Annotated in this window: 66 protein-coding genes, 2 tRNA genes and 1 other RNA gene (2 of these 69 cut by a window edge); 16 read left to right on the forward strand and 53 right to left on the reverse strand. The window is 47.4% G+C overall.

Annotation, left to right across the window (positions count from 1 at the left end):
- The 9 genes from yabA to C7R91_RS09075 form a co-directional block, all read right to left on the reverse strand.
- On the reverse strand, positions 1–249 hold the 5' portion of the coding sequence (gene yabA / locus C7R91_RS09035; RefSeq protein WP_012683858.1) for a DNA replication initiation control protein YabA. Its footprint begins 123 nt before the window's first position; only the first 249 of its 372 coding nucleotides appear in the window; its start codon is at positions 247–249; its stop codon lies off the left edge, out of view.
- 28 nt (positions 250–277) lie between these two features.
- Positions 278–1,093, reverse strand: coding sequence for a PSP1 domain-containing protein (locus C7R91_RS09040; RefSeq protein WP_007719901.1), 816 nt, complete (start codon positions 1,091–1,093; stop codon positions 278–280).
- A 3-nt stretch (positions 1,094–1,096) separates the two neighbouring features.
- The gene (gene holB, locus C7R91_RS09045) at positions 1,097–2,077 is read right to left on the reverse strand and encodes a DNA polymerase III subunit delta' (protein WP_047074446.1); all 981 of its coding nucleotides are present in this window, start codon (positions 2,075–2,077) and stop codon (positions 1,097–1,099) included.
- Between the two features lie 16 nt (positions 2,078–2,093).
- Positions 2,094–2,540, reverse strand: coding sequence for a YaaR family protein (locus tag C7R91_RS09050; protein WP_012683855.1), 447 nt, complete (start codon positions 2,538–2,540; stop codon positions 2,094–2,096).
- 92 nt (positions 2,541–2,632) lie between these two features.
- Positions 2,633–2,962, reverse strand: coding sequence for a cyclic di-AMP receptor DarA (darA, locus tag C7R91_RS09055; protein WP_007719896.1), 330 nt, complete (start codon positions 2,960–2,962; stop codon positions 2,633–2,635).
- A gap of 142 nt (positions 2,963–3,104) precedes the next feature.
- Positions 3,105–3,746 carry a dTMP kinase gene (gene tmk, locus C7R91_RS09060; protein WP_047074444.1) on the reverse strand — a complete coding sequence of 214 codons (642 nt, stop codon included), beginning with the start codon at positions 3,744–3,746 and terminating at the stop codon, positions 3,105–3,107.
- A 39-nt stretch (positions 3,747–3,785) separates the two neighbouring features.
- On the reverse strand, positions 3,786–5,258 hold the full coding sequence (locus tag C7R91_RS09065; protein WP_047074442.1) for an aminotransferase class I/II-fold pyridoxal phosphate-dependent enzyme: 1,473 nt from the start codon (positions 5,256–5,258) through the stop codon (positions 3,786–3,788).
- Between the two features lie 104 nt (positions 5,259–5,362).
- The gene (locus C7R91_RS09070) at positions 5,363–5,545 is read right to left on the reverse strand and encodes a sigma factor G inhibitor Gin (RefSeq protein WP_007719893.1); all 183 of its coding nucleotides are present in this window, start codon (positions 5,543–5,545) and stop codon (positions 5,363–5,365) included.
- Between the two features lie 60 nt (positions 5,546–5,605).
- Positions 5,606–6,595 (reverse strand): hypothetical protein, encoded by a 990-nt coding sequence (locus C7R91_RS09075; RefSeq protein ID WP_047074440.1) that lies wholly within the window; start codon positions 6,593–6,595, stop codon positions 5,606–5,608.
- A 190-nt stretch (positions 6,596–6,785) separates the two neighbouring features.
- Between C7R91_RS09075 and C7R91_RS09080 the strand changes: the two genes are divergently transcribed.
- Positions 6,786–7,313, forward strand: coding sequence for a hypothetical protein (locus tag C7R91_RS09080; RefSeq protein ID WP_047074438.1), 528 nt, complete (start codon positions 6,786–6,788; stop codon positions 7,311–7,313).
- Between the two features lie 16 nt (positions 7,314–7,329).
- On the opposite strand, the gene C7R91_RS09085 is transcribed toward C7R91_RS09080, so the two are convergent.
- From C7R91_RS09085 to C7R91_RS09130, 10 genes are all read right to left on the reverse strand, one after another.
- Positions 7,330–7,596, reverse strand: a complete 267-nt coding sequence (locus C7R91_RS09085) for a pro-sigmaK processing inhibitor BofA family protein (protein ID WP_047074436.1) — start codon at positions 7,594–7,596, stop codon at positions 7,330–7,332.
- 12 nt (positions 7,597–7,608) lie between these two features.
- A complete protein-coding gene (locus tag C7R91_RS09090; RefSeq protein ID WP_047074435.1) occupies positions 7,609–7,839 on the reverse strand; it encodes a DUF2508 family protein in 231 nt (76 codons plus the stop codon).
- A 14-nt stretch (positions 7,840–7,853) separates the two neighbouring features.
- Positions 7,854–8,831, reverse strand: coding sequence for a CPBP family intramembrane glutamic endopeptidase (locus tag C7R91_RS09095; protein WP_047074433.1), 978 nt, complete (start codon positions 8,829–8,831; stop codon positions 7,854–7,856).
- Between the two features lie 59 nt (positions 8,832–8,890).
- Positions 8,891–9,364, reverse strand: coding sequence for an SRPBCC family protein (locus C7R91_RS09100; RefSeq protein WP_047074431.1), 474 nt, complete (start codon positions 9,362–9,364; stop codon positions 8,891–8,893).
- Positions 9,365–9,625: 261 nt separating this feature from the next.
- Entirely contained in the window at positions 9,626–10,222 is a 597-nt protein-coding gene (gene recR, locus C7R91_RS09105; RefSeq protein WP_017246916.1) for a recombination mediator RecR, read from the reverse strand.
- 28 nt (positions 10,223–10,250) lie between these two features.
- Positions 10,251–10,562 (reverse strand): YbaB/EbfC family nucleoid-associated protein, encoded by a 312-nt coding sequence (locus C7R91_RS09110; protein ID WP_026134079.1) that lies wholly within the window; start codon positions 10,560–10,562, stop codon positions 10,251–10,253.
- A 45-nt stretch (positions 10,563–10,607) separates the two neighbouring features.
- Entirely contained in the window at positions 10,608–12,305 is a 1,698-nt protein-coding gene (gene dnaX, locus C7R91_RS09115) for a DNA polymerase III subunit gamma/tau (RefSeq protein WP_047074429.1), read from the reverse strand.
- A gap of 139 nt (positions 12,306–12,444) precedes the next feature.
- On the reverse strand, positions 12,445–13,878 hold the full coding sequence (locus tag C7R91_RS09120; protein WP_047074428.1) for a PAS domain-containing sensor histidine kinase: 1,434 nt from the start codon (positions 13,876–13,878) through the stop codon (positions 12,445–12,447).
- Positions 13,879–14,112: 234 nt separating this feature from the next.
- An RNA gene (ffs, locus tag C7R91_RS09125) (signal recognition particle sRNA large type) lies at positions 14,113–14,377 on the reverse strand.
- 55 nt (positions 14,378–14,432) lie between these two features.
- Positions 14,433–16,196, reverse strand: a complete 1,764-nt coding sequence (locus C7R91_RS09130; protein ID WP_047074425.1) for an HD domain-containing phosphohydrolase — start codon at positions 16,194–16,196, stop codon at positions 14,433–14,435.
- Positions 16,197–16,407: 211 nt separating this feature from the next.
- On the opposite strand from C7R91_RS09130, the gene C7R91_RS09135 reads away from it, so the two are divergent.
- Positions 16,408–17,298, forward strand: coding sequence for an EamA family transporter (locus C7R91_RS09135; RefSeq protein WP_047074423.1), 891 nt, complete (start codon positions 16,408–16,410; stop codon positions 17,296–17,298).
- Between the two features lie 123 nt (positions 17,299–17,421).
- Here C7R91_RS09135 and C7R91_RS09140 read toward each other — a convergent pair whose 3' ends face one another.
- Positions 17,422–18,078 (reverse strand): DedA family protein, encoded by a 657-nt coding sequence (locus tag C7R91_RS09140; protein ID WP_047074421.1) that lies wholly within the window; start codon positions 18,076–18,078, stop codon positions 17,422–17,424.
- Complete coding sequence (locus C7R91_RS09145; protein WP_047074419.1) at positions 18,079–18,690, reverse strand: class I SAM-dependent methyltransferase; 612 nt, start codon at positions 18,688–18,690, stop codon at positions 18,079–18,081. It lies immediately after the preceding gene.
- Between the two features lie 240 nt (positions 18,691–18,930).
- Here C7R91_RS09145 and C7R91_RS09150 point away from each other — a divergent pair, with 240 nt between their 5' ends.
- Positions 18,931–19,239, forward strand: coding sequence for a DUF4870 domain-containing protein (locus C7R91_RS09150; protein ID WP_047074417.1), 309 nt, complete (start codon positions 18,931–18,933; stop codon positions 19,237–19,239).
- Positions 19,240–19,321: 82 nt separating this feature from the next.
- Here C7R91_RS09150 and C7R91_RS09155 read toward each other — a convergent pair whose 3' ends face one another.
- The 8 genes from C7R91_RS09155 to C7R91_RS09195 form a co-directional block, all read right to left on the reverse strand.
- Positions 19,322–19,954 carry an NAD(P)-dependent oxidoreductase gene (locus C7R91_RS09155; protein ID WP_047074416.1) on the reverse strand — a complete coding sequence of 211 codons (633 nt, stop codon included), beginning with the start codon at positions 19,952–19,954 and terminating at the stop codon, positions 19,322–19,324.
- A 190-nt stretch (positions 19,955–20,144) separates the two neighbouring features.
- Positions 20,145–20,534, reverse strand: coding sequence for a rhodanese-like domain-containing protein (locus C7R91_RS09160; RefSeq protein ID WP_047074414.1), 390 nt, complete (start codon positions 20,532–20,534; stop codon positions 20,145–20,147).
- 24 nt (positions 20,535–20,558) lie between these two features.
- Positions 20,559–20,825 carry a metal-sensitive transcriptional regulator gene (locus C7R91_RS09165; protein ID WP_047074412.1) on the reverse strand — a complete coding sequence of 89 codons (267 nt, stop codon included), beginning with the start codon at positions 20,823–20,825 and terminating at the stop codon, positions 20,559–20,561.
- A gap of 115 nt (positions 20,826–20,940) precedes the next feature.
- Positions 20,941–21,423, reverse strand: a complete 483-nt coding sequence (locus tag C7R91_RS09170; protein ID WP_007719857.1) for a DsrE/DsrF/DrsH-like family protein — start codon at positions 21,421–21,423, stop codon at positions 20,941–20,943.
- Positions 21,424–21,508: 85 nt separating this feature from the next.
- Positions 21,509–22,297, reverse strand: coding sequence for a sulfite exporter TauE/SafE family protein (locus C7R91_RS09175; RefSeq protein ID WP_047074410.1), 789 nt, complete (start codon positions 22,295–22,297; stop codon positions 21,509–21,511).
- A 340-nt stretch (positions 22,298–22,637) separates the two neighbouring features.
- Positions 22,638–22,862: a sulfurtransferase TusA family protein gene (locus C7R91_RS09180; protein ID WP_047074408.1), complete on the reverse strand. Its 225-nt coding sequence runs from the start codon at positions 22,860–22,862 to the stop codon at positions 22,638–22,640.
- A 215-nt stretch (positions 22,863–23,077) separates the two neighbouring features.
- Complete coding sequence (locus tag C7R91_RS09190; protein ID WP_047074406.1) at positions 23,078–24,229, reverse strand: MBL fold metallo-hydrolase; 1,152 nt, start codon at positions 24,227–24,229, stop codon at positions 23,078–23,080.
- Positions 24,230–24,242: 13 nt separating this feature from the next.
- Positions 24,243–24,824 carry a sulfurtransferase TusA family protein gene (locus C7R91_RS09195; protein WP_047074404.1) on the reverse strand — a complete coding sequence of 194 codons (582 nt, stop codon included), beginning with the start codon at positions 24,822–24,824 and terminating at the stop codon, positions 24,243–24,245.
- Between the two features lie 176 nt (positions 24,825–25,000).
- On the opposite strand from C7R91_RS09195, the gene C7R91_RS09200 reads away from it, so the two are divergent.
- Positions 25,001–25,429, forward strand: coding sequence for a DUF4275 family protein (locus C7R91_RS09200; RefSeq protein ID WP_047074402.1), 429 nt, complete (start codon positions 25,001–25,003; stop codon positions 25,427–25,429).
- Between the two features lie 80 nt (positions 25,430–25,509).
- On the opposite strand, the gene C7R91_RS09205 is transcribed toward C7R91_RS09200, so the two are convergent.
- Both C7R91_RS09205 and C7R91_RS09210 read right to left on the reverse strand, forming a co-directional pair.
- Positions 25,510–26,817 carry a peptidoglycan D,D-transpeptidase FtsI family protein gene (locus tag C7R91_RS09205; RefSeq protein ID WP_047074401.1) on the reverse strand — a complete coding sequence of 436 codons (1,308 nt, stop codon included), beginning with the start codon at positions 26,815–26,817 and terminating at the stop codon, positions 25,510–25,512.
- Positions 26,801–27,331, reverse strand: coding sequence for an RNA polymerase sigma factor (locus C7R91_RS09210; protein WP_047074399.1), 531 nt, complete (start codon positions 27,329–27,331; stop codon positions 26,801–26,803). The genes C7R91_RS09205 and C7R91_RS09210 overlap by 17 nt, the downstream gene beginning before the upstream one ends.
- Positions 27,332–27,479: 148 nt before the next feature.
- Here C7R91_RS09210 and C7R91_RS09215 point away from each other — a divergent pair, with 148 nt between their 5' ends.
- Entirely contained in the window at positions 27,480–27,914 is a 435-nt protein-coding gene (locus C7R91_RS09215) for a GNAT family N-acetyltransferase (RefSeq protein ID WP_047074397.1), read from the forward strand.
- A 63-nt stretch (positions 27,915–27,977) separates the two neighbouring features.
- On the opposite strand, the gene C7R91_RS09220 is transcribed toward C7R91_RS09215, so the two are convergent.
- Both C7R91_RS09220 and C7R91_RS09225 read right to left on the reverse strand, forming a co-directional pair.
- Positions 27,978–29,726, reverse strand: a complete 1,749-nt coding sequence (locus tag C7R91_RS09220; RefSeq protein ID WP_047074395.1) for a methyl-accepting chemotaxis protein — start codon at positions 29,724–29,726, stop codon at positions 27,978–27,980.
- A 433-nt stretch (positions 29,727–30,159) separates the two neighbouring features.
- Positions 30,160–30,248: transfer RNA gene (locus tag C7R91_RS09225), tRNA-Ser, on the reverse strand.
- A 159-nt stretch (positions 30,249–30,407) separates the two neighbouring features.
- Here C7R91_RS09225 and C7R91_RS09230 point away from each other — a divergent pair.
- Positions 30,408–31,127 (forward strand): pseudouridine synthase, encoded by a 720-nt coding sequence (locus tag C7R91_RS09230; RefSeq protein ID WP_047074394.1) that lies wholly within the window; start codon positions 30,408–30,410, stop codon positions 31,125–31,127.
- Between the two features lie 39 nt (positions 31,128–31,166).
- On the opposite strand, the gene tadA is transcribed toward C7R91_RS09230, so the two are convergent.
- Positions 31,167–31,649, reverse strand: a complete 483-nt coding sequence (tadA, locus tag C7R91_RS09235) for a tRNA adenosine(34) deaminase TadA (RefSeq protein WP_047074393.1) — start codon at positions 31,647–31,649, stop codon at positions 31,167–31,169.
- A 184-nt stretch (positions 31,650–31,833) separates the two neighbouring features.
- Here tadA and C7R91_RS09240 point away from each other — a divergent pair, with 184 nt between their 5' ends.
- From C7R91_RS09240 to nagE, 6 genes are all read left to right on the forward strand, one after another.
- Complete coding sequence (locus C7R91_RS09240) at positions 31,834–32,331, forward strand: ribonuclease H-like YkuK family protein (RefSeq protein WP_012683824.1); 498 nt, start codon at positions 31,834–31,836, stop codon at positions 32,329–32,331.
- A gap of 367 nt (positions 32,332–32,698) precedes the next feature.
- Complete coding sequence (glcT, locus tag C7R91_RS09245) at positions 32,699–33,556, forward strand: glucose PTS transporter transcription antiterminator GlcT (protein WP_047074392.1); 858 nt, start codon at positions 32,699–32,701, stop codon at positions 33,554–33,556.
- A 130-nt stretch (positions 33,557–33,686) separates the two neighbouring features.
- Positions 33,687–34,184 carry a PTS sugar transporter subunit IIA gene (locus C7R91_RS09250; RefSeq protein WP_047074390.1) on the forward strand — a complete coding sequence of 166 codons (498 nt, stop codon included), beginning with the start codon at positions 33,687–33,689 and terminating at the stop codon, positions 34,182–34,184.
- Positions 34,185–34,212: 28 nt separating this feature from the next.
- Complete coding sequence (locus tag C7R91_RS09255) at positions 34,213–34,470, forward strand: HPr family phosphocarrier protein (RefSeq protein ID WP_007719815.1); 258 nt, start codon at positions 34,213–34,215, stop codon at positions 34,468–34,470.
- A 40-nt stretch (positions 34,471–34,510) separates the two neighbouring features.
- Positions 34,511–36,223, forward strand: a complete 1,713-nt coding sequence (gene ptsP / locus C7R91_RS09260; protein ID WP_047074388.1) for a phosphoenolpyruvate--protein phosphotransferase — start codon at positions 34,511–34,513, stop codon at positions 36,221–36,223.
- A gap of 152 nt (positions 36,224–36,375) precedes the next feature.
- Positions 36,376–37,815, forward strand: a complete 1,440-nt coding sequence (gene nagE, locus C7R91_RS09265; RefSeq protein WP_047074386.1) for an N-acetylglucosamine-specific PTS transporter subunit IIBC — start codon at positions 36,376–36,378, stop codon at positions 37,813–37,815.
- An 18-nt stretch (positions 37,816–37,833) separates the two neighbouring features.
- Here nagE and C7R91_RS09270 read toward each other — a convergent pair whose 3' ends face one another.
- Both C7R91_RS09270 and C7R91_RS09275 read right to left on the reverse strand, forming a co-directional pair.
- Entirely contained in the window at positions 37,834–38,085 is a 252-nt protein-coding gene (locus tag C7R91_RS09270) for a hypothetical protein (protein ID WP_047074384.1), read from the reverse strand.
- A gap of 23 nt (positions 38,086–38,108) precedes the next feature.
- Entirely contained in the window at positions 38,109–38,321 is a 213-nt protein-coding gene (locus tag C7R91_RS09275; protein WP_047074382.1) for a helix-turn-helix domain-containing protein, read from the reverse strand.
- A gap of 163 nt (positions 38,322–38,484) precedes the next feature.
- Between C7R91_RS09275 and C7R91_RS09280 the strand changes: the two genes are divergently transcribed.
- Entirely contained in the window at positions 38,485–38,844 is a 360-nt protein-coding gene (locus tag C7R91_RS09280; protein ID WP_236697986.1) for a helix-turn-helix domain-containing protein, read from the forward strand.
- Between the two features lie 99 nt (positions 38,845–38,943).
- Here C7R91_RS09280 and C7R91_RS09285 read toward each other — a convergent pair whose 3' ends face one another.
- Positions 38,944–39,291, reverse strand: coding sequence for a winged helix-turn-helix transcriptional regulator (locus tag C7R91_RS09285; protein ID WP_047074380.1), 348 nt, complete (start codon positions 39,289–39,291; stop codon positions 38,944–38,946).
- A 197-nt stretch (positions 39,292–39,488) separates the two neighbouring features.
- Here C7R91_RS09285 and C7R91_RS09290 point away from each other — a divergent pair, with 197 nt between their 5' ends.
- Positions 39,489–39,899 (forward strand): DoxX family protein, encoded by a 411-nt coding sequence (locus tag C7R91_RS09290; RefSeq protein ID WP_047074379.1) that lies wholly within the window; start codon positions 39,489–39,491, stop codon positions 39,897–39,899.
- 64 nt (positions 39,900–39,963) lie between these two features.
- Here C7R91_RS09290 and C7R91_RS09295 read toward each other — a convergent pair whose 3' ends face one another.
- Positions 39,964–40,572: a hypothetical protein gene (locus tag C7R91_RS09295; RefSeq protein ID WP_047074377.1), complete on the reverse strand. Its 609-nt coding sequence runs from the start codon at positions 40,570–40,572 to the stop codon at positions 39,964–39,966.
- Positions 40,573–40,662: 90 nt separating this feature from the next.
- Between C7R91_RS09295 and C7R91_RS29135 the strand changes: the two genes are divergently transcribed.
- Positions 40,663–40,842 (forward strand): hypothetical protein, encoded by a 180-nt coding sequence (locus C7R91_RS29135; protein WP_047074375.1) that lies wholly within the window; start codon positions 40,663–40,665, stop codon positions 40,840–40,842.
- Between the two features lie 69 nt (positions 40,843–40,911).
- On the opposite strand, the gene C7R91_RS09300 is transcribed toward C7R91_RS29135, so the two are convergent.
- From C7R91_RS09300 to C7R91_RS09315, 3 genes are all read right to left on the reverse strand, one after another.
- Entirely contained in the window at positions 40,912–42,093 is a 1,182-nt protein-coding gene (locus tag C7R91_RS09300) for a NupC/NupG family nucleoside CNT transporter (RefSeq protein WP_047074534.1), read from the reverse strand.
- A gap of 103 nt (positions 42,094–42,196) precedes the next feature.
- Positions 42,197–42,604: a RidA family protein gene (locus C7R91_RS09305; protein WP_047074373.1), complete on the reverse strand. Its 408-nt coding sequence runs from the start codon at positions 42,602–42,604 to the stop codon at positions 42,197–42,199.
- 149 nt (positions 42,605–42,753) lie between these two features.
- Entirely contained in the window at positions 42,754–44,379 is a 1,626-nt protein-coding gene (locus C7R91_RS09315) for a hypothetical protein (protein ID WP_236697985.1), read from the reverse strand.
- A 187-nt stretch (positions 44,380–44,566) separates the two neighbouring features.
- Here C7R91_RS09315 and C7R91_RS09325 point away from each other — a divergent pair, with 187 nt between their 5' ends.
- Complete coding sequence (locus tag C7R91_RS09325; protein WP_047074371.1) at positions 44,567–44,992, forward strand: DUF7832 domain-containing protein; 426 nt, start codon at positions 44,567–44,569, stop codon at positions 44,990–44,992.
- A gap of 38 nt (positions 44,993–45,030) precedes the next feature.
- Here the strand turns inward: C7R91_RS09325 and C7R91_RS09330 are convergent, their stop codons facing one another.
- The 12 genes from C7R91_RS09330 to C7R91_RS09385 all read right to left on the reverse strand — a co-directional run.
- Positions 45,031–45,561, reverse strand: coding sequence for a hypothetical protein (locus C7R91_RS09330; RefSeq protein WP_047074369.1), 531 nt, complete (start codon positions 45,559–45,561; stop codon positions 45,031–45,033).
- Positions 45,562–45,709: 148 nt separating this feature from the next.
- A tRNA-Arg gene (locus C7R91_RS09335) sits at positions 45,710–45,786 on the reverse strand.
- Positions 45,787–45,884: 98 nt separating this feature from the next.
- Complete coding sequence (locus C7R91_RS09340; protein WP_047074367.1) at positions 45,885–47,537, reverse strand: YcdB/YcdC domain-containing protein; 1,653 nt, start codon at positions 47,535–47,537, stop codon at positions 45,885–45,887.
- On the reverse strand, positions 47,524–48,060 hold the full coding sequence (locus tag C7R91_RS09345; protein ID WP_047074366.1) for an RNA polymerase sigma factor: 537 nt from the start codon (positions 48,058–48,060) through the stop codon (positions 47,524–47,526). Before C7R91_RS09345 ends, C7R91_RS09340 begins: the two co-directional genes overlap by 14 nt.
- 42 nt (positions 48,061–48,102) lie before the next feature.
- Positions 48,103–49,632 (reverse strand): YcdB/YcdC domain-containing protein, encoded by a 1,530-nt coding sequence (locus C7R91_RS09350; protein WP_047074364.1) that lies wholly within the window; start codon positions 49,630–49,632, stop codon positions 48,103–48,105.
- Positions 49,633–49,809: 177 nt separating this feature from the next.
- A complete protein-coding gene (locus C7R91_RS09355) occupies positions 49,810–50,814 on the reverse strand; it encodes a histidinol phosphate phosphatase domain-containing protein (RefSeq protein WP_047074361.1) in 1,005 nt (334 codons plus the stop codon).
- Complete coding sequence (locus tag C7R91_RS09360) at positions 50,808–51,608, reverse strand: DeoR/GlpR family DNA-binding transcription regulator (protein ID WP_047074359.1); 801 nt, start codon at positions 51,606–51,608, stop codon at positions 50,808–50,810. The genes C7R91_RS09355 and C7R91_RS09360 overlap by 7 nt, the downstream gene beginning before the upstream one ends.
- Entirely contained in the window at positions 51,592–52,611 is a 1,020-nt protein-coding gene (locus C7R91_RS09365) for an ABC transporter ATP-binding protein (RefSeq protein ID WP_047074358.1), read from the reverse strand. Before C7R91_RS09365 ends, C7R91_RS09360 begins: the two co-directional genes overlap by 17 nt.
- The gene (locus C7R91_RS09370; RefSeq protein ID WP_047074356.1) at positions 52,611–53,399 is read right to left on the reverse strand and encodes an ABC transporter permease; all 789 of its coding nucleotides are present in this window, start codon (positions 53,397–53,399) and stop codon (positions 52,611–52,613) included. The genes C7R91_RS09365 and C7R91_RS09370 overlap by 1 nt, the downstream gene beginning before the upstream one ends.
- Positions 53,396–54,241, reverse strand: a complete 846-nt coding sequence (locus tag C7R91_RS09375; RefSeq protein ID WP_047074354.1) for an ABC transporter permease — start codon at positions 54,239–54,241, stop codon at positions 53,396–53,398. Before C7R91_RS09375 ends, C7R91_RS09370 begins: the two co-directional genes overlap by 4 nt.
- Positions 54,242–54,277: 36 nt before the next feature.
- A complete protein-coding gene (locus tag C7R91_RS09380; RefSeq protein ID WP_047074353.1) occupies positions 54,278–55,111 on the reverse strand; it encodes an alkaline phosphatase family protein in 834 nt (277 codons plus the stop codon).
- On the reverse strand, positions 55,101–55,286 hold the end of the coding sequence (locus C7R91_RS09385) for an ABC transporter substrate-binding protein (protein ID WP_047074351.1). The gene runs 912 nt beyond the window's last position; the window shows 186 of its 1,098 coding nt (coding positions 913–1,098); its start codon lies off the right edge, out of view; it ends in the stop codon at positions 55,101–55,103. Before C7R91_RS09385 ends, C7R91_RS09380 begins: the two co-directional genes overlap by 11 nt.

Raw genomic sequence — 55,286 nt, forward strand, 5'->3', positions numbered from 1 at the left:
ATACCCTTCTCCGACCACTGCCTTTTTGGCTTTTTCCTTCGCGACAGGGCTTGTTCCCTTTTGTTTTGCTTGGGAGCCGGTCTTTTTCCTGTCTAGTCGGTTGCGAAGGTGCTGGTTTTCAACGAGTAATTGGGCGTTTTCCTCCATCAAAACAACGATGACGTCTTTCAGTTCACCAATTTCTTTATAAAGGTCGCCAATACGTTCTTCAATGCTCGCCATCTTGACGAAGATTTCCCGTTTGTCCACTAGCTCACCTCTCCCCTACCCCCACACTTTATTCAAAGGTGGGGAGACCTATCGCAATCTCATCCAATCCGAACTCGGTGACGCGTTTGTCGATTGAAAGCTCTACTTGGATAGATTGGTCAAGTACGTTTACGGAAACGACTCGTCCATTCCCCATCGGGGTGGTGACCATTTTGCCGACGTCCGGCATCTCATCCTTCGAGCTTTCATAATTGTCGTTCTCGTATTTTAAACAGCACATCAGCCGGCCGCACAGACCAGAGATTTTGGCTGGATTCAACGAAAGATTTTGGTCCTTGGCCATTTTGATCGAGACAGGCTCGAAATCGCCGAGGAACGTCGAACAGCAAAGCAACCTGCCACAAGGCCCGATCCCGCCGAGCATTTTGGCTTCGTCACGCACACCGATCTGGCGAAGCTCAATCCGGGTACGGAATACGGAGGCGAGGTCTTTTACCAGCTCACGGAAATCAACCCTGCCGTCAGCGGTAAAATAAAAGATAATCTTGTTGCGGTCGAACGTGTATTCCACATCAACCAGCTTCATATCGAGCTTGTGCTCCTTGATCTTTGTCTGACATACAGCAAAAGCATTCTTGGCGGCTTGCTTGTTTTCATCCACCTGTTTTGCATCTCGCTCGTCTGCCATCCGAATGACCTTTTTCAGCGGCAATACGACATCAGACTCAGCCACTTCTTTTTTGCCAATGACGACCTTGCCAAATTCGACCCCTCGCGCCGTTTCAACGATGACGGTGCAGTCTTGCTCAATCGGCAGTCGGTCAGGGTCGAAGTAATATATTTTGCCCGCTTTCTTAAAGCGGACCCCAACAACCTCGTACAAGGGTTATCCCTCCTGGAATTGAAGAACCAACCGCTCAAGAGCCAACTGTGCGTTGGCATTTCGCTCTATCCGATTTTTCGTCTCCATGACCAAATCTATCCCACGCAAGAGCTCAGCTTTTGTCCATACCAGTGCTTGTCCTTGCAGCACATCCTGTTGGTCGCTGTTAATGAGATGGGCATGCCTGCCTACTTGCAAATACAGGATATCGCGCAGCCAAAGGATGAGCAAATCTAAAAAGAGGGGTAGTTCCTCTTTACTTTTGTCGCTCTTTTGCAACATATCATGGATCGTTAAGAGTGCAGATGAATTGCGCTGTTTACACTCCTGCACCAATTGTATCACTAGATTTCTTAGCTGTGCAAACGATTCTGATTGGCTGAGTGTCATGGCTTCTTCCACATTTGTCGTAATGTGGGAAGCAACCTGCGCCATTCCCGCCAAAACGCCCTCTGCACGCAGCTTTTCCGCAATCGATTCTGCAGAAAGTGGTGAAAATTGAACGATTTGGCAGCGGGATAAAATCGTAGGAAGTATCGCATGGCTGTGCTCTGTCAAAAGCAGTGCGAGTACACCAGCCGGCGGTTCCTCCAGAAACTTGAGCAGACTATTGGCAGCCTGTGTCGTCATTTTATCGACGTGCTCGATGATATATACTTTGCGTGACGACTCGACGGCGCGCATCGCCATTTCCTTTTGCAGCGAACGGATCTGGTCGATCTTAATCGAAGCCCCATCAGGCGTAATAAACAACACATCTGGGTGATTGCCACCCTCTATGCGCCTGCATGTAACACAGGCCCCGCAGGCGTCTGCCTCCCTTTCCGAACAAAAAAGGGACTTCGCCAGATGCAGGGCCATCTGCTTTTTACCTGAACCTTTAGGACCCGCCAGCAAGTAGGCGTGTGCCAGTCGTTCGTTGCGCAAACTATGATACAGCAGTTCCTGTGCTCGTGGCTGCTGAGAAAAACGGGTCCATGTCATGATGGTTTCACACCCACTAAAAATACAAATTGATCAACATGCCGCGGATTTCGCCAATCCTGGCTAACAAATCAATCGTTGGTGCCTGCTCACTCAAGAGCTCATCTGTCAGTTTGAGCAGCTCTGCATCCACCTCTTTGACGATTTTGTACAGCCTGCTGCGGCCACGCCGATTCATTCCTCGTCTGTCGTCTAAGGCAATACCGAACTTCACAGCCTCTTCCATGAACTGCTTGACGAGATTTTTATAAGCATAGAAGTCACGAACGGCGCGGGAACGAGCAAGAATCTGTCCCTGCTTGTCTATGTCTGTCAGCAGCCGGGTAAGCTTCTCCTGAGACATACGTTCGTCTTCTCCTTGAATCATCGTGCCAAAATTCAGCTTTTCCAGTTGAGGATTCTTGCGTGAATCCGTCGTTTTAATCAAGTCCAGTTTAGGCCGTAACCCATCACTGATTTTCATATCGCCACCTCCGTCGCCCGATCCAATACAGGGTGTGTCCCCATGAGATCAAGTATATACGAAAGTTGCGAAAAAAGAGAGAAGGAACCACGTTAAAATGAGTGGAACTCTCCGACATCCAATACGAATACTGCCGCACCACCCACCTGTACTTCCAGCGGATATGGCATGAACGAGTCAACAGCATTGCTGAGTGGAGAGACGGGAGTGACCATTTGTTTGCGGGATTTGCAATTATGTGCAATGATGTCGATTACTTCCGGCACGCTTTCGTCAGACGTACCGATCAAAAAAGTTGTGTTACCGGCGCGTAAAAAGCTACCCGTACTAGCCAGCTTCGTAGCACGGAACCCTTTTTTCACCAGTTGTTGAGACAGACGACCACTATCTTTATCTTGGACGACCGCAACTACCATTTTCATCGGCTATCACCCTTTCTCCCATGATCAATTCCCAATTTGACTTCTTCATTGTATGAAAAACACGTAGGCTTGGTACGTTATTTCGCTTAAACATATTATACAGCATGTACATCATCCTGCGGTACAGGGAACCTTACAGCCTTTACAATCTGTCTAGCAGTGCCTGTAGGGCAGATTGATATACTTGTTCCATCGGCTGCTCGGCATCAATGACGACAAAGCGCTCTGGGTCGCGTTCCATGACTAGCTGATACCCTTCCCGAACAAGTTCATGGAAACGCATCCCTTCCAGATCGAGCCGATTTACTTCTCGCCCACGGGAGGCATTAATCCGCGCCAATCCTGTTTCGGGCTGTACATCAAAGAACAAGGTCAATTCGGGCATGCAGTCACCGACAGCAAATCGGTTAATCTGGTAGACAGCCTCAATGCCCAATCCCCGCGCATGTCCTTGATAAGCAAGGCTGCTGTCGATAAAACGGTCGCACAGTACCAGCTTGCCCTCTTCCAAAGCAGGTAACACTTTTTCCGCCAAATGCTGACCACGTGCTGCCGCATACAAGAGAGCCTCTGTTCTTTCATCCATCTGCGTGTGGGCCGGATTCAAAATAATTTCCCGAATTTTTTCGGCGATATCAATTCCACCGGGCTCACGGGTCAAAAGCACATCGACTCCCCGCGCCCTCAGCTCTTCGTACAGCTTGGCGATGACGGTGGATTTCCCAGCTCCTTCTCCGCCTTCTATCGTAATAAATCGGCCTTTTTTTCCTGTTGCCACTTCTATACTCCTTCCACCCCTGTTGTAGCAGGCCAGTTGCTTAGATTATCGTAAAACCTGTATCATTTGTAGCTGGTCGTCCTGTACGCCATGGAATCGCGTTTGTCCTCTCGCCAATTCCTTTAGCATCGCCAGACTTTCTTCGTCGATCCGCTCGCCTGGCACAAGCACCGGAATCCCTGGCGGATATGGAATCACCATCTCTGCCACAATCCGTCCCATAGCCTGCTCCAACAGAATCGACTCCCTCGGGCAATCAACGGCTTCATGCATCGGCAATGCTTGCTCGCGCAAATAATGGGAAGACACGACTCCCGTCAAAAGAATGCGCTCCTCCCCCGGTTCTACTTGTGGCGCCATCGATTCAAGCAATCTCCACAAAGCATCCAGGTCCCGGGAGGATGTTCCTGTCGAGGCTGCAAGAAGTACATGAGAGTCATCCGCCAGCTCCGAGAAAATCCCGTGCTTTTCCATCCATTTCTGTAACTCAAATCCACTGAATTGGGCTGTTCTCAAATGGAAAAACAGCTTCAACGGGTCAAGCGTAGCGTATACGCTGTTCGTGGACAATCGCGGCCAATCCAGCCAATCCAATTGATCGAGTCGCTCCCGAAGCTTGTCCAAAAGCGGCAACAACCTGTTCCACTCCTCGGTCGCCTCCAGCACCAGATGACGTCTGGCTAAATCGAGTGAAGCCATCAGCACATACGACGGGCTGGAAGACTGAAGCATGGCGAGATGGCGGAACAACCGTTCACGATCAATCCGTTCACCCTGAATATGCAGCATCGAGGACATCGTCATTGCCGTTCCCATTTTGTGTGTCGATTGAACCGAAGCATCCGCACCTTCCTGCATGGCAGAACGAGGAAAGGCAGGATGGAACCCGTAGTGAGCACCGTGAGCTTCGTCTATTAAAAGCGGTACGCCAAACCGGTGGACCGTAGCCGCCATTTTCGCCAAATCGATACCCATTCCATAGTAGGTAGGATTCGTCAAGAAAACTGCCTTGGCATCGGGGTGTGCAAGCAGCGCACGCTCTACATCTTCGCGCCTTACACCGGCAGCGACTCCTGTTGCCAGATCGACGGCAGGTACTAAAAAAATCGGAGTTGCTCTCGCCATCATAATGCCGTTGAATACAGACTTATGGCAATTGCGTTGTACGAGTATCTTGTCACCCGGTCTGCATACCGTCATGATGAGGGCGATATTTCCTACTGTACTTCCTCCGATCAAAAACTTGGTCTGTTCCGCATGGAAGGCTTGCGCCGCCAAATCCTGCGCTTCTGCAATGACACCCTGTGGCTGATGCAGGTCATCTGTCCCGCTAATTTCCGTTACGTCCAGCTCCAAGATGTCTTGAAAGCGATTTTTCGCATGGTTGTCAAAGCTGTGGCCCATTTTATGTCCTGGCACGTGAAACGGATGCGGCCGATGCTTGGCGTGCCGTTCAAGCTGTTCATAAAGGGGCGCACGCTTTTGTCGCTCCCGAAATTCAACATCTCTCTCCAACACGCACGACTCACGTCCTTTATTTTTATTCCCCTATTTTAGCATGATTTGGACACGCATGAATCCAGCAAAAAAAAGACACCGGAATGCACCGATGCCTTCTTTCTTCACGCATCTTTTCGCAACCAAATGCGCCTCATCTGATGAATAAAAAACGGGTACTTTTCATCCTGCACATCGGTATTGACCATTTCCTGTTCGCACCGCTGACAGATAAACTGCTCACAAATGGCGATTCCGTCATTCTGCTCCTGTTCACAGACGATACATCGCTGAGCAACTTTTTCCATAGTGAAAACGCCTGCCCTTTTCCTCAATATACCAACCATTATACCCCATTATAATCAGCATCATTCCCAAACGTTCGTGTTTTCGCCGATAGCTCGGTAGGCTTGGAAGTAGGACTGGGCTTCCTGCATAGGGAAGCAAGCTGCCGCATCAATGACATAGGACTGCCTCATTCCGTTAACCAGAGCTGATAATGCCAGCTCTGCAATGGTCGTTCCCGCAGCATTCCCGATCACGAGCAAATCCGCATCCTTTACAGCATCCTGCCACGAATCGTATAGCGTCCAACCCGTCATCCTTTTGTTCGGATTTGGCTTGTCCTCCCCCGTGTACACCGCAACATCTTTTTCAGCCAACCAGTCAGAAGGCATATGCTGCCATAGCGAATCCTCTCCCCAAAGTACAATCCGCTGTATATCGGCTTTTTGCAGAGCGAGCCTGCATTCTTTTTCAAGCCATTGAACGATGAGAGAAGAGTCCTGGCGGGAAGGGTAGAGCCAGCCGTGACCGATTCGTTTGTCCATACCGAGCGCGCGACTGACTTGGAGCAGAGAAATTCCCTTCTCATCGCATCTGGCACCAAGTTCGATGTAAAACTGCTCCTTCCACGCCAAATAGCGAGGTAATTGCCGAAGCGCTTCATCCACTTCGCGCATCCCGCATACCATCGTCACCAGTGAGTAGCGAGCAAGCTGCTTACAGAGGAACCGCATCCATCTCCCATCGGGTTCCCCTCCAAGCAAAGCACGCTCGTGGGTAAATAACGCCATGCGTATGATCTCGTGCTCCCCGGTGTGCTCGTATTGGGTATGTAAAGTATTCGCCCAATCGTATGGTACGTCGCTTCCATAGACAAGTACGAGCCATGGCCCCGTTCCCAGTTGTTGCACCCGTTCCTGCAAAAGCTTGCCATCACACTCTTTTGTCAGCAGAAATCCATTGGCGCCTTCTTGTATGTCATCTGCGCCGCCAACAACCAGCTCTATTCCACATGCTCCTAGCTCATTTCCGAATCTGGCTACGACCTCCTCTGAAATGACCCATAGCTTCACGCTTTTCTTCCCTCCTCCTCACGAACTAATTCCTTTTATCCTACCCATAACAAAAAACCGTCAGTCTAATCAGGCTAGACAAACGGCTTGTTTCATTCGTTGTATGAGCTTTCTCAAGATTTGCGACTGTGCGATAATGGAAACGCAGACTTTCATTCATCCAGACCGCTGTAAAAGGAAGTGACTTCTCATGAAGGAAACCGCCGCCCATACGATCTATAGCTACAAGCTGCTCTATCGTTTTCGATGGCGATTCGTCGGCTACCTTTTTCAACTGTTGTTAATAGGCATGTCCCTTATTTGGCACTCATTCATGCTGCAAGTCCCCGCTTATACGCTGATTGTGACGTTAGCGATTCTACCCGTGATACCAATCTGTCATTTGGTCTTATTTCGACTGTATGCCCTTCTGCGCGGCCATAAGCCAAAGACAACTGCCGATATGCTCGTCTCTCCGTGGTGGGGGGCTGGCTATCCACTTCCCATCCCGCTCTCTGTCTATCGGGGAAGTGAGCTGACGGTAATCGTGGGAAGTACAGCGATAGCAGCCGGGGCTTATGTGTGGCTTTCGGTAGGATACGGGCTCACCTTGATCACTGGAACGTTGATCGTGGCACTGCCACGCCTCCTCGCCCTCCTTGCTTCCTTTCGTCAGCCAAGTCGTAGCCGTGTGAAGTACGAGGATCGCGGCGTTGCTTTTTTACTTACCGATGGATAACCGAATCGATACACCTTTACATAACCCATAGCTTGATGACAATCAACGCCGCCAATCCAGGCAAGCGGAGAAGTCCGACGAGTAGAGCCGTCACCGGGTTGATCGGGATGTGGAAGTTAGCCAGCTCTCCAACCAGATTGGTGAAAAACAGCAATAGTGCGCCAATCACGACTTGCATGATCCCAAATCCAATCCACCTGATCGGGCCCGTGACAGATTTGCTGGCGGCAACCACCAGCAAAATTCCAACTACAATCAGTGCTATAACCCACCCTGTAGTCATCGGCTTTTCCTCCTATGCCTGTTGGCGATTCCTCTCGCGCTTTGCTTGCGCGAGCAAATACATATACCGCTTTTCGGTCACATGCAAATAATAAATGACATCATCCAAACCGCCATCCGGTTCACTGATCTCCGCAAGATGGCGGGCATGCTGCCAATCCATTCGCGCCTGATTGACTGCCATATCCAAGCTAGCTTCATTCCACTCCACCACGAACCGCGCTTTTTTTCTCCATCTACTCACCTGCAAGCTCCCCCTCAGTGAAAGTAGTAAAGTACTCCTGTCATGTTGTTCAACGCATGCAACAAAACCGCTCCCCAAATCGATTGGTACCGATGTCGAACGAATCCGAGTAAAAGTCCAATGACAAAAAGCGGAGCGAACAGAGCAATATCCATATGCAGGAGCCCAAACCAAAGACTGCTCACGAAGATACCCAAAACGGGCCCGATTCTCTTAACCAGATAAGTCTGAATCACACCGCGAAACAAAATCTCCTCCGCAATCGGAACCAATATGCCAATGACCAGAAGTGAGGTGAGCGCCGCCAAAATATCCGTTTCTTTCGCCTGCACAATCTCTTTTTCGATCTGCTGCTCTCGCTCTGATGACAGAGACAGTCCAAACCAGTCCGCAATCGGGTTAGTCACCACCGCATCCAGCACCAGTGCAATCAAAAGAAACAGAGCAGCGAGCATCAGCAGCATCTGTCCTAGTCGTACAGGTCGGCGAACGCCGATTTCCCCCAGTCTTCCACGAAACCACAGCGGAATCAAAATCAACAGGAATAATTGAAAAATAGCTGATTCCAATATCCCTCCGATCGTACCGGTGGAAAAGAAGGTACCTTCCAGCAAAAACCCATACAACAGCAGTACGCCCGTTTGAAACACATGCAGCCAAGCTACAATATGCAGCACATCATTCCCTGTAAGCTCGTCATATTGCCATAGCCATGACGTCGGCTGCCGTCTTTCTCTTAACAGGCTCACAATGAAACCAACGGTCGCAATGAAGCTAAATACCGTCACCGCAAATGCAAGTAGTCCTAGCCATACCTCCGGTTGCCCGGCGGTGGTAGCGACCCACTTTCCGTCTTCCCCCTTGTGAAAACGAATCATGGATAACTCGGCAGCAAACATGAGCCAATACCCAATAAACAGCATGATCGCCCATGGAGTGGACTTTTGTCGCCGTACCCCACTCGCAAGCGACAGTCCTGGTCCTGTCAGCATCTCCTCACGCTCCTATTTCACTGTATGTCTCGTCCATTCAAAAAAGTCCGGCATTTCTATCAAGATTGCAAAGCTTTGGTCTGTGCTTCTGCTACTTGCTTTAGATATTCATTACGCGTCCGCAAAAACCGCGTCATATACGCCTCCAGGAACAACCAATCCGCGAGCTTTCCCAGAACCCCCAGCGGAGATGTGTAGTCAAAAATATCGATCATTCTCGTCTGATTGTCCGTTATCGGAATGAACTCATGCGTGTGATGAAACCGTTTGAATGCGCCAGAAACCATCTCATCCACGAAATAGCGCGGTTCCTCCATCTCTGTGATTTTCACCGTCAAATTCTGCTTGATACCGAAGTGAATGGCTTCCCAGGTAACCGTTTCCCCCAGGTTTATCAGTCCGCTCGTTACTCCTCCAATCGCTCTCTCCTTCGTGCTGGCAGTGGATTCCATATGCAAATCAATGCTTCTGGCAGCATCGAAGCAGACCTGTCGCGGAGCATCTATCAAAAACTCCATACGAATAACCGGCATCCTGCATCCTCCTCTCGAAACGAAAAAAAGACAGGCAGACCCCGTCTTCTTTTCTATCTTTATCGTACGTATCGAATTTCCTAGGATGATATTTAAAAAGTCGTCCTTTCAGCACCGAGAAAGTGGCGAGAACCTGAAGAAGGAGGAGCGGAGTGTAGGGGACCTACATGAGCACCGGACTTCGAAGGTGAACGCCAATTTCGATGTCGAATGATCATCTAGAACTACATCGTGATCAAAGGACGACTTTTTAAATTTCCTTTACAGGTCGCGTCTGCCTTCCAATGCTTTGGTCAGCGTGACTTCATCGGCGTACTCCAAATCTCCACCGACTGGCAAGCCGTGCGCGATACGCGTCACGCGAATGCCAAAAGGTTTAATCAGCCGGGAAATGTACATCGCTGTCGCTTCCCCTTCGATATTCGGATTGGTCGCCAAAATGACTTCCTTCACCTGCTCGTCACCGAGGCGCTTCAACAGGTCAGGAATGCGAATATCCTCCGGACCGATCCCATCCATAGGAGAAATCGCCCCGTGCAAAACGTGATAATACCCTTCAAACTCTCTCGTCTTCTCCATCGCTACCACGTCCCGAGGCTCTTGCACCACACAGATGACTGAGCCGTCACGACGTTTGTCCCGACAAATATGACATGGATCAAGATCGGTAATATTGTTGCAGACCGAGCAGTAATGAAGCTGACGCTTGGCATTGACCAATGCTTTTGCCAGATCAAGCACGTCGTCCTCTTTCATATTGAGCACAAAAAAGGCAAGCCGCCCAGCCGTTTTTGGACCAATGCCTGGCAATTTCATAAAACCATCAATGAGCTTTGAGACCGGTTCTGGATAAAACATCGCCTATTCCTCTTTTCCTGCCCAATTTTTAGAACAGGCCTGGGATGTTCATGCCTCCGGTAAACTTGCCCATTTCCTTGCCTACCATTTCATCTGCTTTGCGCAATGCATCGTTCACAGCAGTGAGCACCAGGTCTTGCAGCATTTCTACATCTTCAGGGTCTACCACTTCCGGCTTGATCACGATGTCTTTGATTTGCTTGTGTCCATCGATTTTCACAGTGATAGCGCCGCCACCAGCAGAACCTTCCACGATTCTCTCTTTCAAGCCTTCTTGCGCTTTTTGCATTTCTTCCTGCATTTTTTTCACTTGCTTCATCATTTGTTGCATTTGCTGCATGTTTTTCATTGAGGTATCCTCCCTAAATGGTTATGGGTGTATGATTTAGTCTTTCACTTCAACAAGACCTTCTCCGACGAGCTTGATGGCTTCCGCCAAAAACGGGTCCTCTTCTGGCTCCTCAGAAGCGTCTTTTTGACCAACCTGCTGATCTACACTTTGCCACTCTTCCTCCATGACAGACAAGAGCTGCAAGGGCCTGCCCAGCACCGTAGACATAACGCGCTCGATCACACTGCGCAGCTCTGCCTCCATCGTCTTATCACAATGGATGGCACTGTTGAAGGTTACGACAACAGCTTCATTGCCGGCAGCTACCGGTTGACCATTGACTAGCCAAGCCTGGTACTGGATCTTAATCTTTTTCAGTTCGGTCAAAATTTGACTCCACTGCCCGCGCACCTGTCTCGTCAAATTCTCATCCATGGCCTTCGCGACTTCCCTGACTCTATTCATCGGGGTTCGCGAACCACCAGAAGCCGCAGCTATGCGCCTTGGCTCGTTCTTGCGCGTTTCTTCGGCCTTTTGCTGGCCGGGAATGCTCACCTGACCTTGCATCACTTGAACCAAACGCTCTTCCAAAACGCGAATGCGAGTAGACATGGCGTTCAGTTCTTCGCTGTTAACGGGTGAGGCTCCCATAGATTCTGTCGCATTCGCATTAGGCTGGCACATTTTGACAAGCGTCAGTTCAACCAGCACCCTTGCATACGTCGACCATTTTAATTGCGACAAAGCCTGATTGCAGGTCTCAATCGCTGCGTAAAGCACCGGAAACGAGTACAGCTTTGCAACCTCTGCAAACTGATCATCAATCATGGTCCGCTCGACAATCTCTTCCAACTGCGGCGCTGTCTTCAATAACAGCATATCGCGGTAATAGTAGAGGAAATCGTGCAGGAACTGCTCCGGGTCCTTCCCTTGCACCATGACTTTATCAAATTGCTCCATGACCTGTGCAACATCATTTTCGGCAATATGTCGCGCAAGCACAGAAAAGTAAGATTGGGCAACTGTGCCCGTAATCTGCATAATATCACTAGCACGAACCTCGTCCTTGCTATAGCTAATCGCTTGGTCCAACAAGCTAAGAGCATCACGGGCTCCACCTTCAGCCATCTTCGCTACGAGCTGCAGGGCCTGCTCCTCCACCTGCACCCCTTGTGATTGGCAAATCCTTTGTAAAAGATCGACCATCACTCTCAGAGGAATTCGGTGAAAATCAAAACGCTGGCAACGAGAGATAATCGTAGCTGGCAGCTTGTGCGGCTCTGTCGTCGCCAAAATAAAAATGACGTGGGACGGCGGCTCTTCGAGGGTTTTTAACAAAGCGTTAAATGCCTCTGTCGTCAGCATATGCACCTCATCGATGATGTACACTTTATACCTGACGTCGCTCGGGGCAAATTTCACTTTGTCGCGAATGTCGCGGATCTCTTCAACACCACGGTTGGATGCCGCGTCGATTTCCAGCACATCCGTAACAGAACCGTTGGAGATGGCTCTACACGTATCGCATTGATTGCATGGCTCGCCATCTATGGGCTGCTCGCAGTTCACTGCTTTCGCCATAATTTTGGCTGCACTTGTTTTTCCCGTACCTCGGGGACCGTTGAATAAATAGGCATGGGACAGCCTATTTTCGCGTAAAGCATTACGCAAGGTTGTCGTAACATGCTCTTGTCCGACTACGTCTTGAAAAGTCTGCGGTCGGTATACGCGGTATAGCGCGGTATAAGCCATGTTCGTGTGACACTCCCCATCTGCACAGTCCTCTTCTATATCCTATTCAGTATACACGATTGCCACCGTTCGTACAAAGTGAACGGACATGTCTCACTTAAAAAACGCCCCGTTCACAATTGTGCGGGGCGCATTCTTCCTAATACGGCAGCATAATATGGAAGGTCGTCCCAAACCCTTTGGAGGAGACACGGATTTGACCGCCAATATCGTGAATGATTTTTTGGCAGACAGACAATCCGAGCCCTGTCCCTTCCTCTTTTGTCGTAAAAAACGGATCAAAAATCTTATCAATAATGTAAAGCGGGATGCCCGGACCTGAATCGTGAATATCGATACTCACTTTGTCGCCATCCTGGTCGAAATGATGGGAAATCCGAAGCGACCCTTGCTCTCCCATTGCTTCTATTCCATTTTTGCAGATATTAATGAACACTTGCTTCAAAAGCTCGTTATCCCCGACGACCATCGGAAGCTTACCGCAAGAGGAAAACTGGACATCAATTCCGTACAGAATCGCCTGTGACTCGACGATCGGCAAAATTTCATCAAAAACGGTATTTAAGTCGACCATGGAATATTGAATATTACGCGGCTTGCTCAATAGTAGGAATTCACTGACTAAAGAATTGATGCGATTGATTTCAGTTAGCATAATTTCGGTGTACGTTTTCTCCCTGTCCATGCCACTGTCACCAAATAACTTGAGGAACATTTGCAGAAAACCTTTGATCGAGGTAAGTGGATTGCGAATCTCGTGCGCTGTACCAGCAGCAATTTGCCCGATCATCGCCAAGCGTTCATTCCGCTCTAGCTTTTGGGCGAAGGATCGCAGGTTTGTTATGTCTTTGAATAGAATAAACGCCCCTACTGTTTTCCCTGACTCGTCTTGAAGTGTATTGGCGTCGACAATCAGCTCATAGCGTTGGTTGTCATTCGTCCAGGAAGTCGCGACATTTTGCAGCTTTACGCCTTCCAACAGTTCTTTTTTAATGAACCGATGCGGTTCGGGGATGCCGCTGAATACTTGATCGACGTGTTTATTGATGACGTTCAGTCTCTCCATACCCAGCAGCTTGCACGCCGTCTGACTGGCTTCGATAATGATCGATTTCTCGTCGAGGATAAACAAGCCCATGCTTGTATCATAGGTCAGTTTGGTCAGCAATCGCTGAGACAAAAGCTGATCGCTTTCTTTTAGGAGTTGGGGAAAATGAATCATGTACAGAAGTTCTTCTGCTTGCTGTGCCATGATCATGACAGATGTGTTCCTGTATCTTCCCTGTTTATCACACCATTCCAATTCGACCTCGCCTTTGGTTCCCACTTCTTCTTCCTTTCGCAAATATTCCTCATACAGGTGCTCTATGGAGCCTCGATGGGGAAGAAGAGAGCTGATCGGCTGATTGACAAGTTGATCGCGTGAATATCCGGTTACACGAAGCAGTTGTTCGTTGACCTCCACGATACTACCCGCTTGATTCACCAATAAAACGGCAGTAGGCAGTTGATGCATGAACCGCTGCAATCGACCGGACGAGCCAACGAGATGTAACGAAGAAAGTGCACTCATTGCTTGTCCCTCCTGGCCTATGACGTATTTTGAAAGGAAAGAAACCGAAATCCTTTCCGCCTATTATGAAAATTCGTGAAAATACTCCTAAAACCTTCATTCTATCTACCTGAAAAGCATGGAAATGTTTCGCTAGTTATCGTCAAATTCCAACAAAAAATAATTGGATCGTAAAATAACAAAAATAGCATGCTTCCCTTCGGAAACATGCTATCTGTACATGCGTGATAAGTACCGTGCACCTATCTTCGATAATTCTTATCCAAGCGTTACTTATGGTAGCAGCTCAGAGCAGGCTACCCTGCGGCACACGCGATGATCCACTTATGGCTGCTTCCTTCCGGACCTGACCAGGTTCATGGGTTCGCGTTGCACAGGACCCGCTCCTCAACACCGCCGCCATAAGGCAGCCTCACATAAGAAAACCTAGGATAGGAATTCAACCCTGCTATTGCGGATTGCAGGTTACAGGGCACCGCAACCTCCCCGTCTAGCACGGTAGAACTAGAATACCAAAGTTAGTAGCCGATAGCAAGGAGTAAACCTATCCAGTGCTAGGAAATCTCTCTATCCTTACTAACTCTTCCCTTGCAATCCGCCGACTGTGTAATCTGAATAGCTCCATCCTCAAAAGCCTTCTTAAAAATCGAAACAACGGAGGGATCGAACTGTGTTTCCTGGCATCGCAGAATTTCTTCGTATGCTTCTTTTGCTGACATGGCTTTGCGATAGGAACGTGTAGAAGTCATCGCATCAAACGTATCTGCAACGGCAAGAATACGCCCGATCAGCGGGATTTCTTCCCCTTTGAGCTGATCAGGGTAACCTTTTCCATCCCATCGCTCATGATGATGCCGTACCCCTGGACTGATATGAGACAGGTTTTCTATTTGCTCCACAATTTTTCCACTGATGATGGAATGAGTTTTCATGCATTCATACTCGTCAGGCGATAGCTTTCCGGTTTTTAAGAGGACGTGATCAGGAATGGCTACTTTTCCGATATCATGCATTAATCCAGCGTAACGTAAATCATCTCGTGAAACTGCAAGCTGCTCCTGTTGCTGTAAATAATCGTAAATGATAAGGGCATAGTGTGTAACCCGTTCTGAATGTCCTGCTGTATAAGGGTCCTTCATCTCTACGGCTAAATAAAAGCTGCGAACGATTTGATCCAGGCTCTGTTGCGAATACTCCCGCTCTCGGGTAATTAACGCATGCATCTGTTCTGCCATGGTGTTGAACTTATTCTCCAGCAGCATTATTTCTTTCATCCCCTGTATCGGGACGCGTATGGAAAAATCGCCTTCTAACAAGGAGTCAGTGGCGGATACCAAGCTATAGATCGGCTCACCAATCCATTTTGACAACCGATGAGCCACAAAACAGGCAAATAAAACAACGATAAAAAGGGTAAAACAAAAAATCAGGTTCAATCGTTGTAACCGTTCATTAATCCCATCTCTCGGCAACCACTCAAAAAAAGCACCCCCGCTCTTTTCAGATACTTGGCGATAGACGTAAATGTCTTTGCCTTGGATGAGCATGGAAAAAAGTCCTTTTTCATTGGATTGTTCCCACTGACTGCGTACCATTTCATATTGAGGAAGCGCGGAAACGTGATTTCCAATCATAGCTTTATCGGTGTGTATCATAATTGTTTGGGAGGGGGAAAGGACCATCATGCCATACTCTTTTGGCACGACATAGGTACGGACCCAGTCTGTCAGTTTATCCAGATTGATTTCCACTAATAAAAGTCCCGTAGCTTTTGGATTCGAACTCTCCAGTCGCCTCTCAAGAAAAAAAGATTTTGGGCGCCCCTCTTGCTCCCTTTTGGTAAGGAAATTTACCCTGTTTTCTCCGGTTCCCCATTGCTCGCGTTCCAGAAATTGATTATCCGCATTCCAGCTCTTATCTTCGTTTAATGAGAAGACTCTTCCATCCTCACTGAGAAAAACAATATTTCCTACCACATTATGATTGCGGGAGAAACGCTCGAATAAATTTTGGACGACTTGTTCCTGCGATGTCCATTCGTGCCTGAGGCCATTCTTTTTTACTTTGACAAAAAGTGGTTCCTCTATCATACGTCTGGACAGTCTATTCGCCAATTCATCGGTATCCTTTTGGATAGACTGAAAAAGGGACAAAAGTCTTTCATCGACGAGCCCTATATTCACATCCATGTTCGTCTCGTATAGTTCAAATACTGCCTCTTCAGCTTCATCATAAAAAAGGAAGCAAATAAAAATCGTAGGCCCTAGAATCAGTAATAAAAATGTGGAAAATAATCGATCCCTCCACTTCAGGTACACAAGCCTCCCCCTTTTTTCTAAGCTGTTCACCAAAATAGCTACACCATTTGTAGTGGGTACGATTACATAGTGTCATTTCACTATTTCCCGCTGGGATCAAACGTAAACCTTCGTTCGAACCAAAAATGGGATCTTTTTCATCCATAGACAAACAGACGCTGTCGTAATATTCTAGCTAAGAATTATTATCGTATGTGAGGAGATGCATCAGATGAGATACATCCTCCTGGTTTTTCTCGGAGCATGTAGTTACGGCATACTATCAACCATCGTAAAGCTTGCCTACAAGCAAGGATATTCGCCCGCAGAAGTAATTGGTGGGCAAATGTTTTTGGGCTTTGTGCTGACCTGGATACCCGCTCTTTTCTTCCTGCGGACCAAGCCTCCTCTTCGCCAGTTGCTACTATTAGCCACCGTAGGTCTGACTGTCGGTTCAACGGGAATTATGTACTACAATGCTCTGCAATATATCCCAGCCTCGATCGCCATTGTCCTTTTGTTTCAATTCACGTGGATGGGCGTACTGGTCGAAGCCGTGATGACTCGCCAGATGCCTGGAAAGGAGACGATTTTTTCCCTCCTCTTACTGCTGACAGGGACCCTTCTTGCAGGAGGAATTTTTGAGAGCGGTGGATTGGCCCAATTTCATATTCTGGGTGTCATATTCGGTCTTCTCTCAGCCGTTTCTTTTACGTTGTTTATTTTGTTCAGTGGGAAAACCGCCATTGCTGTTAATCCGTGGATTCGTAGCTCCAGCATGGCGACTGGCTCTTTTCTGTTGGCCAGCCTGATTTACCCACCTGCTTTTCTATTCAACGGAGCATTGTTGGACGGGTTGTTTCCATACGTATTTTTACTCGCCTTCTTCGGGATTTTGATCCCGACGGTTTTTTTCAATTATGGTATGCCCCACATAGGACCAGGGATGGGAGCTATATTAGGAGCAGCTGAGCTACCTATGGCTGTGCTCTCCTCCTATGTCATTCTGAATGAATCTGTCTCTATACTCCAAGTGAGCGGTGTCGTGATCATTTTACTCGGAATTATCTTGCCGGAATGGCTGCGCCAGCGAAACATTCGAAGAAACAAGGCTACCTCATAATTGTTGTCCAAAGCCCATCCACTGTGCCTCTGCCGCACATATGGACGGGTTTTTTTATGATAAAAAGCAAAAAACCTCTGCTCCACGCAGAGGGTTGTTGACTTCGTCATTATTACATTCGGGTTACTCCTGATCACGATCGATCATCAGCGGCTGTGGCGCAGCTGCCATGCTTTTTTGTTTTCTCCAAACAGTGAATCCATAATAAGCAGCAGCAATGAGAACCAGTGCGCCTAAGGCAGAGAAAATGACGGTTCGATTATTTAACAAGGCCACATAAGAAGTAAGCATCTCCACTTTATTTCCCATGAAATGACCGAGCAAAAACAAGATCAGTGTCCATACAAAGCCGGTTGTGTACGAAAACAGGGCGTACCGTGGAAACGTCATTTTCCCGATCCCGACCAAGTAAGGTACCACATGCCTGACGACAGGAAAGAAATAGCTGATACATAGGGCGTAGCTTCCGTAACGATCGAGCAGCGACTGCGCTTGATTTACGTACTTGTTCATTCCTTTTTTGCGACTAATCCAGTTCAGTGCAGGTGCTCCTAGCCATCTCCCGAGCACATATCCCAATGACAGCCCAGATACAACACCCAAATAGGTCGCAATAAATGCAGGAAAAACATGCAGAAGTCCCATCGAGGTCAGCACTCCCGCAGACAGCACAATCACCTCGTCAGGAATCGGCATACCAACAATCCCTAGCCATAACATAAAGAAAAGGGCAAAATAGCCAAACTGACCCACAGACTCGGACAGCATATCGACAATCATCTAGAAATCCTCCTGGCCAACACCCTTGCCATCATCCTTCCGGCAAATGTAGACAAAGGCAGGTGGCAAATTCAATGGAACCATTTTCACCGATACTTGCTCAAATACAGAGGAAAGCTGCTTTTTCATTTGCAGCGAATATTGAAAGGCGACAAATACTCCGCCTGGTTTTAGCGCATGATATACCTGATCCATAATTTGATCACGCAGCTCTTGTGGGAAGTTGGCAAATGGCAATCCTGACAAAATACAGTCGGCTTTGCCCAATCCCGCTTCTGTAAGAACCCGATCCAAATCTACCGCGTCTTCATGGAATCGTACATCGGGAAATAGTGGTTCCAGCCTTTTGCGCATCTTGGTCTCCTTTTCAAAGGATACCAGTACGGCTTCGTTTTTTTTCTTTTGCTCGATCCACTTTGTAAAAATCCCCGTTCCTGCTCCTAATTCCACAATTGTATGTGCTTGCTCCCAGTCAATGGGCGCCACCATTTGTTTACAAAGCGCACGGGAGCTAGGAGTAATACTGCCTACTTGGCCTGGTGACCGCAAAAAATTATAGAAGAACATCAGCCGATCCTTCATGCTGGATGGATGATGACAATCGATCATCATGTCTATATGCTCCCTTCTCAGTCCTTGCTTATCCATATATCTTATCCAAAAAACATTACGAATTATCTACTAAAAACGAAAGATTTTCTTACTACTATAACAGTAAACGAATGGAAACAAAAATTCCTCCGTCTATAGTCGGAACAAATAATCACACTCATGATGGTTTTTTGAGTGATTTCCATACGTTACAATGACAGTAGATCAAGTTTTACATCTAATCGAGGAGGATTTATTTTTATGGATTATAAAGGTGTAAAAGTCATAACGCACGCTAGCACATTTTTTGCACCGATCCTTGTGCCCATTCTTGTCTGGTTGCTCGTACAAAATCGTGACGCCAAAAGCATGGCGCTGCAAGCTTTGTTCTTCCACATCATTATGACGGTGCTCATCGCTATTTCCTGGTTCTTCGTCTTCTTGTTGATTGGGATTCCGTTCCTGATTGTGTTTGGACTGATGGCGATCTACTACCCGATTAAAGGTATCATTTACTCCTTAAATGGACGCCCGTTTTCCTACCCATTCGTCGGTGGGATTGGCAGATAAATCTCGATACACAACAAAGACCAGCTATCCTTTGGTAGGAAGCTGGTCTTTTTGTTCAGGTAGAGCCTAATTCCAATCGAGATTAGGAGCCTACTGTGAAGCGCTCATTTTGATGCTTCGGATTTTCGATTTCATCGAGCAACGCCACTGCGTAGTCAGCATAGCTCACATAGCTCTGTCCGCTAGCGTTCACCAACAGATGGTCTTTTCCGAGTCGGTACGAACCTGTTCTCTCCCCTGCTGGGTCAAAAAAGGCAGATGGACTGATATACGTCCATTGAATGCCGTTTGACTCTTCCAATACACGCAAGTACTCTCCATGCTTTTGTGCAGTTGCCAAGTAAGCCTTAGGGAAATCAGGAGTTTCTACGAGACGCAGTGTTTTGGCTTCGTCTACAAACAAACTGCCTGCACCACCTACAACCAGCAAGCGTGCAGAAGGAGCGCCCTTCAATGCTTCAATCAGAGCCTTCCCTGATTCTACGTGCAGATGTTCTTGACCTGCTGGTGCGCCAAAAGCGTTCACGACTACGTCAAATCCATTCAAATCTGCGGCTGTCAGGTCAAACACATCTTTCTGAATCACAGCTACATCCTTTTGCTCAATTTTGGATGCATCACGCACAATCGCTGTCACTTGATGACCACGATCCAACGCCTCTTTCATAATCACTTTACCTGCTTTACCGCTTGCTGCAACAATTGCAATCTTCATGATGATATTCCTCCGTTTTGTATGTTATAGGTGTAACCGATTAAGTTACAACCCTCCCAAAAATGATAGGCGTTTACCGCGTCGCCTTGTTGTAATCATTTTAGTTACAACTATTTGAAATGTCAACCCTGTTTTTTTCATCGCATAAAAAAAGCACCCGGATATTCAAACATACACCAGGTGCTAGCTGTTACTTCTTTTTTCTCGGACCATTCCAGGTAATGAACCCGCCTTGCAAATGAGCCATCTGCGAAATGCCGTGTTTCTTTAGAATTTTTGCTGCCTGCTTGCTACGCATCCCGCTCCGGCAGTATAGCAATATATCGTTTTTGCTGGAAATTTCTCTTGCACGTTGGTCGAGCTGAGACAAAGGGATGTTCACCGCTGATGGAATATGACCGGCTTTATATTCATGCGGCTCACGTACGTCGATGAGCATCACCCTGCTTTTTTGGTTGACCCGTTCCTTGAACTGATCTGACTTGAGATTTTCCAATCCCTTCACAGGAACGAAGCGAGAGATGACAAACCAGATAATTACCGCATAGGCGATCAGCAAAAGAATCGTAGTGAAACTCATAGGAAGCTCCTCTCCAAAATCGGTTTAACGGCTCTTAACCAAAAGCTCTACGGCTTCTTTCACCAGCTTGCTCGTGTCTCCTCCAACAGCCTGCTCTTCTAACAAACAGCGTTGCAGATTTTCAGCAACAATCTGGGCAATCGCCTTATCTGAAGCGTTACGAACAGCGGAGAGCTGCGCTACTACGTCTTTGCAGTTTTTCTGCTCTTCCATCATTTTCAGTACACCGCGTACTTGTCCTTCAATTCGTTTTAAACGTCTTTTGATATCGTCACTGTAGTTGTAATCCATATGAATTCCTCCTGTTTCCCGACAAGGCATACGTATCAATCTTGGAACTACCTTACATACAGGTATCTTATGCGAAATCCAAGCAATGTCAAGCAAGTTGCCTATGCGGGCTGTATTAAATAAACAGGTTTACTTTTGCCTGTGTCGCATCTCCCAAATAAGCGGCTACACCTGCATACTCCATTCCGTCGAGCAATTCCTCCTGTTTGAGACCTAGCAAGTCCATCGTCATCGTACAAGCGACCAGCTTCACTCCCTGCTCCTGTGCCAGCTCGATGAGTTGTGGAAGCGTCAGGGCATTGTGCTTTTTCATGACATGCTTGATCATCTCTGGCCCCATGCCCATCATGTTCATTTTAGAAAGTCCGAGCTTCTTGGCCCCCCTTGGCATCATCCAACCAAACGCTTTTTCAAGCCACCCCTTCTCTACCTTCACGATCTCGTCCTTGCGCATGGTATTCAGTCCCCAGAAGGTGAAGAAAATCGTGACATCATGATCATAGGCAGCAGCTCCGTTCGCAATAATAAAGGCTGCAATTGCTTTATCCAAGTCACCGCTGAACAATACAATCGTTGTTTTTTCCTTTTGTTTTTCCATCGTAAGAACACTCCTTAAAAATACTTATACTTGTATAGGTATAAAAATAAGCAAAAGAAGCTTTTGCAACGAAAAGCATCTTTCCTTATAAAATGTCACTCCAAATCTTGATAGCCGTTCCACAGATCAGCACAATCAAGCCATAACGCAAATATTTCACATCGCTCTTGGCGCTGACCATACTGCCCACCGGCGCCCCCATAACACTGCCGATGACCGTATACAAAACGGGCATGAGCGGAATTTGCCCACCCGACAGCTTCCCGATAACACCACCTATTGCGGAGATGAATACAATAGCCAAAGATGAAGCAATCGTCACCCGCGTAGGTATTTTCAAAACGGTCAGCATAATCGGAATGAGGATGAACGCTCCCCCTGCACCGACAATCCCGGATACGATTCCTACAGCAAACGCAGTACCAGCGGCAATGAAGCGGTTATACGCTACTTCCCCTGCTGCCGCTTCTGTCCCTCTATTTTTCACGAGCATCAAAATCACGGCGATGATCGCCAGTAACCCGTACACGACATTGATGCTTTCATTCGACAAGTATTGGGAGAGAGCCGCACCAATCAGGCTACCCGCCAAGATGCTTACCCCCATATCTCTGACGAGTCCTTTATGAATCAGGGGCGAGTTTTTCCCGTTTCTTTTGCGGAAAGCCAGTACGCCAGACAGCGACGCGAAAAATACTTGAAACATCGATATCACCGAAACTTCCTGGGCGGAAAACTGCGCCACCCCTAGTGCTGGCGGTATAAACAGGAGCATCGGATAGCTGATGATCGCTCCGCCAATCCCGAGTAATCCGGAAAAAAAGGACCCGACAAAACCGAGAGAGATCATGAGCAGAAGCAGTAGAACGTCCATATATCCTCCTCGCATTCCTACCTAACACATCGGAATGCTTAACCCTCTTTTCAAATGAACCATCATCAAGTAAAATTAATTCCAAGTAAATAACTGTGAATAAGGTGATTTAGATGATTCCCTTTTTCAAATCCATATTTCAGCATCGGTGCCCCACCTGCCAAGAACCTTTGCGCTCACACAATAATGCCTTGTTCAGTGAAAAGCAATGCCCAAATGGCCATTACAAAGAAGAAATCTATACGCACCTTGGCGTACGTATCGTTTATGAAAATCAGGAGTAAGCGAGCACTGCACGAACCGATAGCCGCGTCATCCAAAAGTGCTCGCTTCTGTCTCCCTACAGCTTTTTCACTAAAAATTTGTACACACCGTTCTCAACCTCATGGCAAACCAGCTCATTCCCGGTTTGCTTGACCCAAGCGGTGAAGTCGTTCAGAGAGCCTTTGTCCGTCGAGAGTACCTCCATGGTTTGACCGGATTGCATTCCGTCCATTGCTTTCTTTGCTTTGACGATTGGCATCGGGCAAGCCAGGCCTTTTGTATCTATCACAATATCCGCCATTTTTTATTCCTCCTGTTATATAAATGAATATAAATGAGTGTTCAAAAAGTCGGCTTTTCAGCACCGAGAAAGTGGCGAGAACCTGAAAAAGGAGGAGCGGAGTGTAGGGGACCTACATGAGCACCGGACTTTGAAGGTGAACGCCAATTTCGATGCCGATTCAACTTTCAGGACTACTTCGTGATCAAAAGACGATTTTTTGAACTACCTTTCCGTTATTTATCGTGAATGGCGCAGCGATTTGGCCCTACTTCCATCTCTTGTTGTTCCTCTTCGCTCGGTTTTAATTTCCCCATGTTCACTTGACGAATCTCTTGATACGCATTCGGCTGCGGCGGCAAATGATGCGTAACGATATACCGGAATTCACTTTCATCCGCAATCGTTAGCCCTGGATTATTGCGATACAAGTCACCCAAACGGGCAGACACGGCCCCCATTGGACCAATCTCCGTGTAGCTGCCAAAATGAGCAGGCAACACGACTAAATGCTCGGGAAGCTCTTTATATCGATTATACAAGGTGTTGTGCAGGTCTCCCACCCAATCTTCTGCTTTCCCTGCCAAATCCGGGCGTCCGATCGAAGCGACAAACAGACTGTCTCCCGTGAGAAAGTACGTATCATCGACAATCAGTGACGTACTCCCGATGGTATGTCCGGGGGAATAGATCGGCAGGATCACGATTTTGGTTGCACCCACCTGGATCTCCTGCCCTTCCTCTAGCTTATGATAGGAATACGTAACTTCTTCCGCATCCTTTTCTGGAAGCCAATACGATGCATTGAGCTGATCTGCCAGCTTCTTACCACCGGAAATATGGTCGGCATGCAGATGGGTATCGATGGTGTGCTTGATCGTCCATTGATGCTTGGCTGCAAACGCTTCGTACACATCCGTCATCCGCAATGTATCGACGACAGCCGCCTCCCCTCCTGATACGATCATGTATGACAGGCAGCCTTTTCCAATGCGAACAAACTGATAAATCGCACCGCCGTCACGGAGATCACCCACCTTCACTGGCTCCAGATGCTCACTCCACACCTTCATGCCACCTTGCAGGTAGGAAACATCGGTAAAGCCCGCTTCTGCCAGCATCTCTGCAACAAAAATGGACGAGCCCTCTTTTGCACAGACGACTAACACCTTCTGTTTCACAGGGATTTTCTCAAGAACAGCCTCCACCCCATCCAGCAAATCAAAATAAGGGATGTTCATGCTCACTACACGATGCCCTTCAATTCGCCAATTCTCGTAATCGCTCGTATTGCGAACGTCGAGAATAAACAATTCCTCCTGCGCAAAAAGAAGCTGTGTTAGCTCGTGTGCTGTCATCGTCTTCACACTCGTTTGTTGTTCCATCATCTTTTTCTCCCCCTTATTGTTTTTCTGCCGGGCCATTCCAGCCGGACATACCCGGTACTACATTGGTGATTTTGGTAAAACCTTTTTCGGCCAACAACTGACAAGCCATGTCGCTGCGTTTGCCGGATCGGCAGATGATATAGATGTCGTCATCAGGCTGTAGCTCATCCAAACGCCGTTCCAATACTCCCAGGGGTATCGAAATGGCTATAGGAATGCGGTGAAAAGCGTATTCCGCCGGTTCTCGCACATCAATGAGTGTCAGCTTCTCATTGGCTTCCAGCTTTTTTTGCAGTTCTGCATTAGAAATAGTCCCCAAGAAATTCGTCTCCTCCTTCACTTCATGGGTACTCGCTTTTCGCAGGAAATGCTTCCATACTTCCCCCTCCTGAACCGTACCCAAAAATTCATGCCCGGTATTATTTGCCCAGCTCTTCAGGTCTGCCAATGACCCTTTATCCGTCGCCTGTACCTCCATCACTTGACCCGGTAACATCTCTTCCATCGCTTTTTTTGTGCGTACGACAGGCATTGGACATGCCAAGCCTTTGCAATCTACTGTTTTATCAGCAGAAAAATTCGATTGTACAGACATGTTGTCTTCCTCCTAAATTTTTGAATGGAAATGTGATCGATCAACTTTATACATATACCCCTATGGGTATTATAATATGCACCTAATTTTTCTTTGTCAATAGTCGAAACGTGACCGACCCACTCTTTCATACGTATTTTCTTAGAAATGATCTTGTACCGACATGGAGGGGCCCAATGAAACTAGCTGACCGGCTGAAGGAAAAGAACACGAAGACAACAGAGCTGTCTATTTGGGGACCATATTTACGGGAAGAATGGGAGAAGCATTTTGCTAGCCATCTGACCGAAGAAGACAAAGAGAGGATTTTTCTCAAAAATAAAGACGGCTACCAGGGGTATCTGTGGTATTTATTCAGCAATAAGCTGAGGGATTGTCTTGAACGAGAGGAAGCGGATGAAGCCTTCCAGCAGGTAGCCCATGAGTCGTACTATGTGTTTTACCAGCTTGAAAACCAAGTGCTGATCTTGGAAAATGCTGCAAAGTTTTCTGTCGCGGACTTGGAAAAGGAATACGATGTGTACGTCGTGGATAAGGATTTTACGTGGACGTATGTGAAGACCCATGAAACCAAGTGGTGTGGGCCTTATTTTTATAGGAAGTAGGATGGAAAAACAAAGAGAGGAAGCATTCGGATACCTTTAGGGGTATGCCGCCATGCTTCCTTTTTTGATGGATAGGTTGATTATCGGTGCTGGAGATACTGCAAGCTGTTTTCCATGATCTCTTTGAAAGGGGGAGCAACAATTTCTTTCCCCCATAATCCTACCCAGAGGTCTGTATTCGGGTTATCGACAGCTATGTAAACCAATAGCTTTGGATCATCGCTTGGGGCAAATCCGATAAACGAATACGTATATTTTCCTTCGATGAAGTTTCCTTGCTGGTCGCGTTTCTCTACGATTCCTGTACGCCCAGCGACTGTATGTTCTTTTATGGAAAAGGCTGTATCTGAGCCAGGACGGCTGTTTACGACAGCTTCTAAAATCTCTCGAACCTGCTTGGCTGTTTCTTCTGATATGACTCGACGCCCTTTGTCCACGTGGTTCCTTTCCTCCTTCGTGACATGTGGTTTCATCAACTCACCACCGTTGGCAATGGCTCCGAGAGCAGCCACTTGTTGAACCGCAGAGGCAGAACCCCCAAGTCCATAAGCTGCCATTGCCTTATCATAGGGAGTATCCATGTTTGGTATCTTTCCAGGCTGTTCATTGATTTGTTCGGTACCCGTTTTCATTCCAAAACCGAACCGTTCAAAATATTGCTGTAACGAGTCCCCTGGTATCCGTTCACTGAGCTTGGCGAAAGCGACATTCGAAGAACGTTGGATACCTTCTAAATACGTAATCTGTCCCCACCCTGTACCATTATTGTGGTCTTTTATAAACTTGCCCGGGGTAATCTCGTAGGTTCCAGAGTCGTACATTTCGTTGTCCTCATACTTCCCCTCTTCAATAGCAGCCGCCAAGGTCACGATCGGAAATGCGGCCACAGGATCTGGTATCGCCCTGACTATGTGTGGTACCTTGTCAGTTGGTCTTTTCAGATTCCCCATCCCAAGAATTTCTCCGGTATTTGGATCGGTAACGATTACCGTCATATTTTCAGGCTGATAGGCTTTGCCGGTCTTATGTATCGCTTCTTCTACATACTCCTGAATTTGTGAATCGAGGGTCAGAACGATATCTGCTTGGGATGTCGTTTCCGTGGCTTGTGCCTTTTTACTCTCCGCAGCATTCATCTGTTGTACGCTTGGCACTGAAGGAGTTCCCTCCGAAGGCATCCACTGATAAGCGAGAAACAATAAAGCAAATGAAGCAGCAACGCCCCCAATAACCTTGGCATACTTTTTTCGCCGTTTCATCTGTATGAGCAGCTCCCTTTCTCGACGGATATGACTCGCGATATCACGTCGTTTGTCCTCGTCCATCTGAAGCGACGGAAATGATTGCAGCACTGTGCTAATCTCTTTTTCTTCAATAGATGGCGTCATGTAGATTGACCTCCCTGCCGCTATTGCCCATTTGTTTTTGCAATTCCTTGATAGCTCGATGGAGTGTCGTGCTGACTTTTGCTTCACTCCAGCCCAAGATTTCCGCTGTCTCTGCTGTAGATACTCCCTCTATCAACCGCAGGATTAGAACTTCTCGATACGTGCTTTTCAAGTGATTCATTGCTTCATACGCTTCTTGTAATTGCTCCTTTAACACCAATGCCTTCTCAGGTGTACGTTCTTTGGAAGTGAGGAGTCGGAGGACGTTTTCGGGAAACCAATCCATCATTTTTTGCTTTCGCCTATAATCAATCGCTGCATGGCGCGCAATGGTCAGAAGCCATGTCTTGGGCTGTGCCCTTCCTTCGTAGCTTGATAAGGCTTTTAGCGCTTTTGAAAAAACTTCCTGGACTAAATCCTCGACATCTCTACGTCCGGAAAAATACACGAGGTAATTGTAAACATCATTACCGTATTGCTGGAACCATCGCTCTATTCGGTCATCGGAATCCATTCGTACGCTCCTTTGTGAAGTTTGTATCTTATTAGACGCAAAATTAAAATTTGCTTACAGTTTTTGTGATATAAAAAAGAAAATGCTGTCCCATCCTAAGCTATTATCTAGGAGGACAGCACCATACAACGAATTGAGGCGTTCAAATATGGGACAAAAACGTGTGAGAGAAATTAGGGTCGCGGATTATCAAGCTATTTATTTGTTAAACCTAGAATTTAACCCGAATCTGCATCCATTTACCGAAGATCAGGTAAGAGAGAAAATTGAAATCATCACAAAGAAAACGAAAGATATGATCTTTGTTTGTGAGCAAAACAACGAAGTCATCGGATATATTCATGGCAGCCCTTATGAATTGCTTTTTTCCGACTCTCTCGTTAACGTCCTGGGATTTGTTGTGAAAGAAAAGGATAGAAATCAAGGTGTAGGTACTATATTGATTGAACAACTGGAACAGTGGGCAAAGACCAATGGATTTTCCGGGATGAAGCTGTTATCCCACCCAAGTCGTATACATGCTCACAGGTTCTACGAACGACGTGGCTATCTGTACCAGAAAAATTTTATAAAAAAGTTCTAAGCTAATGAAAAAACGCTTCTCCTGCAGCCCAGGGCAGCAGAAGAAGCAGTCTAATGTTTTAATCTATACTTTGAACTTGTTAATCTGCTCCTGAAGCTCCTCAGCCATCTTGGAGAGGGAACCCGCAGACGAAGCGATCTCCTCCGTGGAAGCCAGCTGCTGCTCCGTAGCGGCAGAGACGTTATTCACGCCGCCCGATGCTTCTTCCGCAATCGCTGAAATCTTCTCCACGTAATGGACGACCTCGTCCGTGCTTGCCGCCATCTGTTCCGCGCCTGCGGATACTTCCTGAATCTCGCCCGCGACCTTGTTGACCGCATTCGAGATGTTCTCAAATGCCTGTCCAGCTGCTGTGACAATCTCCATGCCGCTTTGCGTTTCGTCGCTGTTCATTTTGACTGCCTCAACCGCCTGCCTTGTATCATTCTGGATCAGCTGCACCAGGTCAGTAATGCGCTGCGCAGACAATGAGGATTCCTCGGCCAGCTTCCGAACCTCTTCGGCAACGACAGCGAAGCCGCGGCCATGCTCTCCCGCTCTTGCGGCCTCAATCGCCGCATTCAGTGCCAGCAGGTTCGTCTGACTCGCCAAATTATTAATGACCTCGGTGATCGTTCCGATCTCTGCCGAACGTTCTCCCAGTCCCGTAACCAGCTCCGATAGGGATGTGATAGAATTACGGACAGTATTCATCTGTTCGACCGCTGACTTGATGATCATATTTCCTTCCGCAGACTGGTTGGCCGCGTCAACGGCCGATATCGATACGCTCTGTGCCAACTGTGCGATCTGTTCTGAACCCAAAGCCATTTCGCCCATGGCCTGAGAGGAACGCTTGACAATATCCACCTGCTCGGAGGTACCCGTAGCCAATTCCTCCACTGTTAGGGTAATTTGCTCGGATGCCTTCGCATTTTGCTCTGCGCTGGCTAAAAGTTCTTCCGACGAAGCTGCTACTTGCTCAGAAGTCGTAGCTACTGATTCAATCATAGCGCGCAGATTCGCCGTCATCGTGTTGAAGGATGCTGCCAACGTGCCCAGCTCGTCCTTGTTACGCAGCACAATCGTCTCGCCCGTTAGATCGCCACTCGCAATCCGGACAGCGGCCTGATTTATTTGCTGGATTGGCTTTGAGATGATATGTGCCATGAAGAAGGCGATAAGCAGCGCAATGGCCGCCGCTACGAAAGTAGTCACAAGAATGATGACAAACGCTTGCTGGGAAAGCTCCGAAGCGCTTTGACTAACCTTTCCGGCCCCCTCATTGTATATATCGATTAATTTGACAATATTATCATTGGCCGTGTACCACAAAGGGTAGGCCACGCTATGTAACTTACTTGCCTCATCATATTTGTTTTCTCTGCCCAACTTCACGAACGCAGGCATTTTTTCCAAATAAGCATCGTATTTGGTGTTAAACTCTTCAAACAGATTGACAATCTCACTGCCTTCCGCATTGCTGGCATACACAAGCGTCTTCAGTTGTTTCCGTTCATCCTCGATCTTGGCAAGCAGTTGATCCAGAGCCTCCTTCTGCTTCGTGAGCTCCTCCTCGTTCTGTTCAACGATAATGTTGAGCGCAAGACGCTCCACGTCGGAAATGTCTCCATTCACCGTGCCAAGCAGGGTAACCGCTGGCATCCATGACTTATCGATATCCCCGGATATCATGGTCAAATCTCTGATCTGGCTTAATGCAAATGTACTCACAAATGCTAGGAGCGCAACAACTGTAAGAAACCCCGCCAGTAATTTGGTGCGAAGTGTAAGCCCTGTTTTTCCTGTTGCATTTCCCAACTTGCCGCTCATAATCCCCACTCCCCCAGCTACAAATAGATAAAATATATAATGAATATATCTAATTAATATATCGTCATATAACACAATGAAGTATAGAGTGAAAAACGAATTTTATTGCTTATACATCAACAAAATGTACGGCTTTAAGTACGACTCAAAATTGTTTCATGCTTTTGCACACGGCTGTAAGGGGTAATTATTGTTAAACCCTCCTGCTCGGCCATGTAGACCAGTATACTCAAGAATTGATCAAGGGTTTTGGAATGAAAAAGGGGGTATCTCAAAAGTCGATTTTCCGACTTAGAGACACCCCCTTTTTCTGTGAAACATTATATACAGGCAGAGCTGATGTTGAAGTTTATTCTTGCCGAAAAAAATGGAAGCATATCTCCGCCTCATCGGCAAAAATATGCTTCATTCTCTTCGATCCGAAAAATCTAAGCGGAGAGAGTGGGATTCGAACCCACGCACGCCTCACGACGCCTAACGCATTTCGAGTGCGTCCCCTTATGACCACTTGGGTATCTCTCCATATTTGGTTTATCAGAAACATTACCTACTATAGCAAAATACAGTCAAAAATGCAAGTCCGATTCCTCTGCATGCCCCTTGATTTGCGCGGCTCATTAGGCCAAACTAAGAACAGCACACACGATTGGTATCCGATTAGAAGAAAAGTGAGGAAAATATATGAAACGTGAACGTTTGGACAAGGTGCTGGCCAATATGGCAATCGGCACGCGCAAGGAAGTGAAAGCATTAGTAAAACAGCGACTGATCGTCGTAGACGGCGTTGTCGCAACAGACCCGGGGATGCACGTTATTCCCGAGGAACAGGAAATCCTTGTGGATGGAGAACCGCTTAACTTTAAGCGCTGGGTATACGTTTTGCTGAACAAGCCGCCTGGGGTGGTTTCTGCTACAGAGGACAATGTCCATGAAACCGTAGTGGACTTGCTCCCGTACGAGTGGGCCATCAAAGTGCATCCAGTAGGCCGACTGGATATTGATACAGAGGGTCTCTTGCTCTTGACCAATGACGGTCAGCTCTCCCATAGCCTCTTGTCCCCGAAAAAGAAAGTGGACAAGGAGTACTTTGCACGCATCGATGGCCGGGTCACTGAGCACCATGTACAGGAGTTTGCCAAAGGCGTGGAATTAGAGGACTTCACTACACTGCCAGCCAAGCTGGAGATTATCTCTTCAGGTGAAACATCAGAGATTCGCGTCACCATCATGGAAGGAAAGTTCCATCAGGTAAAGCGGATGTTTGCTGCTTTCGACCTGCATGTCACCTATCTGCAACGGATTCGGATGGGCCCGCTTCACCTTGACCCGTCACTTGCCCCTGGTGAGTATCGCGAACTGACCGAAGAAGAGTTGAACATGCTGCAAAACGTAAACAAATAAAAACCGCCTGCATACAGACGGTTTGTCCAGACAGCCCGGTCACTCCTGTACGGGCTGTCTTTTTTTCCGCAATCCACGAAAGAAGTCCTTGAGCATCTGCCCGCATTCCTCTGCAAGAACACCCTCTATAACTGGTACCTGATGATTGAAGCGCGGTTCCGCAAGCAGGTTCATTAATGTCCCGGCACAGCCCGCCTTCGGATCGCGAGCGCCATACACGACCTGTTCGATGCGGCTTTGAACTATCGCACCCGCACACATTGGACACGGCTCCAACGTCACGTACAGTGTACATCCGATCAAGCGCCACCCACCCAAGCGTTCACTTGCCTCCCGGATCGCGATCAATTCCGCGTGTAAGGTAGGATCTTTTTGTGTTTCCCGCAGGTTGTAGCCGCGACCTACGATTTCCCCGTCGCGCACGATAACCGCACCGATCGGAACCTCGCCAATCGCAGCGGCTTTCTGGGCCTCTTCCATGGCTTGTTTCATATAATAATCATGTTCATTTGCTTGTATCACGTTTCCCTAAAGCTCCTTCAAAAACAGTCTTTCGTCCCGAACAAACGGACCATGTTTCCCAAAAAAGTTGATTCAAGAAGTTTTTGTCCTAACCCGTTCACATACTATCTGCGAGATTACATACATTAATGATGTAAGGAAGAAGTATGCAAATCATTGTTAGCCTCTTTCTGGAGGGATGTGAGTGGGCTTAACCTCTGCAAATACGTTATTTGATCGCTTTCACAGTCCGACTAGAGGTCTACTGGCGAAAGAAGAAGTGTTTTCCCACATCGAACATACCATCTCATCAATAGGTGGTCCATTTGAAATAATTGTGGGGGCCGACTCTCAATTAAAAAGCCGCGGGACTTTTTTTGCCCTTGTTATCACAGTGATCCGTCCCGGCCATGGGGGTACCTTCTTTTATCACAAATTTCAGGAACGCCGGTATTCATCCTTGCAACAGCGTATATTTCAGGAAGCGATGTACGCAGTCGGACTTGCCACAGAAGTACGCCAATATTTGCGGGACCGCCACTTAGATACTCCCATCCGCCTGCATTTTGATATCGGCACGAATGGTCCTACCCGTAAGTTTATCCAGTCTTTGTTGAGCTTAGCAGAAACCAATCACTTTCGTGCCGAGATCAAACCGAACTCCTTCTGTGCATCTACGATTGCCGACAAGTACACCAAGTAACAAAGCGGGCGGATTGCTAATGAGGCGTCCGCTTGGCTTTGTTTTGCCCTTATCCTGTTGGTTCAATCAATTCGGGACAGGCTCCTGCTTCTCCTGCCAACCGTGTTTTTCCCGCTAACAGAGTGATTGACAATGTACGAGACGTGAGCTATTATATGCTTTAATTGAAGCGTTTTCACAAGGCGTGTTACTGGTAATGCAGGCATGAGCCGAGAAGATCTTTTTCTTGTTAAAAAGGTTTTTTCGGCTCTTTTTTCTGATTAACGTCATGGTTCATTGGCGTTTTTCATTAAATTGGATGTGACCGCTTGCGGTAAGCAAATACGGTCATGGACCGTTTTTGTCTATCTAAAGGTGGTGGAATGGATTGTCCCGTGAAAAGGAAAAAACGTACGCAATTACGCGTGTATTGAACCATAACGTCGTACTCGTGGAAGAACCCGGATCGAGACAAGAAATTGTCCTGTTCGGAAAAGGAATCGGATTTGGCGCAAAAACCGGGAATACCATCCCCGCCCAAGACTCGCGTGTGGAAAAGCGCTTCAGGCTCGAAAATGAAAATCATCAGAAGCAGTATCAGAACATCTTGAGCCAAGTAGATCCTGCTGTCGTAGGAATTGCGGAAGAAATTATCGCTCTTATTGCGAGTGAGATTACGCCAGAATTGAACGAACACGTCCATGTTGCCTTGCCTGACCATATCCAGTTTGCCATCTATCGGCTCAATAACGGCATGGAGATCGTGAATCCTTTCTTGTTCGAAATCCAGACGCTGTACACGAAGGAGTACGCGCTGGCGAACCGGGCAGCGGATATGATCAAAAACGCATTCGACCTGGACATTCCCGATAGTGAAATCGGTTTTCTGGCCTTGCACATTCACTCCGCGATCAGCTACGTCCCGGTAAAAAAGGCTGTCCAATTCACCAACATCATCACGGAGTTGGTAAGCCTGATTGAAGAGCGAACAGCCATTACGATTGAACGCAGTACCATTGATTATGTACGCCTCATTACCCATTTGCGTTTTGCCGTTGAGCGCATCCGTCAACAAAAATTCATCAAGAACCCGCTTCTGGACCGAGTCAAAACCACTATGCCAGAAGCCTATCAATTGGCAACAGAGCTGGCTCAATACATCTCCAAGCGTCTTGAGATAGCTGTACCAGAAGACGAGGTTGGTTACATGGCTCTGCACCTTTATCGCTTATTACAACAAAATTAAATCATAATCCTGCGTGTTACTAGCTCGACTAGGCATGAGCGGTGAGATCATACGGACATAGTAAGTATGTCGTCGTATGAATTCAACCGTCTCATGCCTTTTTTGGTTCAGACGCAAAAGGAGGATACTTATGCTGCGCAGTCTTTTTTCCCGTAAAAAACAACAACAAGAGGTAACCTTTCTTGCACCATTAACAGGTACCGTACTCCCCCTGTCCGAAGTACCTGATCCTGTATTCGCAGGTAAAGTCGTTGGTGATGGTGTAGCGATTCTGCCAAGTGCAGACACTCTCGTCTCCCCTGTCGATGGAAAGGTAACGCATCTTTTCCCTACTCACCATGCTATCGGGCTGTCGACTGAAAGTGGTCTTGAGATATTGATGCATATTGGAATCGACACCGTGAAATTAAACGGGAAAGGCTTTACCCCATTTGTCTCCGTTGGTGATCAAGTTAAAGCTGGCGACAAGCTCATCCAATTCGACAAGAGTGTACTGGAGAATGCTGGATGTCCGATCGTAACACCGATTGTTATTACGAACGGTGATATGGTTGCTGAAAAAAATGTAGTGGCAAAAGCAACTGTGCAAGCAGGTCAAGAGCCACTTATGACTGTCGTCTTAAAATAAACGAAGCGAATGGTTAGGGAGGTACAACATGGTTCAATTTGAGGTAACGGTCAATGTAGAGGGTGGGCTCCACGCGAGGCCAGCAGCTCTACTCGTGAATTGTTCGTCGCAATCTCAGTCAAAGATTACGCTGAGCAAAGGGACCAAACACGCAGATGGCAAAAGCATTCTTGGCATCATGACATTGGGCGTCTCCCAAGGTGACACCCTGACCGTTCAGATCGACGGAGCGGATGAACAAAACGTGGCCACTGCGATTCAGCAGCTATTGGAGCAATCCTCGTAAATCATACCGTGTAAACGACGGACAGGAAGGTGAAGGACGTATGTTGAAAGGAATCCCGGTTTCCGCTGGCATTTCGATTGCCCCTGTTTTACGCCTCACACACGAAACAGCCATCACGCAGGCAGAGTCCACCACTCCAGTGGATGCAGCTCAGGAGCTAGGACTACTTAGCAAGAGTGTAGAGCAAGCACGCGAACAACTGGAAAAGCTAAAGGAACAGACAGAGGAACAATTAGGTTCGGAAAAGGCGGCCATCCTCTCTGCTCATATTGCCTTTTTGGATGACCCGGCATTTGTCGGGGAGATGGGTGCGCTCATCGAAAATCAACAACTAGCGGCATCTGCCGCCGTCTCGCAAGTAGCCGATCAGTTTATTGCTCTCTTTGAGAGTATGGACGATGCCTACATGAAGGAACGCGCGGATGATATTCGTGATGTGAGCCGCTGTCTGATTCGAAATATTTCGGGCAGTGACACCGTCATCTCCTACCCGGAAGAGCCTTTTATCCTGGTTGCTTGGGACGTCACCCCATCCGAGACGCTTCAGCTTCCACTCCAGCATGTACGAGGAATTGTCACGGCCAAAGGCGGCGCTACCTCTCATGCAGCCATATTGGCACGCTCGCTCGGAATTCCCGCTGTCATGGGTGCAGGCGATACCTTAATGGAAAAAGTAGACTCCGGAAGCTTGCTGATCATCGACGGAACCTCTGGACAGCTAATTGTTTCGCCCGATGCGGATACACTGGCTGCCTATCAGGAAAAAGCCGCGCAGGAAGAAAAGGAACGCCAATTGTACGAAGCCATTAAAGAACTGCCTGCCGAAACAACCGATGGCCACCGTGTTCACCTGATGGCAAACATGGCTGTGCCAGAAGAATCTGATGCATTGATCGCATCCGGTGTAGAAGGAATCGGGTTGTTCCGCTCCGAGTTTTTGTTCATGGATCGCAGCACCCTTCCCGATGAGGCCGAACAATTTGCTGCATACAAGCACGTAGCCGTTGCTTTTGGCGACAAGCCGGTCATCATTCGCACCTTGGATGTTGGCGGCGACAAGCATTTGCCAGCACTCGCGCTTCCACAGGAGGAAAACCCGTTCCTTGGCTTCCGCGCCATGCGCATCTCGTTAGCCAGACCGGAATTGTTCCTGGTGCAATTACGCGCTCTCTTGCGTGCAAGTGCATTCGGTCGCCTGCTGATCATGTTCCCGATGATTTCCCATTTGGAGCAGCTGCGCGAAGCCAAACGATTGCTGGAGCAAGCAAAAGCAGAGCTGCGAGCAGAAGGGATCGATTTTGACGAGAAAATCGCCGTAGGCATGATGATGGAGATTCCGGGTGCCTGCCTGCAAGCAGATGCGTTTGCAAAGGAGGTAGACTTTTTCAGCATCGGCACGAATGATCTCGTCCAATATACCCTGGCAGTAGACCGGATGAATGCCAATATCGCCGAGCTGTACAGCTACTACCATCCAGCCGTATTACGATTGATTTCCCAAGTCATCGAAGCTTCCCATCGGGCGGGCATTTGGACCGGGCTGTGTGGGGAAATGGCGGGAGATCCGTTGGCAACCAAGCTCTTGCTCGGATTGGGGCTCGATGAGTTCAGCGGTGCCGCTTCGGTCATGCCAAAAGTCAAAGAACGTATTCGCTCCATCAGCGTAGAGGAAGCGAAGCAACTGGCCGAGCACGTTCTTACCCTATCAACTGTAGACGAGGTCGTTCAATATCTCAAAGACAAAGCCTTATAAAAGGTTTTGTCGCCTGAGTAGTGAAAGCGCTTCCAATATTTCGATCAGAATGGTCTCTCTCCGGCTTATTCCTTGTGCCCTCATCATTTTGCCATTCATCCGGAGAGCGGCTTCCCTGATAAATTCATCCCATTCCAAGGAGGTTTTATCCTATGCTCGCTTTTCTGCAAAAGATTGGGAGAGCCCTCATGCTCCCGGTCGCAACGTTGCCAGCCGCAGCGATTTTGCAAAGCTTTGGTCTTCTCAAATTCGAGAAGGACCTCAATCTCGGCGCCTTTGGAGCATTTATGGACACGTACATCGCTCCGCTTTTGGCTGCTGGCGGTTCAGCCATTTTTGACAACCTGGCATTAATCTTTGCTATCGGTGTTGCGATTGGCTTGGCTGGAGATGCTGTTGCTGCTTTGGCCGCTGTCATTGCCTACGTCGTATTGACGAAAGTACTTGCAGCTGTTCCTGCTGCCATGCCTTTCATCGCGGATGATATAAAACTGAACATGGGTGTTATCGGCGGTATTATGGCGGGTGGTGTTGCAGCGTTTTTCTACAACCGCTACCATTCGATCAAGCTGCCAGAATGGCTAGGTTTCTTTGGTGGAAAGCGCTTTGTCCCGATCGTCACTTCCCTTTCCATGGTGGTCGTCGGCTTGATTTTCGGGATCATTTGGGGGCCCATCCAGATTGCCCTCGACTCATTGGGCTCTTGGATCGTAGGTCTCGGCGCAACAGGTTCTTTCTTGTTCGGTTTCTTTAACCGATTGCTCGTTCCATTTGGTCTGCACCACGTACTCAATGCGATTGCCTGGTTCCAAATCGGTGACTTTACCGATGCGACAGGAAAAGTGGTACACGGCGATTTGCATCGTTTCTTTGCGGGAGACCCATCAGCAGGAATGTTTATGACTGGTTTCTATCCGATCATGATGTTCGCACTTCCTGGAGCGGCTTTCGCTATTATTCACTCAGCGCGTCCTGAAAAACGCAAAGTAGTTGCTTCTATGTTTATTGGTGCAGCTCTTGCTTCGTTCCTGACCGGGATTACCGAGGTCGTCGAATTTGCTTTCATGTTCGCTGCTCCACTCCTGTATTTCGTTCACGCGGTATTGACGGGTGTGTCCGGGTATATCGTAACCTCTCTGGGCATCAAGCACGGCTTTGGATTCTCAGCGGGTCTGATCGACTACGGTATCAACTTCCATCTGTCTACAAATGCCTGGATGATCATCCCGATCGGTCTGGCATTCTCCGTGGTCTACTACGCCCTATTCCGTTTCATGATCGTGAAGCTGAACCTCAAGACCCCAGGGCGTGAAGATGACGAAGATCTGGCAGTTACAACTACGGGAAGGAACAATTCTATGCAGGAAAAAGCGATTCAAGTGCTCACTCACATTGGAGGAAAAGAAAACATCGTTAGCGTAGACGCTTGCATCACTCGTTTGCGCCTGGTTTTAAAAGACGACAAAAAAGTAAACGACAAAGCCTTGAAAGACCTAGGTGCAGCTGGTGTTATGCGACTGGGTCAAGGAAGCGTGCAAGTCGTCTTCGGAACCCATTCCGAGCTGCTAAAAGAAGAGATCAGCAAGCTGTAAAAGATAACGAATGCCCGGTCACGGTGAAGTCCGTACCGGGCTTTTTTCTGTTTCCTGAATGGGTAACGGACGCGACCCGGCATCATTCCCATCATGTGTCGTACTATATGGGCATCGCGCGTTGTTTTCCAACTCCTTTTCAAACATGACCAAGCGCTCGAGAAATCCCTCGCAAGCCGGCATACTCTGTGGCGCCATCATTTCAATTTCGTAAGCGACGGTCTTTCTCCATATTTCCAGCTGCCTTCTATTTGCCTCCCAAGCGTTCAAGCCACCCCACCCCTTTTGCTAAATCAGCAAATCATCCTGATAAAAAGGTCAAGCATGTTGCACCGTAGTTTTTTAGCCAATACCGGCAAATGATTAGCCTTGAAGTCATATTCTCCCTTCTCGTACTTCAAGTATGTCGAAGCATTTCGAAACCCGAGTGCTTCCGCCATTTCTTGCAAGGTCAGCTTGCACTCATTACGTCGTTGCGCGATAAACGGGAGGTTGAGTCGTTCCACCAGTTATCCCCTCCTGATTTGCAAAAATGGCAAATATTTATAGTTACATCATATCCTTTCAATTTTAGCAAAGTCAATACAGATTTTGTTATATTAGCAATCTTGTTTTTTCCGTTTTGGAAAATTGTTAGAATGTAATTGCCAAAACGATAAAGGTGGTTTCATGATGTCCATAGTTGGTCAACGCATTAAATGGCTGCGCGAACAAAAACAATGGTCACAACTTCAATTAGCTGAAAAGCTGGGCATACATAATACGGTACTTTCGCGGATCGAGTCAGGTGACAAGAAGGGCGTCGATGCTCATCTGATATCGAAAGTCGCAGATTTATTTGAAGTATCCACCGATTTTCTCCACGGTCGCACGGAGGAACCATCTTGGCAACGCGGTTCTGTCCGGGAAACACCGGCGACCTTTTTGGATGTCGATGGCCTGACAGAGAAGGATCTGATTGAGGTCAAGCGGCATATTGAATTTTTAAAGTGGAAGGCTTTGCAGGAAAAGAGCGAAGACCCTTCTTGAAGATTCATTAACGAATAACAGAAAAACCCCTGTCTCCAGAGGTTTTCATAGTGGCAAGCGTCAGGTGTACTCTCCTGATGCTTTTTTATATAAGCTGTGTTATTCTTCGCTGTCGTTAGCCATTTCGTCTGCATTCAACTCGATCCAGTTCTGCGACCAAGACTCAATTCCTTTGAGCACCGGAGTCAGAGCTTTCCCCATCTCCGTTAAGGAATACTCTACACGGACAGGAGCAGAATCAGTAAACACCTGCCGATGCACGAGTCCTTCCTTCTCCAAATCCTTCAAACGCTCTGAAAGTAGCCTTCCGCTTACTGGCAGGGCCCCTTCCAATGCACAGAATCGCTGTGGTCCCGACAACAACTGGTATAGGATTAGACCTGTCCATCGCTTCCCCAACAACTGCATACCTTTTTCGAACTTTGGACAGAGGGTAGACTGTTTCATAGGTATCACCTCATTCTCCTTCCAGTATAACGCTCTTTGTTCCATCCATCAAAACCAATGATGTGAATCAACCTTGAAAATTACACTTGCCAACTATTGGGATTTTATTGAATCACTTGACTTAGGAATTTATTATTGTATACTTACTAACGAAAAGTAACTTTATTACGCATTTAAATTTTCGGAGGGATTCATACATGTCTAATCGTTTTGAATGGAGCGCACTTATTCTACGTGTGATTGCTGGTCTGACTTTTGCCATTCACGGAGTGGCTAAATTCCAAATGGGGCTGGAGAATGTCGCTGGTTTCTTCGGGACCATGGGACTCCCTGCATTCATTGCTTATCTCGTAACCTTCTTGGAGGTAGTAGGCGGTATTGCCTTGATTCTGGGTCTGGGTACTCGCGTGTTCGCAGGTGCGTTGTCTGTTGTCATGCTTGGTGCGATCTTTAAGGCCAAGCTCGCTGCCGGCTTCCTTGGCGGTGAAGGCGGAGCTGGTTATGAATTGGATTTGGCCTTGCTTGCGATGTTGGTTTCTCTTGGAATTAGCGGCAGCACCAAGTTCGCGCTGGACGCTGTCCTGTTTGGAAAAAGATCGGTTGAGTAATGCCATTGTGAAACAAAAAGCCAAGTCGGAAGGCTCTCAAATGTGACCTTCCGACTTGGCTTTTTTATTCTTTTTGCGGTGATTCCTCGATCATTTTTTTATTGATGATCCTTATTTTGTCAGCTGGTGATTTCTCGTCCTTTGCACTAATAAATACGGAGTTATCTCCCGCTTCAAAAAACATGACATAATCCTGATCGGACATGCTCTTCTCTTCACTGACAGGCGCCCCCAAATTTTTACGGATCGTGTCCAGATTCGTTTCATTGAGATGAAGACCAGCCAAATCAATTCCATATACGCGATCTTGCCCATCAAAATAAATGAGTGCAGTCTCTAGCTTCTCAAAGACTTCATAGCGCCCGCCATCCCAATAATCCTGTTTCGTTACCTTTCCGTATAGCGCAGAAACCTCATCCCGCTTCATCCCGATGTGGATATCCAAGCCACTGATTTCGTTTTTGGTGAGCAGCTGCAAAAATTGCTCATCTAGATTAATTTGACGCACGGTAGCGGTTTGCTTCTCTTGCTTTTGGTCGCCACCGCTATTTCCCGCCTCTTGCTTCTGCTCAGTTACAGGCTGTGGTGTTGTATCCGTTGATACGTTCGTGTCAGGTGAACAGCCTCCTGCAATCAAGCCTGCCATTACGGTCATACACACCCATTTTCTCATTCGAATTCGCTCCTTTTCTTCCTCTTGAATGGTTTCATCGCAACTTCATCACGGGTAAGACGTATCTTTTAGTAAAAAGTGAGGTGTTGTATGATGCCACTCTGGTTACTCGTCGTACTTATTTTCGGAGGTCTCTTGCTGATTGGAGCCATCATCGATTGGATTGCCAAGCGCCGGAAGCAGAGAATCCTCATTGAGCGTAACAACCGTGATTCCCATTCCTTTGATGAAGGATACGATCCGAGAAACAAAGACGAATATCTCAATTGATAGACGCTGCTCCCCATCATTTGGTTACGAAACCGTACGTAGCAAAAAAAGACCCCGGAAAGGGTCCCCTCACACCACAATGCTGATGATAATTCCTGACAAAATGCTGACGAGTGTTGCCCCATATAACAGCCTCAATCCAAACCGGGCTACGACATTTCCTTGTCTTTCATTCAAGCCTTTTACCGCGCCAACAATCGTCCCGATAGAGCCAAAGTTCGCGAACGAGATCAAAAACACAGACACGATGGCCACGGTTCTTTCGCTTAACTGACCTTGAATCTTCGTAAAATCGAGGATGGCGACAAACTCGTTCGCCACTATTTTAGTAGCCATGATACTTCCTGCTTGTACGGCTTCATGCCAAGGAACCCCCATAAGAAAAGCGAGCGGAGCAAAGACATACCCTAACAACGCTTGGAACGAGATACCGAATACCGCACTGAAAAACCCGTTCACCATCGCAATGAGTGCAATAAATCCGAGCAACATCGCGGCAACGACCACGGCTACTTTAAATCCATCCAGAATATACTCCCCGAGCATTTCAAAGAAGGCCTGTCTCTCTTCTTTTTCTTGATCGAGCAAATCATCTTCCGGCTTCACTTCATACGGCGTAATAATGGAAGCAATGATAAAACCACCAAATAAGTTGAGTACCAATGCAGCTACCACATACTCCGGTTTAAGCATGGTCATGAAGGAACCCACGATCGACATAGACACGGTGGACATCGCAGAGGCGCACAGCGTGTACAACCTGTTTTCGGGAATCGCACCAAGCTGTTTTTTCACGGTAATAAACACTTCAGACTGCCCAACGATCGCCGAGGCAATCGCATTATACGACTCCAATTTTCCCATGCCATTCACTTTGCTCAATACGAGTCCTACATACTGAATAAATAATGGGAGGATTCTCGTATACTGCAAAATGCCTATCAGTGCCGATACGAACACAATAGGCAGCAAAACTTGCAAGAAAAATGGCGTCGCATCAGGATTCGCAATGCCACCGAAAACAAAATTAATCCCCTCGTAGGCGTACTTCAGAAGTGTGGAAAAACTGCTGGCAATGCCTGATATGAATATGAGTCCAATATTGGTTCGCAACAGCAGCAAGCCAAACACGATTTGAATCAGAATCATGATGAGGATAGGGCGATACCGAATGTGCTTTTTATCACTACTTGCCAGCCAAGCAAGCAAAAATACCGTGATCAAACCTATTCCTGCGATGATATAATTCATGCAACCAACTCCGATCCGCATATCTCGCTCCATAATCTTCCCAAAAGAGCACAAAAAAACCCTCCTGAACGATGAATAATCGAACAGAAGGGAGATGGGACAACTATATATCTGCAACGGCGATGGCCTCGATCTCAATCAGCAGCTCGTCCCTGATGAGCTTGCTCACTTCAACGGCAGAGCTCGCTGGCGGGGTTTCTGTATTCACGTACTGATCTCGAATCTCACGGACAATATGCATCTTGGAGATGTCCGTCACGAAAAAAGTCAATTTCACTACATGACCAAAGCTGACTCCTGCCGCTTCTAACGCGAATTGGATATTTTCAAAAACTTGTTTTGTCTGTGCGGCTAAATCGCCTATTCCGACCACTTGGCCTTCCTTGTTGAGTGCCACCTGGCCCGATACATAAATCGTCCGTGCGTTCCGAACCTCTACCGCATGGGTGTAGCCAAATGTAGGTGGCATTGTTTCAGGGTTAATAAATTTGATTCGCTTATCATTTTGCATTCGACATGCTCCCTCCGATTCACATTTGTTGGTAAGTCATTCTATCATATCCGAAAAATTCTGACCATTCTTCGAGTTCACAAAGAAAGAGAGGAAAGCCTCATGATGAATAACCCGTCTCCAACTAGGCTGAGGACGGGCTTTGTTTTTTACTGTTTTCTATTGGAGGAATTAAATTGATCAAATAGTCCGCTTCCAGAGCTTTTTGGCTGTTCTTTTTTGTTTGCGGCTTCAAATTGCTGAAACAGTCCGCCGTCATACTTCTTTTTTTCTTCTACTCTTATTTCTTGCTTTTTGGGTAGGGGCTGTTGAATCGGTGTTCTTTCTGGCTTTACAGGCTCTACATTCTTTTTCTTTCTCGTACTTTTCGTATTTTTCGTCATGATCCTGTTAGGAGGTTGCTTCTTCTTCTTTCTTTTTCTATTCATAAACCAATAAGATAAAGGAAAAATGCCGAGCATAATCATACCCGCTGTAATCAAATACAGCTTCCAGATCGATTGCCTTTTCTCTTCCGCTTGTTTTTCTTCCCGCATCTTTTGGACAACTTGTTCGAAATCACGAACCATATAGTTTTCTTTAACTGACGACAGGTTCTTTACAAAACCTACGGAACGGCTTCCATCATAGATAAAATGTCGCGGGGCATTGTTCACTGTCATCTGGTATATGTATCCTGTGGGGACCCCTGAATCTTGGATTTTTTCTTCTATCTCACCTAGAAGATCAGGAGAAGTTGGATCAATCATTTGGTCATATTCCAAAACTTCATAGTTCTTAAGTTCTTTTTTTCCCACTAACTGAATATTTTCTTCATTGTTAAACAGAAAATACCTCGGAATCCTATTGATATTCTTCCGATAGACTTTGTTTTTCGGGTAATTATGCAAGGCCATTTCGTTGCTATGCATGTCCAGTATCTGCTCTGACAGCAGTACCTCTTTTGCTTCTATGATAGGGAGGTTTTTCTCTAAGGCTTCATATTGAGGGAGCCATTGAATGGTACCATCCGAGCGTAAAAACAAGTAAATATCCTGATATTGAAAGGATGTCACATAGATTTGATCCGTTGGTAGGCTATGTAGATAAAACTCTTTTTCAAATGGTGTTGGATCGAAATTGTATGGGATGTTAAATACTGTTGCCCCATTAATCTCACTCTCATCTACCTCTTCTATCTGTCCGTTATTATGTACGGTAAAGTATAGGGAGCCATCATGAGTTGATTCCCCCCATATAGTCGTTTGATAAAATTGATTGGATCGTAAATGATATGGTCCAATACCCCTGTCGATTTGTAATAAGATTTCATCCCGCTTGATTCTTTCCTCTTCCGCAGCGGCTTCTTCGCTCGTCTCCTCGTCTGAGCTTGTCTCTTCTTCCGCATTTTCATCATCATCGTCGTCATCGTCATGCTTTTTGATTTTAACCGGCTTGGATGATTTGAAACCGCTTGACGGTTTTGCGCTTTTTATCGTGGAGCTTGAACTTTTGCTGGTTGAGCCTGAGCTTTTTCCTGAAGAGTACGAGCTTCTGCCCGACGAATAGGAACCTGTACTCGATGACCCTGAACTTCTGCCCGACGAATAGGAGCTGGTACTCGATGACCCTGAACTTTTGCCGGACGAATAGGAGCTGGTACTAGACGAACCTGAGCTTCTGCCTGAACTACTGGAGCTAGATGAACTTGAGCCTCTAGATGACGCTGGTTCTACAGGAAGGATTAATAGACTAATCATTACAGCGCTAAGAAAATAGGCAAGTAAGTTCCGCATGAAATATGACCCCTCTATGAACCAACCAATGGTTCTCTCTAGATAACAGTTAAATACTACCACCTCAGATCATGGAAATGCTACAAAATTCCTACCCTTCCTTCTTCACCCTCTTATGACTTTTTACCGAAAAGTCTATCCTGTATAATTTTTGGGAAATAGGAAAATAGAAAGAGAGGTTTTGTTAGTGACAACGGTATACGATAAAGCGAAATATCATTACGAAAACTTTGAGGAGGATCTTCCTCAAAAGCAGGCATACGTACATACAGGCTTTTTCATTGGCTGGTTGATTGAAAAGGATATGGTTAGCGAGGATTTCCAAAAGAGCTTTGAAAAACTAATCGCTGATTTTAAACAAAGGAAGATGACTGGTCCTGAAGTCTATGAGAAGACGGGTGGAGTATTTGCTAAAGACATGCTGACTGAAGAAGGAAACCAGTTCGCGATGTTTTACTTCGATTTCGATACGGGGGAGTATCGGTATCATTATCTAGAAGCGTTCGATTGTGAGCCGAGTGTGTATCACGTGGAAGATACTTGGGAGAATTACGACCATATTAAAAATTGGATCGACAATGAGTACGAGTACTGGTGCGAGAAAAATGAATAAGACCGCGTGAGTACGCGGCCAACAGTTAAGTCGGTATCCTATTTCTTCAGGATGAAATCAGACATGACTGCCTTTTCCCATTGGATTCCTTTTGGACTCACATTGGTGTAAAGGGTTATAGAGTCCGCATCTTCAACTACGGCTTTTAAATGAAAGCTCATGTCCTTGGGCTGCAAATATTCATCATACAGCTGTTGGTAGTTGGGATCGTTCTTTTCTTTTGCCGCTTTGATGTAGTCCACGGTGTCAGGGTCTTTCTCGAAGTTTTTGTATTTCACTTGATATCCGAATGTCGCTTCTACTTTTCCGTCAACGGTTTTCTCTTCGTAATCCGACAGGGTAAACTCGAGCAGCTCGTAGTAGGGAGAGAAAGCTTTCTTGCTCTCTTCTTGCAAGTAGCCCGCAATTTTGTCAAAGCTTGAAGAGCTGTCTACCGATTGTTTCTGTTCTGTGCCAGCATTCGTTACTTCTTTTGCAGGTGGCGCGGCAGTCTGATTTTGTACGACCGCATCTGAGCTGCAACCGCTGAAGAAAATCGCCAAGACCACAGTTATGACCACTTTTTTCAAAGAAAACTCCCCCTGATCTCGTTCATTATTTGCTACAAGTTATACGATCAGGACTCGCTGGATGTTACAGTATTTTCCAAATAGTTGGCAGTAGAGCTTGCGAGTTGGTAAATAAAAAAACCTTGATACATCAAGGTTTTTCCTACAATGGCGTCCCCGAGAGGATTCGAACCTCCGACCTACAGTTTAGGAAACCGTTGCTCTATCCTGCTGAGCTACGGGGACATTTTACATTCACTTCCATTATAGTGAAATCACTCGATTTTGGCAATTGAGGACCAGGGTGACCATGCCCCGGTCCTCCTTTGTTTTTTATCATTTGATCACGGTTCTTCCTGTGCCCGTTCCAGTACAGCTCCGGTGATCGCATCAATGGATGTTTCGATTCCTTTTTCCTTGTACACACGGTAGACAAGAAGCGCCTGCTTGTCAGTTGTGTTCTTTTTACCCGTCAAAATATACGTAAGCTCCAGAGGGTGATTTCTTCTTAGTGTTGCCTCAGCAGCTTGCTTGGAAATTGCCTTGGCAGGATCGGGAAAGCTCGTGGCCCCCTGTCCAAATGCACCTGACATGCCGACAACTTCCCCTGTGTTCGTATCCACAATCACTTCATAGGAGTGATCCACTACGGGAATGCCCTGATACAGCTTGGTAAATCGAAAGCGAACCTCGGCTGCTTCCCTGCTGGTGCCTGTCAGCTCCAGCTCTTTGATTGTCTTGTCCAAGTAGCGCTGCAAATGCTCAATCGCAGGCTGCAACAAGGCTTCCGGCGAAAGTCCCTGATTTTTGCCCAAAGAGGACCCTGCCTCCTGTTTGCGATTCATCCGATAAGATAGCAATTGCCCATTTTCATGTACCCGAGCCGTCAGTTCTTTTTCTTTCATTTCCCACTGATACTCGCGTACTCCGTCTCTCCCTACAGATGTCGTCCCTTGCCAATTATCCACAGCAAATGGCAAACCGAATTCCCTTACGAGCAAGGAAAGTGTCTCTTCACTTGCACCGGCTTTTAACGTTCTCCCCTCAGCAGCTATTGGTATGATACGTTTCCCCTCATCTCTCTGTATGGGAACGCCTTTGCCAGTAACCAAAGCTCCTGTATTGGCATCAATGAACCCGGAAATGTCAGACTCGTAGTGTAAGGAAGCTACTTCCCCTCCCTTTTCCCGGTAAACCAACCGCAATGTCGACGCAAGCGCTTCTTCCGCCTTTTCTTTGGATAGCACGGCCGTTGGTTTGGGAATCTGCACAAGAGACTGAAGTTGATCGGAGTCCTGAAAGATTTGAAAATTGGACACCTGATCGTCAATCATTTTAACGGTGTAGCTTGCTTCATAAAAGGGTATGCCATGAACAACCCGACTAAACCCAATGGTTCCTCGTTTTAGATCAGACTGGGAAGGATTGTATCGGTAATGCTTTCCTTGTTCCCCCAGCATCTCCAGCACGTATGTTTCTGCTTTTTTCACCAAGGGAGGGATTGGTAGTGCATCGGTTACGGCATCAGTCTGCTTGATCGGGGAGGTAGCTACTGGTGGTAAAGCCTTTTCTGGCTGTTTCTTGCGCTCTGTACGTACAGTAGTCGTCTCTGACCGATTCGTTTCGACAGGATTCATGACTTTATTCTCTTTTGTCGTGTTTGCTGAAGGGGGAGGAAACGGCGGCGGCTGTTTCGATTCGGGAGTGGGTACAGAAACAATAGTTGCAGAAGGTTGCTCATGCTTCATTGTATGCTCCCACAAAGTTTGAAGGGTCTGCTGCCCACTCTCTGTGGACACCCATCCTCCCAACAAAACAATTGCTGCAACGCCAGCCACCCGATTTGCCACACGTTGAAAATACAAACGACGCCTCAGTTGATTTGTAAGTAATTGTAAACGTCGTTGAGTCTCCCTGACATATTCCAGGCGAGGTGGCGATTCCGTTTCCTTTAGCCGTCTCAGTCGTTTTTCCAGCTCTTCTTCATGCCAGCTCATGTGGAATCCCCCCTTTCACCGAATCCTTCAGGAAATGCTGAAGCTTTTTCAGCGCCCGATGATAAACCACCTTGACCTTGGCCTCCGAAATAGCCAGAAGTTCCGCGGTCTCCCTGATGCTGTACCCTTCCACACTGCGCAAGATGACGACCATACGATAAGATGGTTTCAGTCTTTGCAACGCATCCTTGATCTCCCGCATTTCTTCCTTGTTATCCAGCTCTACTTCTGGTATCCCTTGCTTTGCTGTTAACCGCATCAGCCAGTTTTCAGAAACCAGTTCATACAGCTTCTGCTTGCGATAATGGTCGATAGCAATATGCTTTGCGATAGAGAACAGCCAAGTCTTTACTGCTACTCGTCCGTCGTAAGTCGGCAGTGCTTTCACGACACGGGTAAACACCTCTTGCGTCAAATCTTCCGTTTCATTCTGGTTACCCGTGAAATGCAGCAAGAAGCAGTAAACAGCCATGTAGTGCTGTTCGTAGATGCTCCCCATTTTCTCATAGAGGTCGTCATACATGCGCGCCCTCCTTTCTTGCGTAATTTCTATCCTCGGGCAGGATCAATCGGCTTCTTGGTCCTCTTCCTCCTGAACAAGCTTTCCTGTTAACGCATCAATTCGTTCCTTTACCCATGGATAGGCCGTAGCCAGTTTGTATACCAGGAGTGCCTTGTTCCCGTTATTTTCCGGATAAAAATACTCCAGTTCAAACTGCTTAAGGAATTCCTGCGCAGCCTGTTCCGCCGTTACCCCAGCCTTCAGATCAGGTAACTGCTCGGTGAATTTCGCTTTGCTAGACGTGTCCATTATCGTGACCTTTCCGTTAACGATGTGGACAAAGAAGCTTCTGTCCCGTACAGGTATCCCCTGATGCACCTTGACGAACTCAAATTGGAATTTCCCATTTTCTTCGCCATTGATGTGAGTTGTACTACCGATCTCCATCATTTCTTTCACGTCAATGGGGAGATATTTTTCCATTTCCTTGATAGCTCGCGCGCGTGCTTCTTCCTTCGTCATGCTATTTTTCTTTATTTTTGTCACTTCTTTAAAAAAGGACAGAATCTCTCCTGTTTCCTCCACAACACTTACTACCGTTTCATCGTCGGAATCTTCCCTCCATGTAAATACTTTGATCCCTGTTTGCGGAAAACTCTCTTCCTTCCATTCCTCTGCCTTTATGTCTAGGTCATGTTCCTGTTTCACATAAGCGGATACTTCCTCATTCGTTTTGGCCGTCAGTTTATTCGCTTTCGGCGTAACTTTCACGATTCCTCCGGGCAGCTTGTACTGCTGTTCCGGGACGTACAAGGACTTCCCTGTCGTTGCATCCAGATACCCCGAAAACATGGGCTCATACGTAAGCAGCTTCTCATCTGCCCAATAGGACAACGTCATGTGGGAGGCTACTGTTTTTGTCATTTGTTCCTTTGCCAAAGCTTCCTTTGGATCGGGGAAAGAGGTCTTTTCGAATGCAGGGATTTCATAGAAAAACCTAGAATCCGGTACGTGAGCAGAGCGGCCGGAGACAACCTCACCTTTGGCATTCAACTCTATACCTACACTCAAATTCGGATATAGCAACCCGTTTACGGATTTCGAAAAAACAACACCCCTTTTCGTAAAGGTCGGATTAAGCTGATAGCCATCCATCTTTGGACCGTACCACTCTTTCAGAAAAGCGGTTGCCTTTTCTTTAGACTCCTGCCACGTTGGTTTCTTGTCGCCTTCTGTTTTTTCTGCTGCCAGCCTGAAACTCATTAACTTCCCAGTATTCCGTTCAAATTCGATGTCTACCCTCGGTTCTTTTTGGTCTTTTTCTTTTTTCAGCTGAACGAAGATTGTATTCGGTTTCTCTTTATCAACCGTTACCGTCTTGAACGTATACTCCTTGAGATACGGCAATAGCTTCCGCGCTTTGACCAGTGCTTCGTCTACTGTTTTCATGACATCATCCGCTACACTTGCTTGATTTTCTGCTGCTAACGTTGCTCGCTGATACTCTCCTTGGGTGGCTAAAGCTACAGGTGTGGAGGCCAGGACACACATTGCTCCCATCACACATACAGCCTGCGAAATTGTTTTCTTCATAAGTTACTCTCCTCTTTGTATTGGTTGCTTGGATGCTGCTTGCTCTTTGTGTACATTGACTTATTCGTAGAAACACCCAAAAGGTTACACTTTCCAGAAAAAACAAAAAAACCTTGGCATTCCAAGGTTTTTTGCATCTCAAATCATAATTTGCTCAAAACATGCTCTTTTCCACAGTCAACCATAACAGATGGGCTTCATGATCCGCTGACGACCGGAAAAAGTGGCAATCTCCGTTACCCCCATTGAATGGAGGATCTCCAGATTCGCCGCCACGTATCTCCCAATATCGTCGGGAAAGTGCGCGTCGGACGAGAGTGTCAGTGGAACGCCATGCGCCACCAAAACGTCGAGGAAAGCAGGACTGGGGCACATTTCCTGAACCGGATAGCGGTAGTACAGGCCCGCATTGATTTCGGTTGCTGTATCCGTTTCTTTCAAAGCAGTTGCGATTTGGTGGTAATAGGGAACAAGCTCCGATTCCTCTGGGCGGTAGGAGAACACTTTCAGATTGTCCAGATGAGCAACAAAATCAAACAAGTTGCTCCTAATCATGGACTCAACTGTGCGGAAAAAGTCCGCGTATAGCTGTTTCAGGTCATGCTGCTCAAACAGATGGCGCGTCTCGGGATTGTCAAAGCCCCATCCTTGTAAAAAATGAACAGAACCGATCACATAATCCCACGAAGTGCCTGCCAGCAAGCTTTCCAATTCTGCTTCCCCGCCGATAAAGTAATCCGCTTCGATCCCCAGTCGCAACTCCACACCGCTTGCCGCCCAACGCTGCTTTGCTGCCTCAATGGCCACACAAAAGTCGCTGAAGCTCTCGGTGCATACTTGATCAAGCCACGTTCGCTGCAAGCGACCCAAATCGGTGTCACCCAGCTCCATATACCGTTCAAAGTAGGGACGGGCTTCACGAAAGCGGTATAAATGATCGACAATCCCCACTTCCTTCAAGCCTTTGTTTAACGCTTCACGCAAATACAGATCGATCCAGGACGGGTCGTATGCCCCAAGAGACATCCGGTTATTTAATCGCGCAAGACTGTCCAGCAGCCAGGCGCGGGTATGTCGAGGTTCAGTTAACGGATAAAAGTGGTCGAGGGCCAAATTGGTACGGTCGAGCCAACGCAATGAAAAAGGCCCTTCTTCCAGGTGAAGATGATAGTCGATCAGCATGTGAAGTCTCTCCTTTCCGGATGTTCGCTTATCCAGGTAGTTTGCATGCCAGACGAAAGCCATTCATCCGGCATCGGCTGGTCACAAACAACCGCGCTGACATCCTGCCAGCCGCAAATACGGAAAAATTGCGTTTGGCCGATCTTGGATGTATCTCCTAATACATAGACTTGCTCCGACCGCTGTACCATCATGGTCGAACACAGCGTTTCTTCCATGTCATAATCGGTGAAGCCATCAGCCGTCATTCCTCCACAGGAAATAAAAGCTTTATCAAAATGAAAACGAGAGAGTAGCTCGCAGGTAAACGCCCCGGCAACCGATTGTTGGGCCGGATGGGTCAGCCCCCCCAGCATAATGACCTGACCGTTGAATTGCTTGGCTTCCAACAGCTCGTTTAGTAAAGAAGCGGCGGGGAGCGAATTCGTGACTATCGTTAATTGGTTGATGCCCTTGATAGCACGTGCCAATTCCAGTGTTGTCGTCCCGACATCGAGCGCGATGGTATCCCCGTCAGACAAAAGTTCTGCCGCGATTTGCCCAATTTTCGTTTTTGCCGTCTGTTGGATCGCCTGTTTCTTTTCAAAGTGCGGCTCGCGTTTCGCCAAATGATAAGGGATTGCTCCTCCGTACACTCGTTTTAACAAACGTTGCTGTTCCAAATGGTCCAGATCACGTCGTATTGTCTCCGGTGTTACTGCCAGGTTTTTTGCCAGACTCATCACCTGAATTTTTCCGTGGCGGTTCAATTCGTCCAGAATCACTTGCTGTCGTTCTTCAGGCGATAGTGTCATAAAGCGGAATCACATCCTTGGGACTTACATACAATGTTTTTGTTGTGCCTATCTCCTCCTGCTCGAGGGACAGGTGAAGAGTGTCCACCAGTACAGGAACATCACCCATGTTCAGCTCGTAACGGGTAATGTTGCCAAGCATGGTTACCTGAGCGATATTCCCGGTCAAACAGATGTCCTCCCCAGCCAACCGCTGTTCGCGAAACGTCTCAGGGCGAATTGCGAATCGTTCAACTGCCGGATGAGACAGATTAGGCGCGATTCGGTTAAGCTGCTCGGCAGTCAGCACGTTGTAATTGCCGATGAAGCGAGCAACAAATTCAGAGCGAGGCTGGGTGTAAATCTCTTGAGGACTGCCGTGCTGAACAATTCGTCCACCATTCATGATATAGATGCGGTCACTGACAGCCATAGCTTCTTCCTGATCGTGAGTAACCAGTACAGTCGTCATGTTTAACTCACGTTGGATGGTGCGTAGCTGCTTTTGCAAATTTTTGCGAATCTGGGCATCGAGCGCACTAAGCGGCTCATCCAGCAGAAGCACTTTTGGCCGGGTAACCAGAGAACGGGCGAGTGCCACACGCTGCTGCTGGCCGCCAGACAATTCACGCGGGTAAGCCTGCTCTTTTCCCACCAATCCCACCAGCTCAATCATTTCCTGGACACGCAGCCGAATCTCCGTTTTCGAGATTTTGTTCATTTCCAGGCCAAAGGCAATGTTTTGACTGACCGTAAGATTGGGAAAGAGCGCATACGATTGGAACACCATGCCGATCTGCCTATTTTTTGGCGACACATCCGTCACATCTTTGCCGTCAATGTAGATCATGCCTGTATCAGGAGCCGTCAAACCACTGAGGATGCGTAACAGCGTACTTTTGCCACACCCGCTAGGGCCAAGCAAAGTGACCAGCTCACCTTTTTCAATCGCAAGATCGAGTTGCTGCAACACGTGTTGACCGTGAAAGGTTTTGGACAAGTGTTCGATTTGGACGTAGCTCATCAGGGGACCTCCTTGCGTGCGAAGCTTCGGCGCGTGAATTTTACAACCAGGCCAGTGATGATAGCCATTAGGACAAAATAAGTGACGGTAATCGCGCTGGCGACATGACCACTAGACGCTAGCTTGGCGTACAGATACATCTGAAGGGTTTCGTATCTTCCTCCCACCAAGATGTTAATCAGAACGAATTCACCAAATAAAATGGAGAACGACAAGAGTGAGGACACGAAAATTCCAGACATGATATTCGGAACGATAATCCGTACGAACGCCTGCCAGTGGCTCGCACCCAATAGCTCGGCTGCCTCCATCAACGAACGTGCCTGCATGGCAAGCAGGCTGTTGCGCGTTCCCTGATAAAGATACGGAAGCAAACCGACCAAATACGCCCCTGCGGTGATGATAACCATTGGAATTCCGTTTCCTGAATAAGTACGGATCAATCCGACCGCCATAATGACACCCGGAACAGCATAGGTCAGCATCACCAAAAGCTGAACCAGCCTCTCCATCCGGGGAGCGTAGACGATTATGGAGAATACAGCAGGAACAATAATGACCACGGCAACGACAGTCGTCAGAAAGCTGAGCAGAAAAGACCGCCCGAATGCCTGCAGGAATCGGGGATCGGCATACAGCTCCGCAAACCATTTTCCTGTGATTCCTTCCGGCAAAATCGTGCTGTTCCACTCAGTTGCCAGTGAGTACAGGATGGTAGCCGCTACAGGCAAAAACAAATACAGCATGACCAACGCAAACGACAAGGATGGCAAACTGATCCGCTTCAAGACAAATCCCTCCGAATCTTCCGCGTCAGCCACTCGTTCACGAGTAAGGCTCCGGCAAGCGTCAGGCCGAGCAGCACTGCGAGTGCGCTACCCAGCTCGGGTCTGGCAAAAATGTCGCCAGATACTAGCGCACCAATCCGAATGGGCACCAGATTGTAGTTGCTCCCGGTGAGCGCGTAGGCAGAAGCATAGGCACCCATTGCATTGGCAAACAGAATGCTGAATGTGCCGACGATGCCTGGAAGCAGTACCGGGAAACCGATCCTCAGCCAAAACTTCCAGGGACTAGCCCCAAGCAGCTCGGCCGCTTCCATCCATTGCTTCTGAATAGCGTTGTACAGGGGATACAAAAGCATTACCGCCAGCGGCAGTTGAAAATAAATATAAACAAGCGTCAAGCCGCTCCATGAATACAGAGTAAATGACTGTCCAAAATCAATCCCCAGTTGCTTCGCGAGCAACACAAACAATCCACTGTTTCCCAACAGGACAATGAAGGCAAATGCGAGCGGAATTCCCGCAAAATTGGAGGTTAGATTGGTAATGACAAGCACTCGCTGTTGCAGAGATTGCGGGAAACGGGTAATCGCGTAGGCGGCGAAAACAGCAACGACGATTCCAATGAGAGCAGATAGGAACGAGATGAGCACGCTGTTCTCAAAAGCCTGCAAGTAATACGGATTTGAAAAAATCTCCCGATAGTGACTGATTGTAAAACCGCCGCCCCCCTCAGCCTGAAAGCTCCCTCCAATCATGGAAAGCAATGGGACGAGGAGAAACAGAGCGATCATTGCAAAGAACGGAATCGTCGTGATCCAAAGCATACTGACAAATCGTTTCATCGCAAAAGCTCCTTTCTTAGAGGAAAAGACGCCCCCTTAGGGAGACGTCTTACTCAGCCCTCCTACGCTCAATGGCTGCATCCCTTTCGAGGGGGAAATGCCGAGCAAATGGCAGGCAAGCGGAGCCACCTGCAATTGCGGAATTGCCTCCTCGCGAATACCGGGAGATATCAGGTCGCTGATGACAAACAAAGGGACGTCCCGGTCAGCGCTAGAAGTGCCACCATGATTTCCATCGTCTGTCATCCCGTGATCGGCTGTTACAATGATTTGATAACCCGCATCGATCCACGCAGGAAGCACATTGGCCAGTATCGAATCTGCCGCCAGAACGCGATTTCGATATCGTGCGGAATCAGCCGTATGCTTATGTCCGTCATCATCGATATTCATGGAATGGACGTAAAGAAAATCCGGATTGTACCCATTCAACAAAAAGTTGGCGTCAGCAAATAGGTGTGTATCTGGATAGTGATCTTCCCAGTAGAACATCCCGTTTTGTATCGGCTTGTCGGTGTTCAATTGGATTCGGTCGTAAAACGGATTGAACGGAGCCTTGTTATAAAGCTCGCTTACCCAGCAATAAGCGGCAGCAGCGTTGGACATTCCGTTTTTCTGCGTCAGGTGAAAGAGACTCTCCTGGTGCGAAAGCCGAACCGTCTGATTGCTGGAAATGCCGTTCTTCCACACAGGGGTTCCCGTTAAAAGAACCTCGTACAAAGGGCGAGAGAGACTGGGTAATTCCGATCGCACCTGAAAGCGGGCCGCAATGCCGTACTCAACCAAATGATGCAGGTACCCCATGTGCGTGACGGCTGTGTCAAACCTCAATCCGTCGAGCACAATCATGGCCAGCTTTCTAGCGCACATGGATTAACACCTTCTCTTGCCATAACTGCGGCAATTTTTTGGCTGTCTCTTCCCAAGCAGTCAAATCGCCAACCGGACGTGCGTTTTTATACATGTCATCCGGGAGCAGCATGGCTTTAGCGGATTCATCCAGCTTGGCGTTAGCGCGAATCGGTCGTGCATAGCCGCGAGCCAA

This window comes from Brevibacillus formosus, from assembly GCF_003013405.1.
GTDB lineage: Bacteria > Bacillota > Bacilli > Brevibacillales > Brevibacillaceae > Brevibacillus > Brevibacillus formosus.

What these genes read in the sequence shown, in the direction of transcription:
- C7R91_RS09170 (WP_007719857.1), bottom strand. Translation starts at nt 21,423, where the DNA reads ATGGAAAAACAAAAGGAAAAAACAACGATTGTATTGTTCAGCGGTGAC.
- C7R91_RS09305 (WP_047074373.1), bottom strand. Translation starts at nt 42,604, where the DNA reads ATGCAAAATGATAAGCGAATCAAATTTATTAACCCTGAAACAATGCCA.
- darA (WP_007719896.1), bottom strand. Translation starts at nt 2,962, where the DNA reads ATGAAAATGGTAGTTGCGGTCGTCCAAGATAAAGATAGTGGTCGTCTG.
- C7R91_RS09200 (WP_047074402.1), top strand. Translation starts at nt 25,001, where the DNA reads ATGAAACTAGCTGACCGGCTGAAGGAAAAGAACACGAAGACAACAGAG.
- C7R91_RS09295 (WP_047074377.1), bottom strand. Translation starts at nt 40,572, where the DNA reads ATGAGAAAATGGGTGTGTATGACCGTAATGGCAGGCTTGATTGCAGGA.
- C7R91_RS09315 (WP_236697985.1), bottom strand. Translation starts at nt 44,379, where the DNA reads ATGCGGAACTTACTTGCCTATTTTCTTAGCGCTGTAATGATTAGTCTA.
- C7R91_RS09050 (WP_012683855.1), bottom strand. Translation starts at nt 2,540, where the DNA reads ATGAAAATCAGTGATGGGTTACGGCCTAAACTGGACTTGATTAAAACG.
- C7R91_RS09120 (WP_047074428.1), bottom strand. Translation starts at nt 13,878, where the DNA reads ATGAGTGCACTTTCTTCGTTACATCTCGTTGGCTCGTCCGGTCGATTG.
- C7R91_RS09085 (WP_047074436.1), bottom strand. Translation starts at nt 7,596, where the DNA reads ATGACTACAGGGTGGGTTATAGCACTGATTGTAGTTGGAATTTTGCTG.
- C7R91_RS09080 (WP_047074438.1), top strand. Translation starts at nt 6,786, where the DNA reads ATGAAGGAAACCGCCGCCCATACGATCTATAGCTACAAGCTGCTCTAT.
- C7R91_RS09070 (WP_007719893.1), bottom strand. Translation starts at nt 5,545, where the DNA reads ATGGAAAAAGTTGCTCAGCGATGTATCGTCTGTGAACAGGAGCAGAAT.
- C7R91_RS09095 (WP_047074433.1), bottom strand. Translation starts at nt 8,831, where the DNA reads ATGCTGACAGGACCAGGACTGTCGCTTGCGAGTGGGGTACGGCGACAA.
- C7R91_RS09165 (WP_047074412.1), bottom strand. Translation starts at nt 20,825, where the DNA reads ATGGATTACAACTACAGTGACGATATCAAAAGACGTTTAAAACGAATT.
- C7R91_RS09210 (WP_047074399.1), bottom strand. Translation starts at nt 27,331, where the DNA reads ATGGATTCCGATGACCGAATAGAGCGATGGTTCCAGCAATACGGTAAT.
- C7R91_RS09360 (WP_047074359.1), bottom strand. Translation starts at nt 51,608, where the DNA reads ATGACACTATCGCCTGAAGAACGACAGCAAGTGATTCTGGACGAATTG.
- C7R91_RS09175 (WP_047074410.1), bottom strand. Translation starts at nt 22,297, where the DNA reads ATGGACGTTCTACTGCTTCTGCTCATGATCTCTCTCGGTTTTGTCGGG.
- C7R91_RS09220 (WP_047074395.1), bottom strand. Translation starts at nt 29,726, where the DNA reads ATGAGCGGCAAGTTGGGAAATGCAACAGGAAAAACAGGGCTTACACTT.
- C7R91_RS09345 (WP_047074366.1), bottom strand. Translation starts at nt 48,060, where the DNA reads ATGTATGACGACCTCTATGAGAAAATGGGGAGCATCTACGAACAGCAC.
- C7R91_RS09205 (WP_047074401.1), bottom strand. Translation starts at nt 26,817, where the DNA reads ATGACGCCATCTATTGAAGAAAAAGAGATTAGCACAGTGCTGCAATCA.
- C7R91_RS09300 (WP_047074534.1), bottom strand. Translation starts at nt 42,093, where the DNA reads ATGAATTATATCATCGCAGGAATAGGTTTGATCACGGTATTTTTGCTT.
- C7R91_RS09340 (WP_047074367.1), bottom strand. Translation starts at nt 47,537, where the DNA reads ATGAGCTGGCATGAAGAAGAGCTGGAAAAACGACTGAGACGGCTAAAG.
- C7R91_RS09155 (WP_047074416.1), bottom strand. Translation starts at nt 19,954, where the DNA reads ATGAAGATTGCAATTGTTGCAGCAAGCGGTAAAGCAGGTAAAGTGATT.
- C7R91_RS09190 (WP_047074406.1), bottom strand. Translation starts at nt 24,229, where the DNA reads ATGATGGAACAACAAACGAGTGTGAAGACGATGACAGCACACGAGCTA.
- C7R91_RS09195 (WP_047074404.1), bottom strand. Translation starts at nt 24,824, where the DNA reads ATGTCTGTACAATCGAATTTTTCTGCTGATAAAACAGTAGATTGCAAA.
- C7R91_RS09380 (WP_047074353.1), bottom strand. Translation starts at nt 55,111, where the DNA reads ATGTGCGCTAGAAAGCTGGCCATGATTGTGCTCGACGGATTGAGGTTT.
- C7R91_RS09135 (WP_047074423.1), top strand. Translation starts at nt 16,408, where the DNA reads ATGAGATACATCCTCCTGGTTTTTCTCGGAGCATGTAGTTACGGCATA.
- C7R91_RS09250 (WP_047074390.1), top strand. Translation starts at nt 33,687, where the DNA reads ATGCTGCGCAGTCTTTTTTCCCGTAAAAAACAACAACAAGAGGTAACC.
- C7R91_RS09150 (WP_047074417.1), top strand. Translation starts at nt 18,931, where the DNA reads ATGGATTATAAAGGTGTAAAAGTCATAACGCACGCTAGCACATTTTTT.
- C7R91_RS09355 (WP_047074361.1), bottom strand. Translation starts at nt 50,814, where the DNA reads ATGCTGATCGACTATCATCTTCACCTGGAAGAAGGGCCTTTTTCATTG.
- C7R91_RS09280 (WP_236697986.1), top strand. Translation starts at nt 38,485, where the DNA reads ATGATGTCCATAGTTGGTCAACGCATTAAATGGCTGCGCGAACAAAAA.
- holB (WP_047074446.1), bottom strand. Translation starts at nt 2,077, where the DNA reads ATGACATGGACCCGTTTTTCTCAGCAGCCACGAGCACAGGAACTGCTG.
- C7R91_RS09180 (WP_047074408.1), bottom strand. Translation starts at nt 22,862, where the DNA reads ATGGCGGATATTGTGATAGATACAAAAGGCCTGGCTTGCCCGATGCCA.
- C7R91_RS29135 (WP_047074375.1), top strand. Translation starts at nt 40,663, where the DNA reads ATGATGCCACTCTGGTTACTCGTCGTACTTATTTTCGGAGGTCTCTTG.
- C7R91_RS09160 (WP_047074414.1), bottom strand. Translation starts at nt 20,534, where the DNA reads ATGAGTTTCACTACGATTCTTTTGCTGATCGCCTATGCGGTAATTATC.
- ptsP (WP_047074388.1), top strand. Translation starts at nt 34,511, where the DNA reads ATGTTGAAAGGAATCCCGGTTTCCGCTGGCATTTCGATTGCCCCTGTT.
- C7R91_RS09110 (WP_026134079.1), bottom strand. Translation starts at nt 10,562, where the DNA reads ATGCAGCAAATGCAACAAATGATGAAGCAAGTGAAAAAAATGCAGGAA.
- C7R91_RS09215 (WP_047074397.1), top strand. Translation starts at nt 27,480, where the DNA reads ATGGGACAAAAACGTGTGAGAGAAATTAGGGTCGCGGATTATCAAGCT.
- C7R91_RS09350 (WP_047074364.1), bottom strand. Translation starts at nt 49,632, where the DNA reads ATGAAGAAAACAATTTCGCAGGCTGTATGTGTGATGGGAGCAATGTGT.
- C7R91_RS09285 (WP_047074380.1), bottom strand. Translation starts at nt 39,291, where the DNA reads ATGAAACAGTCTACCCTCTGTCCAAAGTTCGAAAAAGGTATGCAGTTG.
- C7R91_RS09375 (WP_047074354.1), bottom strand. Translation starts at nt 54,241, where the DNA reads ATGAAACGATTTGTCAGTATGCTTTGGATCACGACGATTCCGTTCTTT.
- nagE (WP_047074386.1), top strand. Translation starts at nt 36,376, where the DNA reads ATGCTCGCTTTTCTGCAAAAGATTGGGAGAGCCCTCATGCTCCCGGTC.
- C7R91_RS09100 (WP_047074431.1), bottom strand. Translation starts at nt 9,364, where the DNA reads ATGCCGGTTATTCGTATGGAGTTTTTGATAGATGCTCCGCGACAGGTC.
- C7R91_RS09145 (WP_047074419.1), bottom strand. Translation starts at nt 18,690, where the DNA reads ATGATGATCGATTGTCATCATCCATCCAGCATGAAGGATCGGCTGATG.
- dnaX (WP_047074429.1), bottom strand. Translation starts at nt 12,305, where the DNA reads ATGGCTTATACCGCGCTATACCGCGTATACCGACCGCAGACTTTTCAA.
- C7R91_RS09140 (WP_047074421.1), bottom strand. Translation starts at nt 18,078, where the DNA reads ATGATTGTCGATATGCTGTCCGAGTCTGTGGGTCAGTTTGGCTATTTT.
- C7R91_RS09365 (WP_047074358.1), bottom strand. Translation starts at nt 52,611, where the DNA reads ATGAGCTACGTCCAAATCGAACACTTGTCCAAAACCTTTCACGGTCAA.
- C7R91_RS09230 (WP_047074394.1), top strand. Translation starts at nt 30,408, where the DNA reads ATGAAACGTGAACGTTTGGACAAGGTGCTGGCCAATATGGCAATCGGC.
- recR (WP_017246916.1), bottom strand. Translation starts at nt 10,222, where the DNA reads ATGTTTTATCCAGAACCGGTCTCAAAGCTCATTGATGGTTTTATGAAA.
- C7R91_RS09255 (WP_007719815.1), top strand. Translation starts at nt 34,213, where the DNA reads ATGGTTCAATTTGAGGTAACGGTCAATGTAGAGGGTGGGCTCCACGCG.
- C7R91_RS09290 (WP_047074379.1), top strand. Translation starts at nt 39,489, where the DNA reads ATGTCTAATCGTTTTGAATGGAGCGCACTTATTCTACGTGTGATTGCT.